The organism is Lachnoclostridium sp. Marseille-P6806 (genome assembly GCF_964238185.1).
Classification (GTDB): Bacteria; Bacillota; Clostridia; order Lachnospirales; family Lachnospiraceae; genus Brotaphodocola.
In genome coordinates this window covers 346,029-403,699 of record NZ_CAXSLG010000003.1, presented here as the reverse complement: position 1 = coordinate 403,699, position 57,671 = coordinate 346,029, and the positions used below count along the sequence as shown (strand labels likewise).

Annotated in this window: 51 protein-coding genes and 5 tRNA genes (2 of these 56 cut by a window edge); 54 read left to right on the top strand and 2 right to left on the bottom strand. The window is 47.3% G+C overall.

Going from position 1 to position 57,671, the window contains the following annotated elements:
* The 20 genes from mgrA to ACESON_RS05890 form a co-directional block, all read left to right on the top strand.
* On the top strand, nt 1–32 hold the 3' end of the coding sequence (mgrA, locus tag ACESON_RS05985; RefSeq protein WP_373108873.1) for an L-glyceraldehyde 3-phosphate reductase. 979 nt of this gene lie to the left of the window's left edge; 32 of the gene's 1,011 nt are visible here — the last part of the coding sequence; its start codon lies off the left edge, out of view; its stop codon occupies nt 30–32.
* Nucleotides 33–52: 20 nt separating this feature from the next.
* Entirely contained in the window at nt 53–262 is a 210-nt protein-coding gene (locus ACESON_RS05980) for a DUF951 family protein (protein ID WP_177959403.1), read from the top strand.
* A gap of 122 nt (nt 263–384) precedes the next feature.
* Nucleotides 385–678, top strand: a complete 294-nt coding sequence (gene rpsF / locus ACESON_RS05975) for a 30S ribosomal protein S6 (protein WP_177959404.1) — start codon at nt 385–387, stop codon at nt 676–678.
* A gap of 42 nt (nt 679–720) precedes the next feature.
* Nucleotides 721–1,185, top strand: a complete 465-nt coding sequence (locus ACESON_RS05970) for a single-stranded DNA-binding protein (RefSeq protein WP_177959405.1) — start codon at nt 721–723, stop codon at nt 1,183–1,185.
* Between the two features lie 57 nt (nt 1,186–1,242).
* On the top strand, nt 1,243–1,509 hold the full coding sequence (rpsR, locus tag ACESON_RS05965) for a 30S ribosomal protein S18 (protein ID WP_177959406.1): 267 nt from the start codon (nt 1,243–1,245) through the stop codon (nt 1,507–1,509).
* Nucleotides 1,510–1,674: 165 nt separating this feature from the next.
* Complete coding sequence (locus ACESON_RS05960; protein WP_177959407.1) at nt 1,675–2,766, top strand: cell envelope integrity protein TolA; 1,092 nt, start codon at nt 1,675–1,677, stop codon at nt 2,764–2,766.
* 427 nt (nt 2,767–3,193) lie between these two features.
* Complete coding sequence (locus ACESON_RS05955) at nt 3,194–5,251, top strand: pectate lyase (RefSeq protein WP_373108848.1); 2,058 nt, start codon at nt 3,194–3,196, stop codon at nt 5,249–5,251.
* 22 nt (nt 5,252–5,273) lie between these two features.
* Nucleotides 5,274–7,517, top strand: a complete 2,244-nt coding sequence (locus ACESON_RS05950; RefSeq protein WP_373108847.1) for a pectate lyase — start codon at nt 5,274–5,276, stop codon at nt 7,515–7,517.
* Between the two features lie 151 nt (nt 7,518–7,668).
* Entirely contained in the window at nt 7,669–8,268 is a 600-nt protein-coding gene (yyaC, locus tag ACESON_RS05945) for a spore protease YyaC (protein ID WP_373108846.1), read from the top strand.
* 67 nt (nt 8,269–8,335) lie between these two features.
* Nucleotides 8,336–9,721, top strand: coding sequence for a LysM peptidoglycan-binding domain-containing protein (locus tag ACESON_RS05940; RefSeq protein WP_373108845.1), 1,386 nt, complete (start codon nt 8,336–8,338; stop codon nt 9,719–9,721).
* A gap of 116 nt (nt 9,722–9,837) precedes the next feature.
* Nucleotides 9,838–11,175, top strand: a complete 1,338-nt coding sequence (locus tag ACESON_RS05935; RefSeq protein WP_373108844.1) for a DUF5711 family protein — start codon at nt 9,838–9,840, stop codon at nt 11,173–11,175.
* A 71-nt stretch (nt 11,176–11,246) separates the two neighbouring features.
* Nucleotides 11,247–13,238, top strand: a complete 1,992-nt coding sequence (gene tkt / locus ACESON_RS05930; protein ID WP_373108843.1) for a transketolase — start codon at nt 11,247–11,249, stop codon at nt 13,236–13,238.
* A 130-nt stretch (nt 13,239–13,368) separates the two neighbouring features.
* Entirely contained in the window at nt 13,369–14,313 is a 945-nt protein-coding gene (locus ACESON_RS05925) for an ROK family glucokinase (RefSeq protein ID WP_373108842.1), read from the top strand.
* Between the two features lie 214 nt (nt 14,314–14,527).
* Nucleotides 14,528–16,201 carry a putative manganese-dependent inorganic diphosphatase gene (locus ACESON_RS05920; protein ID WP_177959415.1) on the top strand — a complete coding sequence of 558 codons (1,674 nt, stop codon included), beginning with the start codon at nt 14,528–14,530 and terminating at the stop codon, nt 16,199–16,201.
* 32 nt (nt 16,202–16,233) lie between these two features.
* Nucleotides 16,234–16,986, top strand: coding sequence for a flavin reductase family protein (locus ACESON_RS05915; protein WP_373108841.1), 753 nt, complete (start codon nt 16,234–16,236; stop codon nt 16,984–16,986).
* A 78-nt stretch (nt 16,987–17,064) separates the two neighbouring features.
* Entirely contained in the window at nt 17,065–17,592 is a 528-nt protein-coding gene (locus tag ACESON_RS05910; RefSeq protein ID WP_177959417.1) for a shikimate kinase, read from the top strand.
* Nucleotides 17,593–17,697: 105 nt separating this feature from the next.
* Complete coding sequence (locus ACESON_RS05905; RefSeq protein WP_373108840.1) at nt 17,698–18,903, top strand: cofactor-independent phosphoglycerate mutase; 1,206 nt, start codon at nt 17,698–17,700, stop codon at nt 18,901–18,903.
* 306 nt (nt 18,904–19,209) lie between these two features.
* Nucleotides 19,210–20,526: an SLC13 family permease gene (locus ACESON_RS05900; protein ID WP_177959419.1), complete on the top strand. Its 1,317-nt coding sequence runs from the start codon at nt 19,210–19,212 to the stop codon at nt 20,524–20,526.
* A 263-nt stretch (nt 20,527–20,789) separates the two neighbouring features.
* Nucleotides 20,790–21,698: a LysR substrate-binding domain-containing protein gene (locus ACESON_RS05895; RefSeq protein ID WP_177959420.1), complete on the top strand. Its 909-nt coding sequence runs from the start codon at nt 20,790–20,792 to the stop codon at nt 21,696–21,698.
* A gap of 29 nt (nt 21,699–21,727) precedes the next feature.
* The gene (locus ACESON_RS05890) at nt 21,728–23,326 is read left to right on the top strand and encodes a tannase/feruloyl esterase family alpha/beta hydrolase (protein WP_373108839.1); all 1,599 of its coding nucleotides are present in this window, start codon (nt 21,728–21,730) and stop codon (nt 23,324–23,326) included.
* A gap of 61 nt (nt 23,327–23,387) precedes the next feature.
* Here the strand turns inward: ACESON_RS05890 and ACESON_RS05885 are convergent, their stop codons facing one another.
* Both ACESON_RS05885 and ACESON_RS05880 read right to left on the bottom strand, forming a co-directional pair.
* A complete protein-coding gene (locus ACESON_RS05885) occupies nt 23,388–23,855 on the bottom strand; it encodes a hypothetical protein (protein ID WP_373108838.1) in 468 nt (155 codons plus the stop codon).
* Nucleotides 23,852–26,752, bottom strand: coding sequence for a transglycosylase domain-containing protein (locus ACESON_RS05880; protein WP_373108836.1), 2,901 nt, complete (start codon nt 26,750–26,752; stop codon nt 23,852–23,854). The genes ACESON_RS05885 and ACESON_RS05880 overlap by 4 nt, the downstream gene beginning before the upstream one ends.
* Before the next feature lie 174 nt (nt 26,753–26,926).
* Between ACESON_RS05880 and murC the strand changes: the two genes are divergently transcribed.
* The 34 genes from murC to ACESON_RS05710 all read left to right on the top strand — a co-directional run.
* Nucleotides 26,927–28,306, top strand: a complete 1,380-nt coding sequence (gene murC / locus ACESON_RS05875; protein ID WP_373108835.1) for a UDP-N-acetylmuramate--L-alanine ligase — start codon at nt 26,927–26,929, stop codon at nt 28,304–28,306.
* Nucleotides 28,307–28,569: 263 nt separating this feature from the next.
* Nucleotides 28,570–29,706: a DnaD domain protein gene (locus ACESON_RS05870; RefSeq protein ID WP_373108834.1), complete on the top strand. Its 1,137-nt coding sequence runs from the start codon at nt 28,570–28,572 to the stop codon at nt 29,704–29,706.
* A gap of 25 nt (nt 29,707–29,731) precedes the next feature.
* Nucleotides 29,732–30,727: an ATP-binding protein gene (locus ACESON_RS05865; protein WP_373108833.1), complete on the top strand. Its 996-nt coding sequence runs from the start codon at nt 29,732–29,734 to the stop codon at nt 30,725–30,727.
* Nucleotides 30,728–30,872: 145 nt separating this feature from the next.
* Complete coding sequence (locus ACESON_RS05860) at nt 30,873–32,045, top strand: ribose-phosphate diphosphokinase (protein ID WP_177959426.1); 1,173 nt, start codon at nt 30,873–30,875, stop codon at nt 32,043–32,045.
* 79 nt (nt 32,046–32,124) lie between these two features.
* Nucleotides 32,125–32,784, top strand: a complete 660-nt coding sequence (lepB, locus tag ACESON_RS05855) for a signal peptidase I (RefSeq protein ID WP_373108872.1) — start codon at nt 32,125–32,127, stop codon at nt 32,782–32,784.
* A 543-nt stretch (nt 32,785–33,327) separates the two neighbouring features.
* Nucleotides 33,328–34,050, top strand: coding sequence for an amino acid ABC transporter ATP-binding protein (locus ACESON_RS05850; protein ID WP_373108871.1), 723 nt, complete (start codon nt 33,328–33,330; stop codon nt 34,048–34,050).
* Nucleotides 34,051–34,182: 132 nt separating this feature from the next.
* On the top strand, nt 34,183–35,124 hold the full coding sequence (locus ACESON_RS05845; RefSeq protein ID WP_177958843.1) for a transporter substrate-binding domain-containing protein: 942 nt from the start codon (nt 34,183–34,185) through the stop codon (nt 35,122–35,124).
* Nucleotides 35,125–35,172: 48 nt separating this feature from the next.
* Entirely contained in the window at nt 35,173–35,886 is a 714-nt protein-coding gene (locus ACESON_RS05840) for an ABC transporter permease subunit (protein ID WP_177958844.1), read from the top strand.
* 21 nt (nt 35,887–35,907) lie between these two features.
* The gene (locus ACESON_RS05835; RefSeq protein ID WP_177958845.1) at nt 35,908–36,705 is read left to right on the top strand and encodes an ABC transporter permease subunit; all 798 of its coding nucleotides are present in this window, start codon (nt 35,908–35,910) and stop codon (nt 36,703–36,705) included.
* A gap of 39 nt (nt 36,706–36,744) precedes the next feature.
* Nucleotides 36,745–37,344: an AAA family ATPase gene (locus ACESON_RS05830; protein WP_373108831.1), complete on the top strand. Its 600-nt coding sequence runs from the start codon at nt 36,745–36,747 to the stop codon at nt 37,342–37,344.
* A 137-nt stretch (nt 37,345–37,481) separates the two neighbouring features.
* Nucleotides 37,482–38,405: a sugar phosphate nucleotidyltransferase gene (locus ACESON_RS05825; protein ID WP_177958847.1), complete on the top strand. Its 924-nt coding sequence runs from the start codon at nt 37,482–37,484 to the stop codon at nt 38,403–38,405.
* On the top strand, nt 38,398–39,153 hold the full coding sequence (locus ACESON_RS05820) for an exodeoxyribonuclease III (protein WP_177958848.1): 756 nt from the start codon (nt 38,398–38,400) through the stop codon (nt 39,151–39,153). The genes ACESON_RS05825 and ACESON_RS05820 overlap by 8 nt, the downstream gene beginning before the upstream one ends.
* A 224-nt stretch (nt 39,154–39,377) precedes the next feature.
* A complete protein-coding gene (locus ACESON_RS05815; RefSeq protein ID WP_373108830.1) occupies nt 39,378–41,375 on the top strand; it encodes an alpha-amylase in 1,998 nt (665 codons plus the stop codon).
* A complete protein-coding gene (locus tag ACESON_RS05810; protein ID WP_177958850.1) occupies nt 41,362–41,742 on the top strand; it encodes a MazG family protein in 381 nt (126 codons plus the stop codon). The genes ACESON_RS05815 and ACESON_RS05810 overlap by 14 nt, the downstream gene beginning before the upstream one ends.
* Before the next feature lie 95 nt (nt 41,743–41,837).
* Entirely contained in the window at nt 41,838–42,113 is a 276-nt protein-coding gene (locus tag ACESON_RS05805) for an HU family DNA-binding protein (RefSeq protein WP_177958851.1), read from the top strand.
* Between the two features lie 3 nt (nt 42,114–42,116).
* Nucleotides 42,117–42,356, top strand: coding sequence for a S4 domain-containing protein (locus ACESON_RS05800; RefSeq protein ID WP_177958852.1), 240 nt, complete (start codon nt 42,117–42,119; stop codon nt 42,354–42,356).
* Nucleotides 42,357–42,431: 75 nt separating this feature from the next.
* Complete coding sequence (gene yabP / locus ACESON_RS05795) at nt 42,432–42,716, top strand: sporulation protein YabP (RefSeq protein WP_177958853.1); 285 nt, start codon at nt 42,432–42,434, stop codon at nt 42,714–42,716.
* 19 nt (nt 42,717–42,735) lie between these two features.
* A complete protein-coding gene (gene yabQ, locus ACESON_RS05790; protein ID WP_177958854.1) occupies nt 42,736–43,068 on the top strand; it encodes a spore cortex biosynthesis protein YabQ in 333 nt (110 codons plus the stop codon).
* 33 nt (nt 43,069–43,101) lie between these two features.
* Nucleotides 43,102–43,425, top strand: coding sequence for a septum formation initiator family protein (locus tag ACESON_RS05785; RefSeq protein WP_177958858.1), 324 nt, complete (start codon nt 43,102–43,104; stop codon nt 43,423–43,425).
* A 50-nt stretch (nt 43,426–43,475) separates the two neighbouring features.
* The gene (locus ACESON_RS05780; RefSeq protein ID WP_373108870.1) at nt 43,476–44,888 is read left to right on the top strand and encodes a SpoIIE family protein phosphatase; all 1,413 of its coding nucleotides are present in this window, start codon (nt 43,476–43,478) and stop codon (nt 44,886–44,888) included.
* A 136-nt stretch (nt 44,889–45,024) separates the two neighbouring features.
* A complete protein-coding gene (tilS, locus tag ACESON_RS05775) occupies nt 45,025–46,563 on the top strand; it encodes a tRNA lysidine(34) synthetase TilS (RefSeq protein ID WP_373108827.1) in 1,539 nt (512 codons plus the stop codon).
* On the top strand, nt 46,553–47,077 hold the full coding sequence (hpt, locus tag ACESON_RS05770; RefSeq protein ID WP_177958855.1) for a hypoxanthine phosphoribosyltransferase: 525 nt from the start codon (nt 46,553–46,555) through the stop codon (nt 47,075–47,077). The genes tilS and hpt overlap by 11 nt, the downstream gene beginning before the upstream one ends.
* A 12-nt stretch (nt 47,078–47,089) precedes the next feature.
* On the top strand, nt 47,090–48,922 hold the full coding sequence (gene ftsH, locus ACESON_RS05765; RefSeq protein WP_177958856.1) for an ATP-dependent zinc metalloprotease FtsH: 1,833 nt from the start codon (nt 47,090–47,092) through the stop codon (nt 48,920–48,922).
* A 334-nt stretch (nt 48,923–49,256) separates the two neighbouring features.
* Nucleotides 49,257–51,356, top strand: coding sequence for a glycoside hydrolase family 13 protein (locus ACESON_RS05760; protein ID WP_373108868.1), 2,100 nt, complete (start codon nt 49,257–49,259; stop codon nt 51,354–51,356).
* Nucleotides 51,357–51,459: 103 nt separating this feature from the next.
* Nucleotides 51,460–51,541: transfer RNA gene (locus tag ACESON_RS05755), tRNA-Tyr, on the top strand.
* Nucleotides 51,542–51,545: 4 nt separating this feature from the next.
* Nucleotides 51,546–51,631, top strand: a tRNA-Leu gene (locus tag ACESON_RS05750).
* A 19-nt stretch (nt 51,632–51,650) separates the two neighbouring features.
* Nucleotides 51,651–51,723, top strand: a tRNA-Phe gene (locus tag ACESON_RS05745).
* A 57-nt stretch (nt 51,724–51,780) separates the two neighbouring features.
* Nucleotides 51,781–51,851, top strand: a tRNA-Gly gene (locus ACESON_RS05740).
* A 269-nt stretch (nt 51,852–52,120) separates the two neighbouring features.
* A complete protein-coding gene (locus tag ACESON_RS05735) occupies nt 52,121–53,230 on the top strand; it encodes a hypothetical protein (RefSeq protein WP_373108826.1) in 1,110 nt (369 codons plus the stop codon).
* A gap of 226 nt (nt 53,231–53,456) precedes the next feature.
* Nucleotides 53,457–53,529, top strand: a tRNA-Gly gene (locus ACESON_RS05730).
* A gap of 279 nt (nt 53,530–53,808) precedes the next feature.
* Nucleotides 53,809–54,549: a response regulator gene (locus ACESON_RS05725; RefSeq protein WP_177958445.1), complete on the top strand. Its 741-nt coding sequence runs from the start codon at nt 53,809–53,811 to the stop codon at nt 54,547–54,549.
* An 82-nt stretch (nt 54,550–54,631) separates the two neighbouring features.
* Nucleotides 54,632–55,912, top strand: a complete 1,281-nt coding sequence (locus tag ACESON_RS05720; RefSeq protein ID WP_177958446.1) for a GHKL domain-containing protein — start codon at nt 54,632–54,634, stop codon at nt 55,910–55,912.
* Between the two features lie 12 nt (nt 55,913–55,924).
* Nucleotides 55,925–57,202, top strand: coding sequence for a GHKL domain-containing protein (locus ACESON_RS05715; RefSeq protein ID WP_373108825.1), 1,278 nt, complete (start codon nt 55,925–55,927; stop codon nt 57,200–57,202).
* A gap of 50 nt (nt 57,203–57,252) precedes the next feature.
* Nucleotides 57,253–57,671 carry the 5' portion of a leucine-rich repeat protein gene (locus tag ACESON_RS05710; RefSeq protein ID WP_373108824.1) on the top strand. It continues 613 nt past the right edge of the window, so 419 of the gene's 1,032 nt are visible here — the first part of the coding sequence; it begins with the start codon at nt 57,253–57,255; the stop codon falls past the right edge of the window.

The window sequence follows — 57,671 nt, the reverse complement described above, 5'->3', positions numbered from 1 at the left end:
TTCTGGGAGAGGATCCGGGTCTGCTGTCATAGGCGACAAGGGGGAGAAAGCAATGGAAAAAAAGTGGGATTATAAGGTCGGAGATATTGTTAAATTGAAGAAGCCCCATCCTTGCGGGAGTCAGGAATGGGAAATTCTCCGGGTAGGCGCTGATTTCCGGCTGAAATGCGAAGGCTGCGGTCATCAGGTGATGGCGGAGAGGAAAATGGTGGAAAAAAACACGAGAGGACTGCGAAAGCCGGAAAAACCTGAAAAAACCTGAGAAAACAGGGAAAATAGTGCTTGCATTTATCTGCAGTTTCTGTTAGAATAGTAATCCGTGACACAATAATCCTTGCTCTTGAAACTGAAGTCAAGGGCCAGAGACCACAAGGAGGTAAAGCAATGAACAAATACGAATTAGCAGTTGTTCTGAGCGCAAAACTCGAAGACGAAGAGAGAGCTGCAGCACTGGAGAAGGTACAGGGTTATATCACCCGCTTCGGTGGCACTGTAACCAACGTGGATGACTGGGGTAAGAAGAGACTTGCTTACGAGATCCAGAAGATGAAAGAAGCTTTCTATTACTTCATCAAGTTCGAGGCTGAGAATTCCGATTGCTCTAACGAAGTGGAAGCACACGTTCGTATCATGGAGCCGGTTATCAGATATCTTTGCGTTAAGCAGGACGAGCAGTAATAGATCAATACTGACGACCAGTAAAAAAGGAAGAGTGATGGTATGAATAGAGTAATTCTTATGGGCAGACTGACCAGAGACCCGGAAGTGAGATATTCCCAGGGTGAGCGTTCCATGGCGATTGCAAGATATACGCTTGCAGTAGACAGAAGAGGCCGCAGAAATCAGGATGGAAATGAGCAGACCGCAGACTTTATCAACATTGTCGCATTTGACAGAGCTGGTGAGTTTGCAGAGAAGTATTTCCGTCAGGGTATGCGTGTTCTGGTGTCTGGACGTATTCAGACTGGCAGTTATACCAACAAAGAAGGTCAGCGAGTTTATACCACAGACATCATCGTGGATGATCAGGAGTTTGCAGACAGCAAGGGCGCAGCAGGCAATGCAGGCGACAACGGTGGATACGGCTATCAGCCCACATCCAGACCGGCTCCGTCCAGCGCAATCGGCGATGGATTTATGAACATTCCGGATGGTGTGGAAGATGAAGGTTTGCCTTTCAACTAAGGACTCAGACGTCCTGGTCTGGAAGACACGGATTATTTGGAGAAGGAGGCAGTACCAATGGCATTCAATAAGACTGATAAAGCAGATGGCGCCAAAGTAAGAAGAGGCGGCATTCGCAGAAGAAAAAAAGTTTGTGTATTCTGCGGTGATAAGAATGGTGTAATTGATTACAAGGACACTAACAAGCTGAAAAGATATGTTTCTGAGAGAGGTAAAATTCTTCCGAGAAGAATTACCGGAAACTGTGCAAAGCACCAGAGAGCTCTGACTGTTGCTATCAAGAGAGCACGTCACATCGCTCTGATGCCGTACACCTGCGAATAAGAATTATAAGGACTCTGTGCCAGAAATGGTACAGGGTCTTTTTTCTTTTATTCTTCTAGTTGTGTTCCGGCAGGAATCTTGCTACAATAGAAACAGAGAATTATCTGAAAAAACAAGAAGATTTTTAGAAAAGGGATGGCATAAAATACAAAGGAGGGACTGTCTATGCCACAGACGGGGGAGCAGTGTCTGGCGTTTCTGGAAAAGGCCAGAGAAGCAGTTTCAGAATTATCGGTAGCAGAGGACAGTGAACGGCAGATGGAGCAGGACTGTCAGCGGCTGGAACGGGAGATTGAGGCAGAACAAAAGCAGATGGCGGATGCTGTTCAGGCAACGGTGAAAAAGCGCAGACAGGAGATCAGTGCCAGCTACGATGCGGAGATTAATAAGGCTCAGGATTTACTGAAAAAGGCAAGGGTAAAACGGGAAAAAGCAAAAAGCCAGGGAGTGAAGGAACGGATAGCAGATGAAACTTCAGAGCTTCATGCGTATAATAAGGAACTGCGGGAACGAATGAAATCCAGTTTTCGCCGGGGACATGTACCAAGCTTTTGCCGCACCAGAATTTATTACAGTCTGTATTTTCCGCGATGGGCAAAAGAATTTTTGATTCTGCTGTTGTTTATGACAGTTTTATTTGTGGGACTGCCCTGGGGGATTTATCTGATGCTTCCTCAGCAGAAGGTTTTATATTTAGTGGGAATTTATGCTGGGATATTGCTGATACCAGGTGGGCTTTATATGACCATCGGCAATCATACAAAGCTGCAGTATATGGAGATTCTGCGGGAGGGCCGTCAGATCTTGGATCAGATTCATGCCAATGACAGGAAGATTCAGGTGATTACATCAACAATCCGCAAGGATCGCAATGAGGCAATTTACAATTTGGAAAAATTTGATGACGAGATTGCCCGCCTTCAGCAGGAGTTAAATGAGGTATCTGCCAGAAAGAAGGATGTTCTTCATACCTTTGAGACGGTTACAAAAAATATTCTTCAGGATGAAATCGAGCATACTTATCAGGAAAAGCTAAACGGGCTGAAAGATCAGTTTGAAGATGTACAGAGTCAGCTTCGGGATACGTCAGTTCGGGTAAAAGAGGGACGCCTGAAGATTGCAGAGGAGTATGGAAGCCATCTGGGCCGGGAGTTTTTGGATCCATTTAAAATCAGTGATTTGTCAGAGCTTGTCCGTCAGGGACGGGCATCCAGTGTGAGTGAGGCGATTGAGGTTTATAAAAACAGCGACAGCTGAAACGCTGTTAGAGTAAAAAAGATCTTTTTTGCAGCCTTGAAAAAGGCGAGGGCCGGAAATGACAGCGGCAGTGCAGAAAGGATCTTTTTGTTTTGCATAAAAAAAGCATTGTTTGAATAAATATAAAAAATTTATGGTTGATAGAACTGTGATTAAAAAAATTAAAGAAAAAATATATACAAAAATTTAAAAAGAAAATTGTAAAAATTGGAGAAAATAGGAATAGAAATAAGATTTTCATTGCATTATTTTGCAAAAAGAGTTATAAGTAAGCTGTCATTAAGGTTGCAAACGTTTGCAAGAAAATAACGAATTAATATACCAGATAAGGAGCTGCAGATCTGAAGCTGGTAAGCCGTAACTGTGGGGGGGAATTTGCCAAAAAGCATCCCTTATGGAAAATATGACAGTAAGAGAGGGACACCAAGTGAAAAAAGGAAAAAAAGCAATATTAGCATTATTACTTACGGGAAGTGTGCTGGCTGGAGGAGTTGGAACGATGACCATTTTGGCGGAAAATGGAAAGGATAAGCCGCCGGCTATGGGAGAGTCAGTTCCCCTTCGAAATTTGGTTATTAAATTTCTTGCAATTCCAGAACTGGAGCCAAATCGATATACTAAGAGTGGAAGCGGAAAATTTGCGCCTGAGGAAATGGAAAAGGGACTTCTGATTGGTGCAGAAATGAAATATGGTCCAGGAAATCCAGAGGGAATGATGGCGCCGCTGAAACATTCTCTGGCAGATATTGCGGCAGACCTGACCTTTGACACTGGCACAGGAGAGATTGTAATTAAATACAACGATCTGGTGCTTACCATGAGCGAAGGCGGCAGTGAGGCTGTATTGGAGAAAAATGGAGAAAAAGAAACTCTGACAATTCCAGAGGGATTGGAACCCTACTTTGTGGAGATAGAGGGTGAAACGACTCCAGAGGGAGATCCTTATATGGTTTGTTATCTGCCAGTTAAGTTTACAGCAGAGGCGTTGGGCGCAAATGTAAGCTGGGATGACGATATGCACCGTCTGATCATGGCTTTTGCGCTTTATTATACAGATTCAGCAGTTGAGCCTGTGATTAATGAAAAGTCAGAGTATACCACGAAAAAAATGGAGAAGGACAGTTATTCTTATGATAAGCTGAGCAAGATTGCCTCCAGTTCGAATGCAACACCTGCAAGCACTTCGAAGACGAAGGCAAAGGACGATCTGATTCAGGCAGCAGTGTCAGTGGTAAATGAAAAATATCAGAATGATGATGGCGGATGGGGAAAAACCAATAAGGATTATGATTTGCTGAGCGACAGTTTTGCAGAGCTGTACGGACATGCCTATTCCACCTTTGACAATGGAGCGACCGGAGGCCATATTAAATTCCTAGCCCGTCTCCTTCGCGTGGCAAGGGAAAATCCGGAATCCTTTGCTGCTTATGAGGATGAACTGGCAGTGATCGAAAAAGGTTTCTGGAAAGCAGTCAATTATATGATTGAAGCACAGACTGATGAGGGCGGATGGCCTCAGTATTATCCTTACGGTGTGGGCTATTTTAAAAAGATTACATACAATGATAATGCAATGACTACGATTATGAACCTGATTTATGCCATGACACATGAACAGGGCCTGATGGATTCTGAATTGTGTAAGGATTTTGCATGGGTTCGGGAAGAAATGGCAGATGGCGACAGCAATCCTTATGTAGAGGAATACGGAATTGAGCCAGAAGAAATTCAGAATATGTGGGACAAGGCTCTGGAATTTACGCTGAACAGCCAGATTGAGGTTGACGGACAGTTGACCGGCTGGGGACAGCAGTACGATCCAGAGACGAATGAACCGGCGCAGGGCAGAGGCTTTGAGCTTCCATCTATCAGTACATCTGAAAGTGATGGAATTATGAAGGTCTTAACGAACATTGTAGAGCCAGATGAGCGGGTAGTGAATGCAGTAGAAAGCTATGTGCATTGGACAAGTCAGATTGGAGTAGAGGGCTTTAAGTCAGTTAATGTCAGTGACAGGACTCGTGAACTGGGAAAAGACAGACGTTATGTATATACAGGAACCAGTGATAAGAGCTATGGACGTTTCTATGGACTCGATACAACTGGAGATTATTATGAAAGTCTTCAGGATAAGGGGCTGGATGGTTTTTATGCTATTTATGCAGGCCGCGACGGAGTTGCAAAACTGGATCACAACGTAGGAGGTCATGAGCGCCGTAGCGGATACAGCTTTATTCAGACGGGAATTCAGGATAAAGCAGAAAAGAGATACAAGCAGTGGCAGGATGCGCTGGAAAATTATACAGAAATTCCGGCAGAGGAACTGAAGAAAGAGGAGATCCTGGAGGAAGAGCTGGCATCTCCGTCTGATGCAGAATGGGTTGAGGACATTCTGGATGAAGATTCTATTCCGGAAAGCAGTACAGATGAGAACATAGAAAAACCGGAGCTTGCGACACCATCGTGCGCAGCCGAGAGACAGTAAAGGCAGACAACAGGAGGAAAGCATGATGAAAAGAAATGGTAAAAAGATAGCTGCCGGCGCAGTATTAGCGGGAGCAGCCTGTATGGCAGTCGGTTTTTCCGTGGCAGCGGCAAAGCAGGAAGCACATGTTGTGCGTGGAGAGTATGATTTTTCAAATATGACGGTTCGCCGCGTATGGTTTAATGCAGAGGATCCGGTGTTTATGATTGATGATTATGATCGGATTTGGACAGATGAAAATGTCAATGCAGTAGGAACTGGCAGCGGAAAGACATACGAGAAGCTTATGGCTCCTATGAAAGAAATGTTCCGTCAGATTGGCGGTGTTTACACAGAGGACGGGGATAAAATTGCCATTACGATGAATGGCGATACCCTGGAAATGACTGTGGGTTCCCGTGATGTAATTTTTAACGGGGTAAAGGAAAGCGGCGCTCTGGAATCTGGGCAGGAGCCGAAAAAGGTAAATGTCCAGGATACAGACTACAATACCTATCTGGACGAGGCATATGAGGTGGTTTATCTGCCGGTTTATTATGTTCTGGAAAAATTCCAGGCACAGCTTGCAAACGATTCCAGCGTAGCAAGTCTGTATGCTGCAATTCCGATTTTTAATGGAGAGCAGGTTCCGTCTCTGAAAACAGCAGCGGAGGGATGTGGAATTCGTTTTGATAGTCTCTTAAATAAAACAGCAGAATACAGTGATATGGTGGTGCAGAATCTGGCAGAAATCCAAAATGAAGACGGCGGCTTTGCATTGCTTCCTGATAATACAGATATGGAACAGGAGGAACTGGCTTCTCATAGAGGAACCCTGGTTGGAGATTCTACGTTGGAAAAAGGAGCGACAGTTTCTATTCTGTCGTATCTGGCTGACGCAGTAGCTGAAAATGGTTCTGACGATGCTCAGGAGGTTCTGAAAAAGGGAGTTTCCTATCTGCTTTCTTATCAGAATCCCTGCGGCGGCTGGCAGATGAATCCTTCTGATCCGAAGGGCTTCCGCGGTAATGTGGTATTTACCGATCATGCGACAACAGATGTACTGCGGCTCCTGCGCCGGGTTTTATCTGATGAATCCTTGAGTGAGGTGAAGGCGGCAGCCGGAGAGGATGCGCTGAAGAAAGCAGTTGAAAAGGGAGACAGTTTTATTCTGGCATCTCAGCTGACATTTGACGGAGTGTTATCTGGTTGGGCATCTCAGTATACTGAGGACGGAAAGATGACCATGGGACGTACCTATGAGAGAGAATCTGTCAGCGCTATTGAGACAGCAGATATTGTTGATTATCTGATGGACAACTATACAAAGGATCAGGAAAACATAAAACTGGCAGTAGATGCAGCGACAGACTGGCTGGCGAATGTAAAGATCGAAGATAAGGAAGCTGTTGTAATTCAGGATTATACAATGCAGAATGGTTATGATATTTTCCTGATGGGTGATGATGAGCCAGGAGTAGAGGACACCAGTTATGCTGATGATGGATTAGGAACATGGGCGGCCAATTATAAATATGAAAATGGGGTATTTAAACCGCTGTATTCGGATGTAGATCCAAAGCGTCCAGATCAGAAATATGTAAATGACTGGAATGCCTCAAAGTCAAATGATTTAATTTGGTATGCAACCAGAACAGAGGTAACTTATTATGATAATGATCTGGCGGATCAGCTGCTGGAGAATTATGAAAGCTGGGAAAATGGCGAGAAGCCGGAAGAACCGGATACTCCAGAGAAACCGGATACTCCAGAGGAGCCGAATACTCCAGAGGAGCCGGATCACGGCGGCAGCGGTTCTTCCTCAGGAAGCGGCGGAGGAAGACATTCCATCAGCACCAGTGTAGTTCGTACCGAACAGCTGGATGGCAGATGGGAAGACACAGACTATGGCAGAACATTTGTGAGAAACAATGGAACCAGAGTTCGTTCCGTCTGGGGACAGCTTCCAGATGCATGGTATTATTTTGATATAGATGGCTATGCATGCAAAGGCTGGCAGCTGATTGGCGGCTTCTGGTATTATCTGGATCCTGCGACCTATGTAATGCATACAGGCTGGCTGGATATGGGCGCTGGAAAATATTATCTGGATCCGGCAACTGGAGCTATGAGAACAGGCTGGGTATCTATTGATGGAAAGTGGTATTATTTTAATCCTGTTTCTTCGAATGGAGAGGCAGGAAAGAAGCCTTTGGGAGAACTGTATCAGAACACAGTAACACCGGACGGATTTACTGTAGATGAAAATGGTGTGTGGATACAGTAAGAATTATATATTAGGAAAAGAAGCAGGAGAAAATTTTCAGCTGAAAGAGCAGCGGAGTTTTCTCCTGCTTTTTGTATCTTTTTTCCCAAAGTATAATTTCTCTGTTTTCTGCTTATAATAGGAATAACAAAAACAGTACAGGCGGAATGGCATGAAGGTGAGATGGAAGAGAATCCGGAAAACGGACAGAGAGATCTATTATTTTGATTCCCGGCAGGCTGAGGATACAGAGCTTTGCGGAAGACTGCTTCACAGGATGATTGAAGAGGTGCGGGCAGAAGAATGCCGGGATGGGGTTGTGTTTTTATGCATCGGAACAGACCGATCCACAGGAGACAGTCTGGGCCCTCTGATTGGATATAAACTAAAGGAACAGAAGGTCAGAAGAGTGGAGATTGTGGGAACTCTGGAACGTCCTGTCCATGCCATGAATCTGGAACAGTCAGTTGCCATGATTGAGCGGTGCTACCCTAATCATGTAATTGTAGCTGTAGATGCTTCTGTGGGAAGTGCAGAGCATGTGGGCTGCGTGACTCTGGGCAGAGGCGCTCTGCGTCCGGGACTTGGAGTATGCAAGGATTTACAGGAGGTAGGCGATATTTTTATTACCGGCATTGTAGGCGGGTGTAAAAATGCAGACCCTCTGATGCTGCAGAGCGTGCGTCTTTCTGTGGTTATGCGAATGGCTGATTATATCAGTAACAGCATATTTTTTGTCGAACAGTTTTTAGAAATTCCTGCCGCGATTTGACAAAATCTACACCGGGACTGTGTTATGATTTTTCAGATAGAAGAAAAATAAGCAGTGGGGTGAGATTATGGGAGAATTGTACAACCCTTATCCCAGTTTGCCGAAAAATATCCGGCAGATAGGGGAACGGGATCAGGCGGTGAAGCTTTATGTAGAGGATTATGTCAATACTTATTTGAAACGGCTGTATCCCACCGGCGGACAGGATCTGCGGGTGGGGCTTTTGGTGGGAGAATGCCGGATTCAGGACGGCATTCCTTTTCTGTTTGCAGACGGAGCGCTGGAAATGGAGAATGTGGCCCGGGAAGGCCAAAAGGTAGAATTTACAGAGGAGGCCTGGAAAAGGGCCTATGAGGTGATGGAGCAGATGTTTCCCAAACGGAGCATTCTGGGATGGTTTTTATGCGGAACACAGGGGAGCACTCTGAGTCCTCTGAATTATTGGAAACAGCACGGTCAGTATTTTGCAGGAAAGCATCAGCTGATGTATTTAAACAGTGGACTGGAGGGAGAGGAGGCTGTCTATATGGCATCAGAGGACGGCTTTTATCGTCTTCAGGGATACTGCATTTATTATGAACGAAATCAGATGATGCAGGATTATATGGTTTCCCGCAAGGATGCCAGACGGGTAGAGACAGGAAACCGGGATACGGTGATCCGTGATTTTCGACAGAAGATGGAAGATAAAAAGACAGAAGCGGTTCGGACGCGTTCAGCGGTTGGAGCGCTGGGAACAGCCTGTGGTGTCTTGGCGGTACTGGCGCTGGCTGGTGGTGTAGTCAGCTTTAATAATTATCAGAAAATGAAGGCAATGGAGACGGTAATTGCATCTGCGGTTCCGGAGGGAACCTGGCAGAAATGGTCGAACGCTCTGACTACAGGGGAAAATGGAGGGGAAGTTGAGGTAGAGGAGGTGCCGGGACAGGTATATCCCACGCAGGCAGGAATTGTAATTGAGACAGAGGGCAGTGCAGAGGCTTCTGGTCAGAATTCTGTTTTGGCAAATGGAATGGGAGGAAATGCCACTGCAGCTGGTACAGGAAGCGGGGAGTCGTTTCCGGAAAATGCCGGAGCGGCTGCAGAAACGGGAGCAGCAGCCTTGGATGCACCGGATAGAGGTGCAGGAACGGGAACATCGGATACGCAGGATAGAGGTGCAGGAACGGGAGCATCGGATGCACAGGGAGCAAATGCAGGAACAGGAGCATCGGATGCACAGGGAGCAAATGCTGGAACCGGGACATCAGCTTTACAGGAGGCAGCTCCGGTTCAAATTCCGGCGGATGCAGTGCAGTATACGGTAAAAAAGGGGGAAACGCTCTACGGAATCTGTATGGAACGTTATCGCAGCATGGAACCAATAGGACAGATCTGCCAGTGGAACGGGCTGGCTGATGAAAACAGACTGTCTGCAGGGCAGGAGCTTTATCTTCCGGCAGTCGGGAATTAAAGGGCTGCTTTGTTATTTTTGGGTATCTTGTGTGCAGACAGCAAAACTTCTTTACCCACACTTTAAAATGAGGTATACTTAAATTAAGTATGTTCATTTTTCAGGAGAAAAAAATAATGAGTGATTTTAACTCTATGAGCCGGGAAAATAAAAAGCAGCGGCTGCGCCAGAGGGTAGTGACTAATCCCGTCTGGTCAGAAGAGAAAAGCAGCTCCGGCGGACAGGGCAGCTATTCGGAGCCGCAGGGACGCCAGCGGCAGCAGAACCGTCCGATGCCTTATGAAGAGGATGGGGAAGAAGCGGCCCGCAGGGCGCTGAAGAAGGCCAGAGGCCGAAGGCTGCTGACAGCGGCAGCAGTTGTGCTGCTTTTAGGAGGTGCGGCCGGCGGCTGGTTTTATTATCAGAGAAATTACAGCTATACCAGCTATGAGACCGTATGGCAGGCAGATTTAAACCAGGGAAGCCTGGTTGGATATGAAAGCTTTGGTTCCAATGTCCTGAAGTACACCAAGGACGGGGCTTCTTATATAGATGCCAAAGGAAAAAGCGTCTGGACAGAAAGCTTTGAGATGAAAAATCCCATAGTAGCAGTCAATGGCGCCTATGCGGTTATTGCAGACAGGCAGGGAAACAGCATTTATATCTGCGGAGAGAACGGGCGGGTAGGACAGGCTTCTACCGTTCTTCCGATTACCAGAGTCGCCATTTCGGCCACTGGAATCACTGCGGCAGTACTGGAGGACAGCACATCCAGCTATATTGTATTTTTCCGAAGAGACGGAACTCAGCTGGAGGTAACAGTGAAAACTGTTATGGGAGGAGATGGGTATCCTATGGATATTTCCCTTTCTCAGGACGGAACTCAGCTGATGTGTTCCTACGCCTATATTGAAAGCGGAGAACTGCGTTCCAGAGTGGTATTTTATGATTTCTCCGAAGTGGGAAAAAGTGTTCCGAACCGTCTGGTAGGCGGCTTTGATGATATTTTTGCAGGAACTATGGTTCCTGAGGTAACATATATGGAAGCGCCGTATTCCTGTGCATTTTCCGGAAACGGATTGAGCTTTTTTACTTCCAGAAACCTGGCGTCACCGGAGCTGATAACACAGGTAACTGTAGAGGAAGAAATCCAGAGTGTGTTCTCCTCTGATGAGTATGCAGCCGTTATTGCGCAGAATACAACAGGAGAGTATTCGCGGCGTCTTATGGTATATGAAAAAGACGGAACACCAGTATTTACACGGGAATTTAACTATGAATATACCCATGCGGATATTGACGGAGATCTGATTATTTTGTATAATGAGGATTCGTGCAGGATCTTTAATACCGCAGGCGTAGAGAAGCTGTATGCTACCTTTGATTTTGCAGTTTCCAAAATCCGAAAGGGGCGTATGCCGGATACGCTGATTGTGACAGGTCCTCAGCAGATGCGGGAAATCAAGCTGAGATAACAGCAGGCAACAGAACAAAAAACGACAACATATAAATTACATGACTAACCATATTACAGGAGGTTCTACCAATGACTACGATTGACAATCTGTCCGTTAATGCCATCCGTATTCTTTCAGCGGATGCAATTCAGAAAGCAAATTCCGGACATCCGGGGCTACCGCTCGGCTGTGCGCCGATGGCTTATGAGCTTTGGATGAATCATATGAGCCACAATCCGGCAGATCCCAAATGGGAAAACCGTGACCGTTTTGTACTGTCCGGCGGCCATGGTTCCATGCTTTTATACTCTCTGCTTCACCTGTTTGGTTATGGCAACCTGTCGAAGGAGGAGCTGACCCGTTTCCGTCAGATGGATTCTTTGACCCCGGGACATCCGGAGTATGGCCATACAGTAGGGGTTGAAGCGACAACCGGGCCTTTAGGCGCAGGCATGGGTATGGCCGTAGGTATGGCGATTGCTCAGGCACACCTGGCTTCTGTATTTAATAAGGAGAACTATCCGGTCGTAGATCACTACATCTATGCCCTGGGCGGCGACGGATGTATGATGGAAGGCATTTCCTCTGAGGCATTTTCTCTGGCAGGAACCCTGGGTCTGGATAAGCTGATTATTTTATACGATTCCAACCGGATTTCTATTGAGGGAGATACGGATCTGGCTTTCCGTGAGGATGTGACAAAACGTATGGAGGCATTTGGGTTCCAGACTCTTCTGGTAGAAGATGGCAATGATCTGGAGGCCATTGGCCGTGCAATTGAAGAGGCAAAGGCAGATACAGAGCGTCCGTCCTTTATTACCATTCGTACTGAGATTGGATATGGCTGTCCGGCAAAGCAGGGTAAAGCCAGCGCTCATGGAGAGCCTTTGGGCGTGGACAATGTGGCTGCTTTAAGAGAAAATCTTCAGTGGCCGTCCCAGGAGCCCTTCTTTGTACCTCAGGAGGTATATGAGCATTTCAGCCAGGCTGCAGAGCGGCTGGCTGAGAATGAAGCAGCATGGAAGGTAATGTTTGCTGCTTACTGTGAGGAGTATCCGGAGATGGAGGCTCTGTGGAACCAGTATTTCGGCGGTACAGATGATGTGCTGAAGCAGCTGTGGGAGGATGAGAGCTTCTGGGCAGCAGGCGAAAAGGCAGAGGCTACCAGAAGTCTGTCTGGAAAGATTATTAACAGACTGAAGGATATGATGCCCAATTTGATGGGCGGTTCTGCGGATCTGGCTCCATCCAATAAGACAACCATGACGGGAGCGGGAGATTTCTCCAAAGAAGACAGAGCTGGACGCAACCTGCATTTCGGTGTCCGTGAGCTGGCTATGACGGCTATTGGAAATGGTATGATGCTTCATGGCGGTCTGCGCAGCTATGTAGCTACCTTCTTTGTATTCAGTGATTATGTAAAGCCTATGGCGCGTCTTTCTGCACTGATGAAGCTGCCGCTGACCTTTGTGTTTACCCATGACAGCATTGGTGTAGGTGAGGATGGTCCTACCCATGAGCCGATTGAACAGCTGGCTATGTTCCGCTCCATGCCCAATTTCCATGTGATTCGTCCCTGTGACGCAGTGGAGATGGCTGCAGCCTGGTACAGCGCTTTAGCATCTAAGGAAACCCCGACGGCTCTGGTTCTGTCCAGACAGAATTTGAATCCGGTAGGAGGAACCAGCAGAGAAGCGTTAAAGGGCGGTTATGTCATTGATGACTGTGAGGGAACTCCAGAGGTGATTCTGATTGCTTCTGGTTCAGAGGTAGATCTGGCAGTGAAGGCCAAGGAGATGCTGGCTGCAGAGGGACGGAAGGTACGCGTGGTTTCCATGCCGTCTATGGATATTTTTGAGGAGCAGAGTGCAGAGTACCGCGAATCTGTTCTGCCGAAGACAGTACGCCGCCGTGTGGCAGTGGAGGCTCTGGGAACCTTTGGCTGGGAACGGTATACCGGCCTGGATGGAGTGACAGTGGGGATGAACAGCTTCGGAGCAAGCGCACCGGCAGGAGAGCTGTTCCGCCATTTTGGATTTACAGCAGAGCGTGTAGCTGAGGCTGCAAGAGGTTTATTTTAAATAGAACGTGAATGAGAGTCCGGCCCTGTAGAGGGCCGGGTTTCTTTTTACTTGCAATCAACAGTGCTTTCTTTTATACTACATGTAAACTGTTACTATAAAACTGGCAGTTCCAAAAAGGAGATATTGTATGGACAAATATTGCGTTGGTGTAGATGTAGGCGGAACGACTGTAAAGCTGGGCCTGTTCCAGACAAACGGAAGGCTGATATTTAAGTGGGAGATCCCTACAAGAAAGGAAGACAGTGGAAAATACATACTGGAAGATGTTTCCGTTGCTGTCCGAGAGGTACTGAGAGAGCGCCAGATCCACCTGGAACAGGTAGTTGGTGTAGGTCTTGGAGTACCTGGGCCAGTACTGCCTGACGGACGGGTTGAACGCTGCGTGAATCTGGGATGGCATAATGTGAATCCTCAGAGCCAGCTGAGCGGTTTGTTAGACAATATTCTGGTTAAAAGCGGAAACGATGCCAATGTAGCAGCGCTGGGCGAAATGTGGCAGGGCGGCGGCATGGGCTTTACAGATATTATTATGGTTACTCTGGGAACAGGTGTCGGCGGCGGCGTTATTATCGATGAAAAGATCGTGACAGGCAAGCATGGTCTGGGCGGAGAGATTGGACATATCCATATCCGGGATGAAGAAACGGAGAAATGCAACTGCGGCGGAATTGGCTGTGTGGAGCAGATCGGAAGTGCTACAGGCATTGCCAGAGAGGCAAGAAGAAAGATGGCAGCCAGCGATGAGCCCTCTTCTATGAGAGTCTTTGGAGATGGAATTACAGCAAAGGATGTTCTGGACGAGGCAAAGAAGGGGGATGAGATGGCGTTGGAGGTTGTGGAAACCGTGGGACGTTATCTGGGAATGGCCCTGGCTCAGCTGGCAATGACGGTGGATCCTCAGATGTTTGTAATCGGCGGAGGCGTTTCTAAGGCAGGGCAGTTCCTGATTGATGTAATCACAAAGTATTATAATTATTACACTCCGATTTCTGAAAATAAGGCAGTGATTGGCCTTGCAAAGCTTGGTAATGACGCAGGCATTTATGGAGCAGCAAGACTGGTTCTGGGATAAAAAACGAACGGAAGAATAAAATGAGGAGACCCCGGTGGACTTTCGTCCAGCCGGGGCAATTATGAAAAATCTATGTGCAATTTGACCATGAAATCAAGCCACAACCTTGATTTTCTATGAATTTAGTATAAAAAAACTATATGAATAAATTATGAACACATTGTAAACAGATTATGAAATACCGTGTTCCCATTTTAAATGCGGAGGTGAAAAAATGCCGGTAGAAAAAAGGAAAACGATTGTAATCGGACACAAAAATCCGGATACAGATTCCATCTGTTCTGCTATCTGCTATGCAAATCTGAAGACTTCTATCACTGGAAAGGAGTATGTGCCATGCAGGGCAGGACGTATCAATGAAGAGACTCAGTTTGTCCTGAATTATTTTGGGGTGGAGGCTCCGGAACTGGTCAGCAATGTCAAAACTCAGGTGAGAGATATTGAAATTCGGGAAACGGCAGGCGTGGATCGGAATATTTCTCTGAAAAAGGCATGGAATCTGATGCAGGATGCCAATGTAGTAACTCTTCCAGCAGTAAACGCCAATAATGTTCTGGAAGGCCTGATTACTGTCGGGGATATTACAAAATCTTACATGAATGTGCTGGACAGCAGCATTCTGTCCAAAGCAAGGACCCAGTACAGCAATATTATTGAGACGCTGGAGGGCCAGCTGGTTATTGGAGAAGAAAGCGCCTATTTTGATCAGGGAAAGGTTCTGATTGCAGCGGCTAATCCTGATTTGATGGAATATTATATTGCGCCTCATGATCTGGTGATTCTGGGCAATCGATATGAATCCCAGCTGTGCGCCATTGAGATGGAGGCAGACTGCATTATCGTCTGCGAAGGCGCAGCGGTATCTATGACGATTCGGAAGCTGGCTCAGGAGCGGGGCTGTACGGTGATTACCACGCCCTATGACACCTATACAGCAGCCCGTCTAATTAACCAGAGTATGCCTATCAGCTATTTTATGAAAACAGAAAATCTGATTACCTTTGAAGACGGGGATTTCATCGATGATATTAAGGATGTTATGGCAAGCAAACGTCATCGAGATTTCCCGATTCTCGATAAGGATGGAAAGTACAGAGGCATGATCTCCCGCCGGAATCTGCTGGGAGCAAGAGGAAAGCAGATTGTTCTGGTAGATCACAATGAGAAAAATCAGGCTGTTGACGGAATTGAAAATGCAGAGATTCTGGAGATCATTGACCATCATAAGCTGGGAACCGTGGAAACCATTGCGCCGGTATTTTTCCGGAATCAGCCTCTGGGATGTACGGCAACCATTGTGTATCAGATGTATAATGAAAACAGTGTTCCCATGGATAAAAAAATTGCGGGACTTCTGTGCAGCGCGATCATTTCTGATACCCTGTTGTTCCGTTCTCCTACCTGTACGGAAATTGATAAAATGGCAGCTTTGGCTTTGGCTGGAGAAGCGGGAATTGATATCAATCAGTATGCCAGAGAAATGTTCTCTGCAGGCAGTAATTTAAAGTCCAAAACAGATGATGAGATTTTCTATCAGGATTTCAAGCGCTTTAATTCTGGAAAAGTGTCCTTTGGAGTTGGTCAGATCAGTTCTCTGAATGCAGACGAACTGGACAGCTTGAAGGAACGTCTGCTGCCGTATCTGAAAAAGGCTCATAAGGAGCACGGAGTAGATATGATGTTCTTTATGCTGACTAATATTCTGAATGAATCTACGATTCTGCTTTATGAAGGGACAGGAGCCCTGCCTATGCTGACCAATGCTTTCCATCTGGAGGAAAATACAGAGGAGGCCAGGGATTCGGCCAGCGGCACGGTAGAGCTGCCGGGAGTTGTCTCCAGAAAGAAGCAGCTGATTCCGGCTATTATGATCGCATGTGAGGAATAGATAATTAAGGCAGCAGGAAAGGAGAGTTTTTGTTGGAAAAAGAGCATTGGAGAGGGGGCAATATGCTGTATCCGGTTCCGGCAGTTATGGTAAGCTGCCAGAGACCGGGAGAGCGTCCCAATATTATTACCGTGGCCTGGGCAGGAACGGTATGCTCGGATCCGGCCATGATTTCCATATCGATTCGAAAAGAACGGTATTCTTATGATATCATTAAGGAGACAGGTTCTTTTGTGATTAATCTTGTGAGCCGTGATCTGACGGCGGCAATGGATACCTGCGGTGTTCGTTCCGGACGGGATATGGATAAATTCCAGGAGCTGCATTTGACGCCTCAACAGTCCCAGCATGTGGAGGCGCCGGGAATTGCAGAGTGTCCGGTGAATCTGGAGTGCCGGGTAAGCCAGGTGATTCCTCTGGGAACTCACGATATGTTTCTGGCAGAGGTTGTGGGAGTTTCTGTTGACAGACAGTATATGGATGAAAAGGGAACGTTTCATTTAAATGATGCAGGGCTGGTGGCCTACTCCCATGGAACGTATTTTGAACTGGGAGAAAAAATTGGCACTTTTGGATACTCAGTAAGAAAGAAACCGGAAAAGGAGTCCAAGGGAAGTCCGGAGAAAAGAGCCGGAAAGAAGCCGGAAAAGCAGCCTAAGGGAAAGCCGGAGAAAAGAGCCGGAAAGAATCTGGAAAAGCAGCCCAAGGGAAAGCCGGAGAAAAGAGCCGGAAAGAAACCGGAAAAGCAGTCTCAGGGAAAGCTGGAGAAAAGAACCGGAAAATAACCGGGAAGACAGAAGGGTTCGGGAAAAAGACCCAGGCGAGAATAAAAAAATCAAAACAGACACGGGAGAAGCGACAGGATGAAATCAAATATAACACTGATAGGAATGCCTGCATCGGGCAAGAGCACCATCGGCGTACTGCTGGCAAAGCGGCTGGGTTATTCTTTTGTAGATGTGGATATTGTAATTCAGGAAGAAACGGGAAAACTGCTGAAGGAAATTATTGAAGAGCAGGGAACGGAAGGCTTTCTGAAGGTAGAAGAGGAGATTAACAGTCAGCTGGATGTGGCCCGGTCTGTGATTGCGCCGGGAGGAAGCGTAATTTACGGTCCGGCTGCGATGGAGCATTTAAAGAAAATCAGTACAGTAGTTTATTTAAAGCTGGATTATTCAGAGCTGGAACAGCGGCTGGGTGATTTAAAGGACAGAGGTGTTGCATTAAAAAATGGAATGACCCTGATGGATCTATACCAGGAGAGGGTTCCCCTGTATGAAAAATATGCTGATATTACGGTGGACGAGGGACACAGAGGACCGGGGCCTGTGGTGGACGAGCTGAGGGCTTTGATGGAACAGAGGATTGCGGAAGGTCTGCAGGCCCGATAAGGAAAACGGTCATAAATGGCTGAGTGGAACAAACAGGCTTTGAGCCTGGGATACAGCTGGAAGAAATTCTGACTGAAAATAATAACGGGGAGAGAGGACAAGGATATGAAGTATATTGTAATGCTTGGAGATGGAATGGCAGATTATCCGGTGGAGGCTTTAGGCGGAAAGACTCCATTGGAGGTGGCAAAGAAACCGAACATAGACCGTCTGGCCAGAGGAGGCCGTCTGGGCATGGTAAAGACTGTGCCAGATGGATTGAAGCCTGGAAGCGATGTGGCAAATCTGTCTGCAATGGGCTATGATCCGCTGAAATGCTACACAGGACGTTCCCCTTTGGAGGCCGTAAGCATTGGCATTCAGATGGACGATACCGATGTGGCTTTCCGGTGCAATCTGGTTACTTTGTCCGATGATGCAGAATATGCAGAAAAAACTATGGTGGATTACAGCTCCGGCGAGATTACCACAGCAGAAGCAGCAGAGCTGATCCGTGCAGTAGACGAAGCTTTCCGGACAGACGAAATCCTGTTTTATCCAGGTATCAGCTACCGGCACTGTATGATTTGGCATCAGGGGCCGGTTGGGCTGAATCTGACTCCTCCTCACGATATTTCGGATCGTAAGATAACAGAATATCTTCCTCAGAATCCGGTTATTTTGGATCTGATGAAGCGCAGCTATGAAATTCTGAAGGCTCACCCGATCAACCAGGACAGAATGGCCAGAGGGCTGAATCCGGCCAATTCCATCTGGCTGTGGGGCGAGGGAACCAGACCAGGAGTTACCGGTTTTGAGGCAGCCTATGGCGTGAAGGCGTCGGTTATTTCTGCCGTGGATCTGATTAAGGGAATCGGCCTGTGTGCAGGAATGAAGGTAATCGAGGTAGAGGGCGCAACCGGAAATATTGATACGAATTTTAAGGGAAAAGGAGAGGCAGCCTTAAAGACACTTCTGGACGGTCAGGATTTGGTTTATATCCATGTGGAGGCGCCGGATGAGTGCGGCCATCATGGAGATTTGGAAGGAAAGATTCAGGCCATTGAGCGGATTGATCAGGATATTGTAGGGCCGCTGCTAAAGGGTTTAGAAGAGGCGGGAGAGGATTATTCCATTCTGGTGATGCCAGATCACCCTACTCCAATTTCCATTAAGACCCATATCTCTGATCCGATTCCTTACCTGTTGTATTGCAGCACAGATGTGACAGACTCGGGAATTGATACCTACACAGAGAAAACAGGAAAGAGCACCGGAGTTTATGTAGAGCCGGGATATTTGCTGATGCAGCAGCTTTTGAAAAATAAATAACAGACTTCTGGGCAGCGCTGGAAATACAGACAGCTCCCTCCTGCAAAGAGCCGGGAAAATCCTGACTTTTTAGCAGGAGGGAGCTGTTTGAGTTATGATTACGATAACTTTACATCATAAAAAACGCGGGGAAATTAGGGAAGTACAAAAAAATAAGAAAAAAATTATGCAATATTTACAAAAAATAATAACATAATATTATTATAAATTGATTTTAAATAACATTTTACATATATTACAAAATTCTATATAATCAGATTATCAAGTTTATGAATTCATAACAAAAAAACAATATGGAGGCATAATATGAGTGTGACGGTATATGCAGTACTTGGATTTACCATGATGCTGGTTTTGACGGCAGTTTTGGTATCGGGAAAGTTTACTCCCTCAATTCCTATGATTGTAATTCCCATTGTATTTGCGATGATTATGAGACCGACCCTTGCCGACCTTTCTGATTGGGTAACAGCAGGACTAAAGGGGCAGGTCAGTAATGCGGCAATGTTTACCTTTGCAATTATTTTCTTTGGCGTTATGATGGACGCAGGTGTGTTTGACAGACTGGTAGGAAAGATGATGCTGGGTGCTAAAAGCGTTACAGCAGTTTGCATTTTGACAGTGCTGGCAACAATAGTAGGTCATTCAGACGGATCTGGCGCAACAACATTTTTGATTGTAATTCCTCCGTTCTTAATGATTTACCAGAAATTAAAAATGAGACCAATTGTTTTGATGTGTCTGGTTTCCCTGACAGCTGGCGTTATGAACTGTCTTCCCTGGGGCGGCCCCTGCGGACGTCTGGCAGCGGGATTTGGTGTTTCTGCTACAGAGATTATGATAGCCGAACTTCCTGGCATGATTATCGGATTAATCTGTTGTTTTCTGATTGCTCTGTATTATGCAGCGCAGGAGAAAAAAAGAGGGGCAGGCCTTCCTGCTGGAGTAAAGCCCGGGGATCTGTTCCGGGCAGCAGATAAGACAGAAGAAGAAAAAGCATTGTTAAGACCGCGTCTGTTCATGTTTAATGTAGCTATGATTATTCTGGTGGTTATTGCCATGTTTGCATCTGGCCTTCCTACTTTCTTTTGCTTTATGGCTGCTGCTTCAATTAGCTTAATTGTGAATTATCCGGGAGCAAAGCAGCAGGCTGAACGGCTGAAATCTTATGCACCGACAGTTCTTACCATGGTAAGCGTGCTGTTTGCTTCCGGTGTGTTTACAGGCGTTTTAAATAACAGCCCTATGAAAGATTCCATGGTACAGGTAGTATCTGAGATTCTGTCTGGTGGCACAGCAGCTCATATTAATACGATTATGGGCTTCCTCTGGGGGCCGCTGAGTGCTATAGGTCTGAACCACGAGGCGTGTGCATATACAATCGTTCCGATGCTCCAATCTATTGCATCGGATTATATTACTCCGGTTCAGGCTGCCGCTGCATATCTGATGACTTTTGTTCCTCAGGTTTTTGTAAATCCGGCTACAGCGGCTATGTACATTGGCCTTGGGCTTTCTGGGATTGAGTTTAAGGATCACTGGAAATTCTCATTTAAATGGGTAATGCTGATTTGCACCGCATGCTTCGCAGGCTCGTTGTTGATTGGAGCAATCCCATTTTAAAAAAGATGCTTTCCATGTGCAGCCATTCTTTTTATAATAGAAAGTAACTATTCAAGACGGCGGGAGATCTGGCAGGAAAATTCGTGTCAAGCTTGCTTGTAAGCGGATTTTCCTGCCAGATCTCACATCGGAGGAATCTCCGATGCTTCTTGTTCGGCTTTGCCGGACAAGAAGATGTCTCGTCTTGAAGATTTACTGGACAAGAAGAAAAAGCCTGTCTGTTTCAAGGGCAGGCTTTTCTGCAGAGGAAAGGATGGTGGCTTATGGCAGATTTGAAAGAACAGAAATATATTGTTGAAATTGCGAAAATGCAGGGAATTGCAAAAGCGGCAGAAAATCTTTTTATTTCTCAGCCGGCACTGAGCAAATTTCTTGCACGGACAGAACAAGAATACGGCATTTTACTTTTCGAGCGGATCGGAAAAAAGATGATTCCGACCTATGCAGGTGAGCAATATTTAAAATATGCAAAGCAAATACTGGAGCAGGATCGAAGCTTTCGTGAGCAGATTGCAGATATTAAGGAGCTGAAGAGCGGTTCTCTTGCGATTGGTTCCACTTATGGGAGAGGAAAAAATATATTTCCTGAAATTATTCCTGAATTTTATAAAAAATATCCCAAATTTGATCTGCACATTTATCAGGAAACGGCAGTTAAACTGGAGGAAATGCTTAGAACCGGTGAAATACAGATTGCAATGATGACTGGAAACAGCAGAGAAGAGCAGAGGGGAGAGTTTCATATAGAGATTGTCTCTTCAGAGGAAATTTGTCTGGTGGTTCCTAAAAATAGAAACCTGCAGGGGGTTCATAAATATGGATTTCGATATCCCTGGATAGACATCCGGCAGCTGGAGGGGGAACTGTTTCTTTTGCTGAATAATGGATCCAGACTTCGGGCTGTAACAGATAAGGTTATAAGGACCTATGGAATGTCTCCCAAAACTATAGAATTTTCTTCTATAGATACCATTTGGAAAATGGTGTGCCAGGGCTTTGGAGTTGCATTGGCATCGGATTTTCAAGTTCCTCAGGATGAGGAGGTAGAACTGTTTTCTGTGGGGTCTAAGCCAATTACATGGGAATTTATCATTATGACGAGGGTTGGAGGATATCGTTCTGTTCCGGTTCAGGATATGATTGATATAACGAAAAGGATTTATCAGAATTAAAATGCCTGAAAGGAATAGGCGAAAAGGCCATGAAAGATTATCAGGTATCAGAGAAAAAAATGACGCAGACATGGGGTGTCCTTGACAGACAGGCAGCGATGAAACTGGCAGGGACAGAGATACCCCGAGAGGCAATGAAAGCGGAGACAGGAGGAGGAAGGATTCTTGCTGTCAGAGAAGAAGAAACCCGGATAAGTAGGGAGAAATATCTGGAAGTGACAGGGGTGATTTATCCTGTTGATAGGAATGCTCCGAATATTGAGTGGAAAATTCTTCTGCCGTTTTGTTGGAATAAAAGAAGCGTACAGGTTGGCGGTGGGGCAAATAACGGACAGATTCCTGCTTTGGAAAAAGAACTCCTGATGTCAGAATACAACCCGGCAGAGCATGGATTTGTAGTCTTTGGAGATGATTCAGGCCATCAGTCTCGCGATCCCATGTCGGCAGACTTTGCATCGAATGAAGAGGCCCTTCAAAATTATATTCGTCTGCATTTAATAAAAACCAATGGAGTTATGCACTTTGTTGTAAAGAAATGCTATGGGGAGGATGCCGAACGGACATATTTTGTAGGCGGTTCTGCAGGAGGACGAGAGGCTTTGGAGTGTGCAGTTTCTTATGGAAAGGATTATGATGGTATTTTCTGTGCGGATCCGGCATCTAGCTTTGTGCTTTTGAGGATATGGGGAGCATTGCTTTCCAAAGCTGTATACGATAGCTACGAGGAAAATATTCACCCGTATTCTGATGGTTTTATCGATGAGAAAACACTTGCAGGGATTCAGAAGGATGCCATTGAATGGTATGATGAACTGGATGGAATTCGGGACGGGATTGTATCAAATATTTATGCTGCCCGGGCGAATCGCCATGTTTTTATAGAGATGATTCGGGAAAAATATCATTTGACAGAGGCTCAACTGCATACAATAGAAATTTATGAGAAAGGATTTGAGCTGGAGTATGCAATGCCAAATGGCGTAAATACCTATCATGGATGTTCAGCTCTTGAGGGCGGGATTATGGATTTGGGGCCAGATCCAGTTCCACGGGAGCCATTAGATACCAGGTACAATGTTCATCATGGAGACCGTTCAGATGGTGTATTTAAATATTTTATTACAAAGGACAAAAACTGGAAGCTGATTGCTCATGATTACCGCAGACCGGATCCTGAATTGTACAGGATGCTGATGGAGGCATCCTTATCTTATGATGTGAACCAGCCGGAGCTGGATGATTTTATTGCTCATGGAGGAAAAATGATTTTATTTACCAGCTGGAATGATATGTCTATCAGTCCCTGGCAGATCATATCTCAGTATCAGGGATATGTGAAAAAATACGGTCAGGAGCAGGTGGATCGCTTTTTAAAATTTTACTGTATGCCGTCGGCAACACACTGCAGTGGAATTTTTATGGATTATCTGGAATGGTTGGATACTTGGTGTACCACAGGAATCTACCCGTCAGAAACTCTGTATGGAAAAATTGCGGAGACAGGGGGAGAAATGCCGATGGCGGAATTCCCGGGGTGGGTTCGCTATACGGGCGGAGATCCAAAGGCAGGAACCAGTTATGAGATTTCCTATGAGATTCCAGAGGGATTTTTTGAGGAGTTTGCTTAAAAGAGAGCGGTATATCCAAAACTTTAAAAAGCAGGGGGCGATCAATGAACCCCCTGCTTTTTTAAAGCATCTCCATATATGCCAGAACCTGATCCAGCAGATCCAGCCCAACATAAATGAGTATGCCCAGAATAACGGCGGATATGGCCAGGAAAATCAGTTTGTAAAACAGATAAGCCCGGGCAAAATTCTGCCTCTGGGTATTTTTTTTATTAAATGCAAGGCGGAACAGATAGAACCAGCCTGCAATGGGAATGTTCATGCACATAAAGGTAAGAAACCAGGAGCTTACAGGTTCCTGCTCTGAAACAGAACCGGTACTGGAGGCCCCCTCTGGAAGGGATGGCTGTGGTTCTTCTTCGGATATTCCGGTCAAATCCAGCTTTGGAATATCGGCTGTTACATTCTGGATTTCCTGAGCCAGCGCCTCCTGAATTGCGGAGGTGTCATCGGCAGGGGAGGCTTCACAGGTCTGTGCTTCCTCCAGAAGCCGGAGGTTTGTTTTGGTATCATCTATGTGATCGCTCATTCTGCGCTTCCTCCTTCTGCCTGAGCGGCGGGATTTTGTTTTTCATTGCCGGGACCTGCCGGTAATGGGCCGGACGGAGTTCCGGCCTCTCCGGAAGGAACTCCCGGCCCTGCAATAACAGGAGAAGAAATACTCCATTTCATTCGCTCCTGAGTAAGAAAGCTTTGAAGCTGCGCCTGTCTGCTCTGAAGCTGCTGCTGCTCCTGCGCCTGTTTTTTGGCTTCTTCCTCGGCTTTTTTGTCTTCCATCATTTTCCATTCGGCAGCAGTAGGAAGCGTGGAAATACGGGCAATAGCGGCTTCCAGACGCTGGCTGTAGGAGACAGCTTCCTGATAATCTGCAACCAGAGGCAGCCGGTCAATCGCTGTCTGAACCAGCTGCTGGGCGTTGGGAGCCTGATATTCCAGATTTTCCACATCCATAAGAGCAGTCAGGAACGTATTTTTGCGGGTCTGGGCTTCCAGATCCTCTCTTGCCTTTATCGCATCCTCTTCAGCCTTTTTCTGGGCTTCGGCTGCTTCTCTTGCCTTTTGCTGTTCATAGAGGGTGATGGTCTCCTGCATCTGATCCATGATGGGGGCAAATTCCTCGTATTTAGAGGTTGTTCGCTCCAGAAGGGTTCCCCGGATGTCTCCCTCATCCATCTGGTTCAGCTGAGTAATAATAGTCTGATACTGTTCTTTTACCCAGTAGGTATCCTCCACAGTTTCGATGATTTTATTTTCGAACAGGGAAACAGCGGTTTCCAGCTGTTCGGCCAGCTTGCGCTGCTCCTTGTCGTGGATGCTCTGCTGAGCCCGGAGTTGGGCAGTTGTGCTGACATAATCAGTAATGCCGCTGCGGGAATCTGCCTGCATTTCTACGGAAGCGGGCTGTTCCCAGTCGAGAGGCTCCAGTCCTTCATGGATTTTATCCATAACCTGCTTCCAGATCTTTCCGGCGTAGGTGCTGCCGTAGATTCCAGGCATGGCCCGGGGAATATCATAGCCAACCCAGACTGCAGTGGTGTAGTAACGGGTATAGCCGCAGAACCAGGTATCCTTGCTGCTGTTGGTGGTTCCTGTTTTTCCGGCGGCAGGTATTCCGTTTTCCAGAGCCAGTCCTCGTCCGGTGCCATAGCTTTCAGTAAGTGTTCCCTTTAAAATATCTGTAAGCATAAATGCAGAATCTTCCTGATAGACCTGTTTTGCAAAGGGCTTGTAATGCTTCGTCACTTCTCCCTGCTGCTGATGCTCAATTCGAACAATGCAGGTCCGTTCATCGTATACGCCCCGGTTGGCCAGAGTGCTGTAACCCTTTGCCATATCAACAACACGAACGCCGTTGGTAAAACCGCCGATGCTCAGAGAAGGAACATTATTATCTACCCAGGTCAGTTTCTGGAATTCCATCTGTCCCAGATAATCCAGGCCGAAGTTGACGCCGATATCGGTAAGAATCTGCCATGCAACTGTATTTAAGCTGCGGTTTAGGGCTTCCCGGACAGTAACGTTTCCGTAGTAATGGCCGCCGCTGTTGGAAGGGCCGCCCTCCCATTTGTGATCGTCTACCATGCGGGCCGGATAATATTCTCCGGTGTCAAAGGCGGGACCATAGCTGATCAGAGGCTTAATGGTGCTGCCGGGCTGTCTGGCGCTTAAATAGGCCCGGTTAAAGGGATCGTCAGTTCCCCTTCCGCCCACAATGGCAGCGACATAATTGGTCTTGTTGTCTACAATGACTGCAGCGCCCTGAAGGGCATATTTTCCATTTTCCTGAAGTTCTGTATAGGATTCGAGAACAGTATCTACCTGAGTCTGGAGAACTTCCTGAAGCTGACTGTCCAGAGACGTATAAATACGATAGCCGCCTGCGCGGATTTCCTCATTTTTTGCCTTGTAGACGGTCTGGTAATTTTCCATATAAGAGTCATAATCCTCTTTGTCCTGGAAGGTGTACTGGAAGGGGAAGTCTTCCATTTTCATAAGAGCCAGAGCGGCACAGTGGATGGCGTAGCTGCTCTGGTAGTTCTCATCTGTGCCCTCAGCTTCCTCCTGAACAATACTCAGAGGCTGGGAAATGGCGTTCTGGTATTCTTCATCCGTCAGGTACTGGATTTCATGCATACTCTGGAGTACGTCGTTTCGTTTTTCCAGAGAATCATCGGGATTGCGGATGGGATCATAGGCAGAAGGGCTGTTGCTCAGACCAACCAGCACAGCGGCTTCCCAGGTTTCCAGATCCGCGGCGTCCTTTCCAAAATAGTAGCGGCTGGCAGCCTGGACTCCATAGCAGTGGTTGCCGTAAAAGTTGGTGTTGCAGTAGAATTCCATAATGTCTGCCTTGGAATATTTTTTTTCTACCTCCGGGGCAAGAAGAATTTCTACGATTTTTCTGGTAAAGCTCCGTTCCTGAGTCAGGTATGTATTTTTAATGACCTGCTGGGTAATGGTGGAGCCGCCCTGGGTGATCTCCCCACGGTTTTTTACCAGAGCCAGTCCCGCACGGAAGGTAGCGATCCAGTCTACTCCTGTGTGGCTTTTAAAACGCCGATCCTCCTGGGCAATGTAGGCGTTCTGCAGGTTCATGCTGATATCCTTAATGGGGACATATTCATAGTGACCGGCATTGATCAGGCCAATGAGCTGATTGTTTTTGTCATAGACCTCTGTGTCGGAAAGCAGCTGAAAGTCCTGCCTTTGCATTTGAGCCAGCTTGTCGTAGGCGACCTCCCGGCAGTAATCCAGATCCGGCTTTACCTTTGCATAGATTAACAGAGCAATCAGCGCGCCGAGAATCAGGCAGCCGGTCAGAAGATGGAGAAAGCTCTGAAGCAGCCAGCCGATGATTCCGAACAGGCTGATAAAAAAGCCTGCCAATCCTCTTGGCAGGGAACGGAGCAGTTGATTTCGTTTCATGTTGCACCTCGTTGTCTGGTTGTATTGGGTTACCATTGATTATAATACAAATCCGGCGGAAAACAACAAAAATAAGCGGAAAACATTGACTTTCCCGTTAAAAAGAAGTAAAAAGGTAGAGAAAACATAAGAAAAGAAAGAGCTATTATAAAATCGATAAAGGAAGGAATTTATATGTATCAGATAGATTTTAATCAGCCACTGGTGGTTCATTTTATTGGAATCGGAGGAATCAGCATGAGCGGTCTGGCGGAGATTCTTCTGCGGGAGGGCTTTACGGTTACTGGATCAGATGCCCATGAAACAGAACTGACGAATCATCTGGAAGCTGCAGGAGCGCAGATTTTCTACGGACAGAGAGCGGAAAATATTTCAGACAGTGTAAGGCTGGTGGTTTATACGGCAGCAGTTCATTCGGACAATCCGGAGTATGCGGCAGCTGTGCAGAGAGGACTTCCCATGCTGAGCCGCGCAGAGCTTCTGGGCCAGATGATGAAAAATTACAGACAGGCTGTGGCTGTGGCAGGAACTCATGGAAAGACAACAACTACCTCGATGCTGACAGAGATTCTTCTGGCAGCAGAGACAGATCCAACGATTTCCGTAGGTGGAATTCTTCATTCTATCGGAGGAAATATCCGGGTGGGGGGCTCAGAGCTGTTTGTGACAGAGGCCTGTGAGTATACGAATAGTTTTCTGTCATTTTATCCTACTATAGAAGTGATTCTGAATATTGAGGCAGATCACCTGGATTTTTTCAAGGATCTTGCAGATATTCGCCATTCCTTCCGGCTGTTTGCTGAGAATCTTCCGGCAGAAGGTCTTTTGATTATAAACAGTGATATTGAAAATTACCAGGAGATCTGTGGAGAACTTCCCTGTCGGACAGTGACCTTTGGACATGGAGCGGACAGTGATTTTTGCGCAGCAGATCTTTCTTATGACAGCTTTGGAAGACCTTCCTTTACATTGGTGGAGAATGGACAGCCGGGAGATCGAATTGAGTTAAGTGTTCCTGGAGAGCATAATGTATACAATGCTCTGGGGGCGATTGCTGCGGCCAGAGCTCTTGGGATTTCTGTCCACGGAATAGCACAGGGACTTCGAAATTTTACGGGAACAGAGCGGAGATTTGAGAAAAAGGGTGTGATGCACGGAGTTACTATTATTGATGATTATGCTCATCATCCCCAGGAAATAGCGGCAACTCTGGCGGCTGCAGCCAATTATCCCCATAAGAAGCTGTGGTGCGTATTCCAGCCCCATACCTACAGCCGGACAAAGGCCTTTCTGGATGAGTTTGCCCAGGCTCTTTCTGCAGCAGATGAGGTTGTGCTGGCTGATATTTTTGCAGCCCGTGAGACAGATACTCTGGGCGTCAGCTCCAGAGATATTGCCTCAAGAATCCAGGCTGCAGGCGGAAACGTCCATTATTTCCCTACTTTTGATGAAATAGAGACATTTCTTTTAGAAAATTGTTCAACAGGCGATTTGTTGATAACTATGGGGGCCGGAGACATTGTAAAAGTTGGGGAAAGACTGTTGGGATTATAAGTTATCCACATTATCCACATAGTTTTCCACTTTTTATGTAAAGGGACTATGTGGATTTTTTGATTTACATAAGAAAATGTCAAAAAATTTAAAAAACCTAGTATTTTCGTGGTTTTCGACCAGATTCGACAGATGCAGTTCGAATTATGTTGACTGGATATCCACATTATCCACATTATCCACAAAGAATTCTGTGGATAATCCCGCCTATTTCTTTTTAGAGCCGGATGTGTTAAGATACAGACAGGAGAGGATGAGGAGTTATGGACGCGATTTGCAGATTTGGAGTGGAGGCCACCCTGGTGGCAAATGAGTTTATTGACCGTTATATGGCAGATGCTAATGGAGAATATGTGAAGGTGTATCTGTACCTGCTGAGGCACCATCAGGAGAAGCCGGATGTGGGACAGATTGCCGATGACCTGAATCATACAGAGGCAGATGTGCGGAGAGCCCTGTCTTACTGGGAGAAGCTGGGGGCGCTGACTTTAAGCAGCCCGGAGCGCTCCGCCATGGAGAACCAGGGGGCTATCTGGAGAGACAGCGATTCCCGGAAAAGTTCGGTACAGCCCGCAGTCTCCGGTCAGGCAGGCGGCAGGTCAGAGTCAGACCAGAGCGGGGCAGCCAGTGAGAAGACGAGAGGCATTCTGCCAGCCGGAAGCGGGGGCTCCGGTCAGGCAGGTGCAGAGGCAGCGGCAGCCTCCGGGCGTCCGGTGTACAGTCAGGATCAGGTGAACCGCCTGCAGGGAGACGGAGAATTTTCTCAGCTTCTGTATATTGCCCAGAGGTACCTGAATAAGATATTTACACAGAGGGAGCTGGAGGTATTTGCCTATCTGTATGACGGTCTTCATATGTCAGCAGAGCTTCTGGAGTATCTGGTGGAATACTGCGTTCAGGGCGGGCATACCAGTATCCGCTATATTGAAACAGTGGCTTTGAACTGGCATGAAAAGGAGCTTCGCACAGTAGAGCAGGCCAAGGCCTATGCCAGCGGATTTACAAAGGACTCTTTTTCTGTTATGCGGGCCTTTGGTCTGACTGACCGGAAGCCGGGGGATGCGGAAAAGGAGATGATTGAACGGTGGTTTGGAACCTACGGATTTACCAGAGAGCTGGTGCTGGAGGCATGCAACAGGACGATGGAAGCCACTCACAATCCCAGCTTCCGCTATGCAGATCGGATTCTTTCTGAGTGGAAGAAGGCCGGAGTGAAAAACCTGCGGGATGTATCGGAGCTGGATGAGAAACGAAGGAGCCAGAAGCGAAAAGGCGGATCCGGGGGACGAAACGAGACTGCCCGGCCTCAGACCAACCAGTTTCATAATTTTGAACAGAGAGATACGGACTATGATTCTATGGTTTTAGAGCAGGTCCGCGGCTGGATCGGAGAATCATAACAGAGGAAAGGGGGAAACATAAGGGATGGCCCTGAGCAATTCGCAGTACAATGCAGTAATGAGAGAATATGAGAAGCGCCAGCTGAAGAACCGGCATGAGAGGGACGCGCGGATTGCCCGTGTGTATCAGCAGGTTCCCCAGTTAAAACAGCTGGAACAGGAAATCAGCGCTCAGGCGGCGGCCTGCGCAAGGCAGAGCCTTTCCGGAAGTCTGGAAAGGACAAAAGAGATGAAGGCGCAGCTGGAGGAAATGCGGCTCCGAAGAAAGGAGCTGCTGAAAAACAGCGGTTTCCCTGAGGACTATATGGAGATGCGCTATACCTGTCCGGACTGCAAAGATACAGGCTTTGCAGACGGAAAGCGGTGCCATTGCTTTGAACGGGCCAGAATGAGGATTCTGTACGCCCAGTCCGGCATTGAACAGGCGCTGGAGCGGGAGAATTTTTCCACCTTTTCCTTTGAGTGGTACGACAGCCGGGAAAAGGTTCCCCAGCTGGGAATGACGGAACTGGATTATATGAAGCTGGTTGCCAGACGGTGCCGGGAATTTGCGGCGGAGTTTCCGGGCAAGGGAGAAAATCTTCTCTTTACGGGAAGCACAGGCGTAGGAAAGACCTTTCTGACCAACTGTATTGCAAAGGCGCTGATTGACCGGGGGATTTCTGTTATTTATCTGTCCTCCCAGGATCTGTTTGAGCTGTTTTCCAAATGCAGATTCGGCCGGGATGGTCAGGACGAGGCGGAGGAGACCTGCCGCCATATTCTGGACTGTCAGATGCTGATTATTGATGATTTGGGGACAGAATTAAACAACTCCTTTGTTTCCTCTCAGCTGTTTTACTGTATCAATGAGCGAATCAATAGAAAGCTGGGAACTATTATCTCAACCAATCTTTCTATGGATATGCTGAGAGACACCTATTCTGACCGGGTTGCGTCACGGCTTATGAGCCATTATGCCACCATTCCCCTGTACGGAGGGGATATTCGGGTGAAAAAACGGCAAAGATACCGGGATTAACTTGACTTAAATGATTCCTGATGTTATAAAGAATACGTTAACAATAAAAGTAACGGTTCTGCTATGCAGCAATGCAGAGAGAAAAAGCATGGCTGAATTGTCGCCAGAACAATAAGAAAATTACCATACACATTTGGAGGACACCATGATATACGAAGAAAAAACCATTGAAACCATTCCAGTAGGGCCGTTGGGACTGATTCCGTTAAAGAGCTGCTCTGAGCTGGGCGCAAAGGTAAATGACTGGCTGGTAGAGTGGAGAAAAGAGCGGGAGAGCGATCACAAATCCACCATCGCTTTTGCAGGATATCAGAGAGATTCCTATATTATCGAAGCTGCTACACCAAGATTTGGATCCGGCGAAGGAAAGGGAACAATCAACGCTTCCGTTCGCGGTGATGATCTGTACATTATGGTGGATGTCTGCAATTACAGCCTGACTTATTCCCTGTGCGGAATGACAAACCATATGTCTCCGGATGATCATTTCCAGGATCTGAAGAGAGTGATTGCGGCAGCAGCAGGAAAAGCGCGCCGTATCAATGTCATTATGCCATTCCTGTACGAGAGCCGTCAGCATAAGCGTTCCAACAGAGAGTCTCTGGACTGCGCTCTGGCTCTGCAGGAGCTGACCAATATGGGCGTGGAGAATATCATTACCTTTGACGCTCATGATCCCCGTGTGCAGAATGCGATTCCTTTAAAGGGCTTTGAGACTGTACAGCCGATTTACCAGTTTATTAAATATCTTCTGAAGACAGAGACAGAGCTGGATATTGACAGCGATCACATGATGGTTATCAGCCCGGACGAAGGCGGTATGGGCCGTGCTGTGTACTTTGCCAACGTTCTGGGTCTGGATATGGGTATGTTCTATAAGCGCCGCGATTATACCCGCATTGTAGACGGACGCAACCCGATTGTAGCTCACGAATTCCTGGGCTCCAGCGTAGAGGGCAAGGACGTTCTGATTATTGACGATATGATTTCTTCCGGTGAAAGTATGCTGGATGTAGCCAAGGAGCTGAAGCGCAGAAAAGCAAGAAAGGTATTTATCTGTGCAACCTTTGGTCTGTTCACCAATGGACTGAACAAATTTGATGAGTATTATGACAACGGCATTATTGACCGGATTCTGACCACCAACCTGGTTTACCAGACTCCGGAGCTGCTGTCCAGACCGTACTACATTAATGTAGACATGAGCAAATATATTGCATTGATTATTGACAATCTGAATCATGATGATTCTCTCAGCGAGCTGCTGAATCCGACCAAGCGGATCAACAAGCTGCTGGAGAAATATCGCAGCAGATAGTCGGACAGAGGCGAATTCATTTATGGAAAAAAATAAAACCTGGACAGGGCCGGAGAGGAAGCTTACGGAAGATATCCCTATGGAAGAGCCGGTTAATTCCAGGGAGATTGGCGGTATATCGGATTCTGGCAGGGACACTGTCCGGGAAGAGGATATGCCCGGAACCGAGGCAGGGAAAAAGGCCGGCAGACAGCAGCCAGAGAAGGAAGAAAAGCAGGGCGGCTGGAAGCAGGAGGTCTGGGAGTGGTTTAAGATTATCATTTCCGCAGCTGCGATTGCGTTTTTCCTGAATACCTGTATCATCGCCAACAGCGAGGTTCCCAGCGGTTCCATGGAAAATACGATTATGACAGGAGATCGGGTAATTGGCTCCCGCCTGTCTTACAAATTCGGAGATCCGGAGCGTGGAGATATTGTGATTTTCCGTTTCCCGGACAATGAAGAGATTTATTATGTCAAGCGGGTTATCGGACTTCCGGGAGATACCATTGATATTGTAGACGGCCATGTTTATCTAAATGGGTCAGAAACACCCCTGGATGAGCCTTATATCAGGGAGCCGATGATTCCAGAGGAGCCTATGCATTTTGAGGTTCCAGAGGACAGTTATTTTATGATGGGCGACAACAGGAATTATTCCTCAGATGCCCGCAGATGGAAGAATACCTATGTGAAGCGGGAAAAGCTGGTAGCAAAGGTATTGTTCCGCTACTTCCCCAAGCCCAGCAGAATAAAGTAGGGCAGGAAGACATATTCGCGATAAAATGATAGAAATGCAGACAGATGCAAAGAGAGGTTGTTAGGCTTCGAAGGCGTTGTCTGCATTTTTTTATTTCATAGGAAATTGCATCCTATGAAATAAAAACGCTCCGCGAGGATCGCCATGCGGCGGCAGAGAATTTTGTCGCAGAAGCGACCCGCCGCAGGCGGAGAAGCTCGCGAGCGAGCTTCTTTCTTGATAGGAAATACGTCCTGTGAAAAAAGATGAATATTTTGTTTTGTAAAAACAATTAAAACAATTTGAAAAATTTCAGAAAATATATAATATTTTAGATGAAAAGAACAAAACTTTATTTTGTTAAGTTCATTTAGAAGAAAAATAGGTTTTTACGGAAGAAAATAAATTGACATTTAATAAAATTTAGTTTAAAATGGCACTTACACAAAACGAAGGCGTTTTGAAGGTAAAACTTCAAGGCGCCTTTGTGCTTTTCCGGATTTGCAGATAGGCGGACGAGGGAAATAGAAAGTTTGGGAACCGGGAGGGAGAAAAATCATGGCGATGATCAAAATGGAGCATGTGAATAAATATTTCGGTGATCTTCATGTGCTGAAGGATGTGAATCTGGAGGTCAAAGAGGGAGAAAAGCTGGTTATTATCGGTCCGTCAGGTTCCGGGAAATCTACTACGGTTCGCTGTATGAATTTTCTGGAGGAGCCTACCAGCGGCAGGGTTTTGGTAGATGGAAAGGAGCTGAACCACAAAAACAGGGTTCATGTGATTCGGGAAACCTCATCTATGGTGTTTCAGCAGTTTAATCTGTATCCGCATATGACGGTTTTGAAGAATCTGACGCTGGCGCCGATGAAGCTGCACCACAAGAGCAAGGCAGATGCAGAAGAGCTGGCTTACCATTATCTGGATGTGGTTGGACTGAGAGATAAGGCCCATGTGTATCCCACGACTCTTTCCGGCGGACAGCAGCAGCGAATTGCAATAGCAAGAGCGCTCTGTATGCAGTCAAAGATTATTCTTTTTGATGAACCCACATCGGCCCTGGATCCAGAAACGATTCAGGAGGTTCTGGATACAATGATTAAACTGGCAGATGAAAATATCACCATGGTGGTGGTTACTCATGAAATGGGATTTGCCAGACAGGTGGCAGATCGGGTTGTATTTATGGATCACGGGGAGATTATTGAGGAAGGAACACCAGAGCATTTCTTCACCAATCCCCAGCAAGAGAGAGTGAAGCAGTTCCTTGGAAAAATTATAAGATAAAGAATTTCCGGAAAGAAAAGGAATATGATTTAGGGCATAGCTTTTATGCTTTAGATAATCTCCAGACGGCATATCTGAAAACAGGGAAGGATCAGACAGAGAAAAGAAAAAGGAAAATGAGGAGGAGACATTATGAAAAAGAAAATCGCATTATTACTGGCAGGACTGATGACAGTAGCTATGGTGACCGGATGCTCAGGCTCAGGAAGCGCAGATACCACAGCGGCAGACACAAAGGCAGCTGAAACTGCAGCAGCAGATACGAAAGCGACAGACACCGCAGCAGCAGACACTACAGCAGCAGATACCACAGCGGCAGATGCTTCCGCAGATGTGCAGGCCATTAAGGACAGAGGCGTTCTCCGTGTAGGCGTTAAAAATGCAGTTCCCGGCTTTGGTCTTCAGGATGCCCTGACCGGCGAGTATACAGGAATGGAAATTGATCTGGGCGCAAAGATTGCCGAGGAGCTGGGCGTGGACGTGGAGTATACAACCGTTACCGCAGCAACCAGAGGAGAGCTTCTGGATTCCGGGGATATTGACTGTGTTCTGGCTACCTTTACGATTACAGAGGAGAGAAAACAGACCTGGGATTTCACAACCCCATATTATACTGATGCGGTTACTGTTCTGGTTGAGGATGCTTCCGGAATCAAAACGCTGGCAGATTTGAAAGACAAAAAGGTAGGCGTTTCCTCCGGTTCTACTTCTGCAAGAGAGCTGACAGCAGCCATGATTGAGGCTGGCGTGTTAGACGGCGAGGGCTTTGACCGTGATACCTTTGACGCAGCAACCTGGACTAAGGGCATCAGCTATCGTCAGTATGAGGATTATCCGGCAATCTCTACCGCTCTCAGCGCAGGTGAGATAGATGCTTTCTGTGTTGATAAATCTATTCTGGCAATCTATAAGACAGATGGACGTTCTTACATTGAAGACAAATTTGCTCCTCAGGAGTATGGCGTTGTAACGAAAAAGGGCTCCGGCTTCTCCAAGGTTTGCGAGGATCTGGTAACCAAATGGCTGGATGACGGAACCATCCAGGGTCTGATTGACAATTACGGACTCAACTAAAACAGTGATTATGAAAAATACCGGCAGGTGAGGCAGGGGAGGTAAAAAATGGCAGGTTTATTTTCAGCTGATGCATGGGAGAAGGTGTGGACCTTTCGCGGAACGTTTTTTCTGGGAGTGGAGCATACGCTGATGACCGCAGTGTTTGCGCTTTTCATATCTCTGCTTCTGGGAATCGCATTTGGACTGATGTCTACAGGAAGAAACAAGGCGCTGAGGGCTATTGCCCGGGTTTACGTGGAATTTATACAGAACACGCCGCTGCTTCTGCAGATTTGTTTTCTGTATTACGCTCTGGCATTTTCCGGAAACAGTATTGGCATTATTGCAACGGGAATTATTGCTCTGGGAGTGTATCACGGCGCTTATGTAGCCGAGGTTATCAGGGCAGGAATCGAAGCGATTCCCAAAGGCCAGTTTGAGGCAGCCGAGTCTCAGGGCTTTGATTATTTTCAGAAAATGTATTATATTATTCTGCCTCAGAGCGTGAAGATTATTTTGCCTCCCATGGTGAATCAGGTTGTGAATCTGGTGAAAAACACCTCCTGCCTCTACATTATTGGAGGAACGGATTTGATTTCTGTTACCTACAGCTTTGTAACAGGAGCCAGTACCGGCGGCGCTTATGCGCCGGCGTATCTGCTCAGCGGCCTGCTTTTCTTTGTTATCTGCTTCCCTCTGTCCACACTGGCAAGCGTGTGGGAGAACTCGTTAAAGAAGCGGGATGCAAGAGTGACTGTGACAGAAGAAGCTGCAGCATAAAAGAAAGGGGAGAATGAGTCTATGAGTACAATAGAAGGAAGTCTGCGGATTATTACGAATCCGGCAGTCCTGAAGTTTATTATGAAAGGCGTGGCATTTACCCTGATTATTTCTGTAGTGGCAGTGCTTATGGGAATTTTTGTGGGATCGATTCTGGCGCTGGTACGCAATTACTGCAATAGAGGCGTTGCCAGAATTTTGAAATGGATGGCAATTGTGTATATTGAGATATTCCGAAATACGCCTTTGCTTTTGTGGATTTTTGTCTGCCTGATTTTCTGTCCCTGTCCGTCCTTTCTCCAGAGGAAAATGTTTGGACTGACCTCTGTAGAGGTAAAGCTTCTGTTTAAGGCAGCCGCAGCGCTGGTTTTGTTTACTTCTTCTGTTATTGCAGAGATTGTAAGAGGCGGACTGAACTCGGTTGCGCTGGGGCAGTTTGAAGCAGGCCATTCTCAGGGCTTTCATGTATTTCAGGTTATGTACTATATTGTGCTGCCGCAGGCATACCGCAATATTGTGCCGACTCTGTTAAGCCAAGTAGTGACAACCATTAAGGACTCCTCTTATCTGGCCAATGTGGCAGTGATTGAGCTGATGGCCAGAGTGCGTCAGGTTATGAACGCATCTTATCAGTATAATGGGCTGGGAACGACCAATGTATCTGATGTTTTTGTTCTGTTTGGCCTGGCAGCCATGATTTATTTTATTATTAATTTTACCCTGTCCTGTATTGTAAGAAGCATGCAGCAGAGGAGAATCAAGGCTGTTCCGGCGGCTGACAGGGCAGCCCAGGCTGCGATTCGCACATCAGAGGCCTGATGGATACAAAGATTTCAAAAGGAGGGCCTGAAGGCAGAAATGAAGGATTCATACGTAATTACCATATCGCGGCAGTTTGGAAGTATGGGAAGACCGATTGCCTGTGAATTATCACAGCGGCTGGGAATTCCTTTTTATGACCGGGATATTGTAGAGGAAACGGCAAAGCGCATGGGACTTCCGATTTCCGTTGTCAGTGACAAAGAAGAGGTTTCCAATTTTCCCTACCTGCGGTATCTGTATCCTTTGGGAATGGTGGTTCCCAGTATGCAGGATGAAATTTTTCAGATTGAGAAAAATATTATTATGGATCTGGCGGATAAGGGGCCGTGTATTCTGGTAGGCAGATGTGCGGACAGTATTCTGGCAGAGAGAAAGAATCATTTCAGTATTTATATTTACGCATCTTATGAAAACAGGCTGAAAAACTGCTGTGAATATTTTGAGATGGAAAAGGCTGCGGCAGAGAAGATGATTGTAGACGCAGATCATTCCAGAACCCTGTATCACAAGAGATACAGCAAGGGATATCACAGTGAGCTGGATTATAAGGATGTTGCCTTAAACAGCGGTTCCTTCGGGGTGAAAGGAAGCGCGGAAATCCTGGAGGCCATGATTCGAAACTGGCTGAATTGTTGAAGTTCATAAAAATCGTTAAAGAGAATCCTGCAGGCCGGGATTCTCTTTTCCTATGAATTGCCTTTTTGAGGTTCCTATGATATAGTTTAGTTATAAAAAAACGGTGTGGAAACCGAAGAATCTGAGGGAGAGAAAAGATGAAAGATACGACGTTGGTAATTATGGCAGCTGGTATTGGCAGTCGTTTTGGCGGAGGAATCAAGCAGCTGGCTCCGGTGGGGCCCAATGGCGAGATTATTATGGATTATTCCATTCATGATGCGCTGGAAGCAGGCTTTAATAAGATTATTTTTATTATTCGCAAGGATCTGGAAAAGGATTTTCGGGAGATTATCGGCAATAGAATTGAAAAGATTGCCCGTGTAGAATATGCTTTCCAGGAGCTGGAGGAGCTTCCGGCAGGATATCAGGTTCCGGCAGGCCGGACAAAGCCCTGGGGTACCGGACAGGCAGTGCTGGCTGTAAAGGGCATGGTTCATGAGCCGTTCCTGGTAATCAATGCAGATGACTATTACGGCAAAGAGGGCTTTTCCAAAATTCATGATTATATGGTTCATGAGATGGATACAGAGTCTGACGTTTATGATATGTGTATGGGCGGATTTATTCTGGAAAATACTTTAAGTGAGAACGGAACCGTGACCCGCGGTGTGTGCCAGGTGAATGAGGACGGTACCCTTCGGGATGTGACAGAGACCTTTGACATTGAGTGGAAGGACGGCAGCTTAAAGGCCAATGATGAGCAGGGAAATCCCGTTTCTGTAAATCCGGATCAGCATGTATCCATGAATATGTGGGGACTTCCGCCCCGTTTCCTGGAGGAGCTGGAGACAGGCTTCCCGGAGTTTCTGGACAATATTCCAGAGGGAAATTTAAAGGCAGAATATCTGCTTCCCAGAATTATTGATAAGCTGATCAAGAGCGGCAAGGGCAAGGTAAAGGTGCTGGAAACCAGAGATAAATGGTTCGGCGTTACCTACCAGGAGGATAAGGCTGCTGTCGTGGATTCTATCCGCCGTCTGATTGAGGAAGGTGTTTATAAGGAGAAATTATATGACTAAATTGATTTCCTGGAATGTGAATGGAATCCGCGCCTGCGCAGGCAAGGGCTTTCTGGACTTTTTCCGTCAGGCAGATGCAGATGTGTTCTGCCTGCAGGAGACAAAGCTTCAGGCAGGGCAGCTGGAGCTGGATTTGCCTGGATATTATCAGTACTGGAATTATGCAGAGAAAAAAGGCTATTCCGGCACTGCGCTTTTTACCAGACAGGAGCCCTTGTCCGTGACTTATGGGATCGGGATTCCAGATCACGACAGGGAGGGACGGGTGATTACAGCAGAGTTTCCGGATTACTATGTGGTAACCTGCTATACGCCCAATTCCCAGAACGAGCTGGCGCGTCTGGATTACCGTATGGAGTGGGAGGACGCCTGGCTTGGTTATTTAAAAGGGCTGGAGGAGAGAAAACCGGTGATTTTCTGCGGAGATCTTAACGTGGCCCATCAAGAGATTGATTTAAAAAATCCAAAGACAAACAGAAAAAATGCAGGCTTTACTGATCAGGAGAGGGAGAAGTTTACCCGGCTTCTGGAAGCGGGCTTTGTGGATACCTACCGATATTTTTATCCGCAGCAGGAAGGGGTGTATTCCTGGTGGTCCTATCGGTTTAAGGCCCGGGAGAAAAATGCAGGATGGAGAATCGATTATTTCTGTGTGTCAGAGACATTGAAGAGCCGGTTGGAGAGCGCGGCGATTCACACGGAGATACTGGGCTCGGATCACTGTCCGGTAGAGCTGGTGATTTCTTAGGTCATAGGAAATTGTGTCCTGTGACCTAAAAACGCTCCGCAGGGATCGCCATGCGGCGGCAGAGAATTTTGTCGCAGAAGCGACTGGCCACAGGCGAAGAAGCTTGCTTGCAAGCTTCTTTCTTTGGTCCTAGGATATTCCTGCGGCAGATTGGGGGCAGCTGCGGGAATAGGATTTCTTCTTTGTAACTTAATAACGGGGACGTGAAATGGAAAGGTGGAAGGATGAGACAGTATCAGATTTGCATTGACAGCGCAGGGGTATATCCGATGGGGCTTACACCAACGGAGAAAGGAATTCACGTATCGGTTGCAGCGGCTGCAAAGGAGTGCAGCCTGCTTTTGTTTTCGCCGGAAAAGGGCAGGGGCGAAAAACAGGAAGCGGCAAGAATCAGATTTCCGGAAGCAGGACGTCATGGTCAGGTATGGGAGATGACAGTAGAGGGAGAGGGATTACAGCAGTATGAGTATGCTTTTGAGGCGGATGGAAAACGGTTTTCGGATCCCTGCGGCAGAAGCTTTTTGGGAAATGAAGCATGGGGATGTCTGGAAAATGGAGAGAGACTTCTTACAACGCCGGTCAGTCAGCCGGAGTTTGACTGGGGGGGGGATGTTTCTCTGCGGATTCCTTATGAGGAGTGTATTGTATACAGGGCTCATGTGCGGGGGCTGACAAAGGACGGCTCATCTGGTGTCCGGAATAAAGGGACTTTTGCAGGCGTTGTGGAAAAGATTCCCTATCTGAAGGAACTGGGAATTACGACGCTGGAGCTTATGCCTGTCGCGGAGTTTCAGGAGATTGAGATGCCGGATGTAGCGGACGGCAATCCCTATGGAGACGGCCCGAAGCCTACGGGAAGATTAAATTACTGGGGTTGTGGAGCTGCTTTCTATTATGCGCCGAAGGCCTCCTATGCAGGTACGGGAAGAAATCCGGCGATGGAGTTTAAGCAGATGGTAAAGGCCCTTCACCAGGCAGGAATGGAAGTGGTTATCGAACTGTTTTTCACAGGCAGGGAGACGCCAGCGGCAGTTCTGGATGTGGTGCGGTTCTGGGTTCGGGAATTCCATGTAGACGGAGTTCATCTGACGGGACAGGCACCTGCCTGGATTCTGGCAAAGGATCCCTATCTGACGGACACGAAGCTGTGGGCTACCTATTGGGATGACGGAGATAAGGAACCGGGATATCAGAAAAATCTTGGCGAATTCAATGATGGTTTTCTGGTGGATATGAGGCGGGCCTTAAAGGGAGATGAGGATCAGATGAAAAATCTGATTTTCCGCAGCCGCCGCAATCCGGCTGGTCACGGCGTGATCAACTATATGGCTACCAACAATGGGTTTACGCTGATGGATATGGTTTCCTATGACAGGAAGCATAATGAGGCCAATGGAGAAGAAAACCAGGATGGGACGGATTATAATTACACCTGGAACTGCGGGGAGGAAGGCCCCAGTCGGAAGAAAAAGCTGGTTCAAATGCGCAGACAGCAGCTTCGCAATGCCCTTTTGATGGTATTTTTAAGCCAGGGTACGCCGCTGCTTCAGGCAGGAGATGAATTTGGCCACAGTCAGGGCGGCAATAATAACGCATACTGTCAGGATAATGAGATTTCCTGGCTGAACTGGAAGCTCCAGAAAACCAACCGGGAACTGCTGGCCTTTGTAAAGTATCTGATTGCTTTCAGAAAAGCCCATCCTGTATTTCACATGAAGGAAGAGCCCAAGGTAATGGATTATCGGGCAGTAGGAAAGCCGGATATTTCCTACCACGGAGTCAATGCCTGGAAGCCGGAGTTTGAGAATTTCCGCCGGCAGATCGGCATTATGTATTGGGGACCTTATGGGAAAAAAGCAGACGGAACCGCGGATGAAACCTTTTTTGTCGCATATAATATGCATTGGGAGCCTCATGAATTTGCCCTTCCTCATTTGCCCAGATCCCAGCAGTGGAAGATTGCTTTTGATACCAGCGACAGCAGCGGAAGCGGGTATTATGAAGCGGGGCAGGAACGGGAACTGGAAAATCAGAAGCGGTATATGGTACCCTACCGTTCGATTATTGTATTTGTAGGAAAACCGGTGCCGGATCAGGGGAAAGAGGAGAGGTGCAGGAAGAACGCAAAGCCGGGAAAAATGGGAAAGCCCGCAAAAGCAGAAGAACCTGTGAATGAGGCAGAACCGGGAAAGCAGGAGGGGGAGGAAGATGCGCACATTTGAGGATTTGAAAGAGATCGTTGCGGTATTGCGTTCGGATCACGGATGTCCCTGGGACAGAAAGCAAACCCTGGAGAGTCTGAAGCCTTACCTGCTGGAGGAAAGCGGGGAGGTGCTTGCGGCCATTGATCATCACGATATGGAAAATCTCTGTGAGGAGCTGGGGGATGTGCTTTATCAGGTTATGATTCAGAGCCAGATTGCCAGCGAGCAGGGACTCTTTACTGTAGAGGATGTGATCGATGGCTTATGCGAGAAAATGATTCGCCGCCACCCCCATGTATTTGGAGATGCAGTAGCCGCGACACCGGAGGAAAGTCTGGATTTATGGAATGAGATTAAAAAGCAGGAAAAAGCCAAAAAAACTTGACAAAGAGCAGTAAACCATATATAAATGGAAGAGTACATTTTTTATTTGATTAGTGTCCGGCAGGGCTTGTCGGACCATTGCAGGAGGAATTAATAATGAACAAGACAGAATTAGTTGCAGCAGTAGCTGAGCAGGCTGGTCTTTCTCGTAAGGATGCAGAGGCAGCAGTAAAGGCTTTCACAGATGTGGTTGCTGATGCTTTAAAGAATGGTGATAAGATTCAGCTGGTAGGCTTTGGTACATTCGAGGTATCTGAGAGAGCAGCAAGAGAAGGAAGAAATCCGAAGACTGGTGAGAGCATGAAGATCGAAGCCTGCAAGACTCCGAAGTTCAAAGCAGGTAAGGCTCTGAAGGATCTGGTAAACGCATAATTTATGAGGCTGGACAAATATCTGAAGGTTTCCCGACTGATTAAGCGCAGGACGGTGGCCAATGAAGCCTGCGATGCAGGACGGGTGCTGCTCAACGACCGGCCGGCCAGGGCATCGGCCAGTGTAAAAGCCGGGGATATTATTGAAATACAGTTTGGAACAAGCTCCGTAAAAGTGGAGGTTCTTGATGTGCAGGAAACCGTGCGCAAGGACGATGCCAAAGAACTGTACCGTTATCTTTAAAAGTCATTATCATAAATTTTTTCATCTCCCCATATACTGAACCAGAGGTTCGGATATGGGGAGGTTTTGATTTATATGGAAGAAAAAGAGGGAATCCGTCCTCACTCCTGTCAGGTACAGAACCGTTCGTCAGTCAGGCTGACCGGAATTCGTGAGGTGGTATCTTTTGACGAGCAGCAGGCTGTTATGGATACAGATATGGGGCTTCTGACGATAAAGGGAAAGGATCTCCATGTAAGCCGTCTGACGGTAGAGCAGGGAGAGGTGGATCTGGAGGGAACTGTGGACAGTCTGGTTTACTCTTCTAATGAAGCATACCGAAAGGCCGGAGAGTCGCTGCTTTCTCGCCTGTTTAAATAAATTGTCAGGAGCGTGAAGCATGAGTCCCAGTATTCAGACAGAGGCAAGGCTGATTTTAGTCAGCGCAGCAGCCGGAGCAGGGCTGATGGCAGTTTATGACTGTCTGAGGATTTTTCGTCTTCTGGTACGCCACAGCTGGCTGTGGGTAGGGCTGGAGGATTTTTTATACTGGATTTTTGCAGGCTTTGCCACCTTTTATCTTCTTTACAGGGAGAATGACGGAGGCCTGCGTTTTTGCGTAATTGGAGGAGTGTTGGCTGCAATGATTGCATATGACCGGGTTTTCAGCGCAAATTTTATGAAGCTATTGAAAAAGGCTGGGAGATGGATTAAAATAAAACGTAAGAGGTAACAGGGCAACGAGGATTTAAGGCTGGTGATTAGTATGAGAGGACGCGGAAACACCCGGAGAAAGAAAAGGGATCGATGGGGCAACCGGATGGCCATTGTGGGAATCACCGTGGTGGTGGCCAGCCTGGCGGTTGTAGTGAATTTGAAAAGCACCTCTATGAGGAAGAAGGAGCTGGAGTATCAAATCCGCGAGGAGGCTCTGGAGAAGCAGAAGACCGAGGAGGAAAATCGGGCCAGAGAGCTGGAGGAGTACCGGGTGTATGTACAGACAAAGCAGTACATAGAGGAAATCGCCAAACAGAAGCTGGGACTGGTGAATCCTGATGAGATTCTGTTAAAGCCGGCGCCAAAAGAATAAGGACAGGCATAGAATCCCCTTCCGCCGCATATAATGTGGCTTAGGAGGGGATTTTTGTGTGGAAACGGACAAGACGCCGCGATATGGCGGATGTGAATGTATATACAGCAGGACGTCTCAGTGAGATGGCCCGTTCACTGGGGCTTTTAGCCAGATCCTGCACGGACAGTCTGGAAGAGGAAAACGGGCTTACCAGGGAGGATGCGCTGGCAGCCATGCAGATGGCGGGGGCTCTGGTGTGCGGGGGCTGCAGCCGGTGCAATCTGTACCGAGACAGTGAAAAAGAGGACAGCTATTATATCTATTATCTGCTTCGGGCTTTTGAACAGAAGGGGCGGGTTGAGGACGAGGACATGCCCAGGCTGTTTTTGGAAACCTGCCGTCAGAAGGATGATTATATGATGCATCTAAACAGAAATCTGGGCAGAGCGACTATGAATCTGGAATGGAAGAACCGATTTCTGGAAAGCCGTGATACAGTGATGGTACAGTTTCGGGAACTGGCTCTCATACTGGATGAGTTTGCTCATCAGATGGAGCAGGCCACAGATATTACTGAGAGAAGAGCTGCTGCGGTCACACGGACATTTCGGCTTCACCGGGCCGTGGTGGAAAATATGCTGGTGCTGGAATATGAAAACAGGCGCAGGGAGGCTTACCTTACGGTTCGGATGCTGGGCGGCAAATGTATGACTGCCAGAGATGCGGCGGAGCTGTTTGGACAGGCTATGGGAAGCGGAACCTGGTATGCGCCTGCGGATACGAGGAATCTGATTACCCGGCAGCTTGGAACGATTCGATTTGTTGAAACAGGACAGTATCGGATGGTCTGCGGAGCTGCCCGTCTGCCAAGAGAAGGAGAGCGCGTGTCTGGAGATAATTATACCTTTATAAATTTGCCAGGACAGGCAGTATTGAGCCTTTCAGATGGTCTGGGAAGCGGAGAAACGGCATGCCGGGAAAGCGGTCGTGTGGTGGAGCTGACCCAACAGCTTCTGGAAGCCGGCTTTTCTGCCAGATCAGCGCTGAAAATGGTGAATACCATTCTGCTTCTGACAGGAGCCCAGCAGCATCCGGCTACGATGGATCTGTGTTGTGTGGATCTGCATACAGGGGTTCTGGAAGCAATGAAAATGGGGGCTGTCGCAGCTTTTCTGCTTCATGAAGGGAGTGCGGACATTCTGGAGGCCGGTCAGGTGCCGGTTGGTGTGATTGGTCAGGCAGAGCCGCTGCTTTTGTCAAAAAAGCTGTGGGACGGGGATCGGATTGTTATGATGACAGATGGTGTGCTGGATTCCTGGCCTGGAGAAGACAAGGAAAAAGCGGTGAAGGAGTATCTGGAGGGGATGATACTGAAAGGCCCGCAGGAGATGGCAGAGGAAATGCTTCAGTTTGCCTGCCAGTGGGGAGATGGCCCAAAGGATGACATGACGATTCTGACAGCGGGAATCTGGAAGAGGTAAAAGGGTCTTTACTTTGCGGTCAGTGTGGGCTATAGTGGAAATAGAAAAGACAGAGGACAAGCGCCCGGCGCCTCTTGTCCGCTGTAAGCGGGCAGGAAGGTGCATGGCTGAACGGTTATGAATAATGGAGAGATACATGCAGAAATCAATGATAATGGAAATCAGGTCTTATATGGAGGCTTATAAAATGCTGAGGCCGGGAGACAGGGTAATTGCAGCAGTGTCAGGAGGGGCAGATTCAGTTTGCCTGCTGTGGGCACTGCAGAAAATTGCTTCGGAGTTCCCGGCATTTCTGCGTGTGGTTCACGTACACCATGGACTGCGGGGGGCAGAGGCTGACCGGGACGAACGGTTTGTGGAGGAATTGTGCCGGAAACTTGGAATTCCTTTTCAGACTGTGCGCTGCAATGCGGCAGAATATGCCAGAGACCATGGAATGTCTACAGAGGAGGCCGGGCGTGTGCTGCGTTATGAGGCGCTGGAGCAGGCTGCGGAATGTTGGGAGAAAGAGACTGGCGCTGTTTCTGACTGTCCGGTGAAAATCGCAGTGGCTCATCACAGGGAGGACAGTGCAGAGACGGTTCTTCATAATCTTCTGCGGGGCAGCGGATTGCGGGGGCTGTCGGGGATCCGCCCGGTACAGGGACGGTTGATTCGCCCCCTGCTTTCTGTGAGCAGGGAGGAGATCTGCGCATGGCTGGAAGCAGAGGGAGTTTCCTGGTGCGAGGATTCAACCAACCAGTCAGAGGAGTATACCCGCAATGTTATCCGGCGCAGGATTCTTCCGTTGATGAGAGAAACAGTGAATCAAAGGGCAGAGGAAAACATTCTTCGGGCGGCGGATATTATGGCTCAGGCGGATCGGTATCTGGAGCAGCAGGCAGAACGGGTCTGGGAAGAGGGCGGACGACAGGAGCCAGAAAACAGACATGCAGAGCTGGAAAACAGATGTGCAGATCCGGAGAGCAGGCAGAATCCGGAAGGCAGTTGTTCCCAGATTTTTGCGGAAATAGACGGCAAGCTGTTTCTTCAGCAGGAGGAGATTATCCAGACCTACCTTCTCAGAAGAATGCTGGATGTGACAGCGCCGGGCTGGAAGGATATTACCAGCCGCCATTTTGCAGCCCTGGCAGCTCTGGCCCGCAATCAGGCAGGAAGCAGGCTGGATCTGCCCTGTGGTCTGGCAGCAGAAAAAACTTATGAGACTCTTCGCATTTTCAGAAAGAATACGAATGAAAAAAACGCAGAGAAAGGGAAGCGGATTTCCTTAGAAAGAAGATATATCACAGCAGACGGGACGTTGTGCCTGGAACTGGAAATTCCTGAAGAACGTATTCAGATTTGTACGCTTTCCAGGGAAAAAGCAGGAGAAATTCCCAAAAACCAGTATACGAAATGGTTTGATTATGATAAGATTAAAAATATGCTTTCTTACAGGCACCGGCGTCCAGGGGATTTTCTTACCTTGGGAGGCGGCGGAAAAAAGACCGTGGCCCGCTGTATGATTGATGACAAGATTCCCCGCGGTGAGAGAGAGCAGATTCCTGTGCTGGCTGAAGGAAATCACGTACTTTGGGTGGTGGGAGGCCGTATCAGTGAATATTATAAAATAACAGACCAGACAAAAACCATTTTACAGGTCACATATAATGGAGGAGAAGAACATGGCAGATAAAATCAGAGTATTGTTGTCAGAAGATGAAGTAAACAAACGAATCAGCGAGGTTGCCGCACAGATCAGCCGGGATTATCAGGGAAAAGAGATTCACCTGATCTGTATTTTAAAGGGCGGTGTATTTTTTACCTGTGAATTGGCGAAAAGACTGGAGCTTCCGGTTACTCTGGACTTCATGTCTGTATCCAGCTATGGCAATGACACCAAATCTAGTGGAGTGGTTCGTATCGTAAAGGATCTGGATGAGCCGCTGGCAGGAAAGGACGTGCTGATTGTAGAGGATATTATTGACTCTGGACGGACCCTGTCCTATCTGATTGAGGTATTGAAGCAGAGAGGGCCTGAAAGCATTCGTCTGTGTACGCTTCTGGATAAGCCGGAGCGCCGCGTGAAAAAACAGGTGACTGTAGACTACACCTGCTTTACGATTCCGGATGAATTTGTAGTAGGATACGGCCTGGATTATGCCCAGAAATACCGCAACCTGCCGTATATTGGAGTTGTGGAGCAGTAAGGAGGAAAGTAAGTGAAACAGCAGACCTATTTTCGCAGCAGCTGGTTATTTATTCTGCTGCTGTTTGGAATGTTTGCCTGGATGCTTTATACATCCGGCGGAAGACAAAATGAGCTGAGCAGCCAGCAGTTCCAGGAGGTTCTGGAGCAGAACGAGATTATGGCGGCAGAGATTAAGCAGAATGAGCAGGCGCCTACCGGAGTGATTCGGATGATGTTAAATGACGGTAATTACTACGAAGTTAATGTGCCGGATGTAAGATCTGCCCAGGAACTTTTGGATGAAAAGGGCGTTGATTATGTTACCAGAGATGTACCGCGGGTCAATTACTGGATCAGCCTGGCGCTGCCGGTGATTATGATGGTAGGAACCGTGCTGGTTCTGGTGTTTATGATGAATATGAGGGCGGCCGGAGGCGGCGGAGCCAATGCCAAGATGATGAATTTTGGAAAGAGCCGCGCCCGGATGACTCATACCAGCAATATCAATTTTAAGAATGTAGCTGGCCTGATGGAGGAGAAGGAGGATCTGGAGGAGATGGTAGATTTCCTGCGGAATCCTCAGAAATATACCAGCGTAGGCGCCCGGATTCCCAAGGGTGTCATTTTAGTGGGCCCTCCCGGAACAGGTAAAACCCTTCTTGCCAAGGCGGTTGCAGGAGAGGCAGGCGTACCTTTCTTCTCTATTTCTGGTTCTGATTTTGTGGAAATGTTTGTGGGTGTGGGTGCGTCCCGTGTCCGCGATCTGTTTGAGGATGCTAAGAAAAATGCTCCCTGTATTGTATTTATCGATGAGATTGACGCCGTAGCGCGCCGCAGAGGAAGCGGAATGGGCGGCGGCCATGATGAGAGAGAACAGACCTTAAACCAGCTTCTGGTAGAGATGGACGGCTTTGGTGTAAATGAGGGAATCATTGTTATGGCGGCTACAAACCGGGTGGATATTCTGGATCCGGCGATTCTTAGGCCAGGCCGTTTTGACCGGAAGGTAATGGTAGGACGGCCGGATGTGAAGGGCCGTCAGGAAATTTTGCAGGTTCATTCCAAGTCCAAGCCCTTAGGCGAGGATGTGGATCTTCTGCGGGTGGCAAAGACTACGTCAGGCTTTACCGGCGCAGATCTGGAAAATCTGCTGAATGAGGCAGCGATTCTGGCTGCCAAGGAAAACAGAAGCTTTATCCGCCAGTCTGATATTGATCGTTCCTTTGTTAAGGTGGGAATCGGCGCGGAGAAGAAGAGCCGTGTGATTTCTGAGAAGGAAAAGAAAATTACGGCATACCATGAGGCCGGCCATGCAATTTTATTCCATGTTCTGCCGGATGTGGGACCGGTGCATACGGTTTCTATTATCCCTACAGGAGTTGGCGCAGCCGGATATACCATGCCGCTGCCTGGGGAAGATGAGATGTTTAATACCAAGGGAAAAATGCTCCAGGATATTATGGTATCTCTGGGCGGCCGAATTGCCGAGGAGATTATTTTCGATGATGTGACAACCGGTGCGTCTCAGGATATTAAGCAGGCAACCAAGATTGCCCGGGCGATGGTAACCCGTTACGGAATGTCTGAACAGATGGGTATGATTGATTACGGCGATGATGATGAGGTATTTATTGGCCGTGACTTTGGACACACCAAGGGATATGGCGAGGAGGTAGCATCCATGATAGACCGCGAGGTGAAGCGGATTATTGACGACTGCTACAAAGAGGCCAGAGCAATCATCGAACAGCACAGAGATGTGCTGGAACGCTGCTGCAGCCTACTGATGGAAAAAGAAAAAATTGGGCAGGAGGAGTTTGAAGGTCTGTTTGCAGAGGCAGAAGGGGAAGCGAAAGAGTGTTGAGTTTATGCGGAGTGCAGGAAAATTTCACAGAAATTTTATATATGAAATACCGTTCCGTCATTCTGCATAAAAAATAAAATGAAATTTATGGAAGTTTGTGCACACTTATTTTCATCTTTATGGTACTATAATTAACGTAAACCCCCCAATACATTATATAGTTTTTGCTACACCCCATAAGAAACGAAATACCTTCTCCTGAAAGAGCCGACTGCCCCGTCGGCTCTTTCTCTTTTTCATGTCATAGGAAAGTGCGTTCTGTGAAAAAACAGTTGTATCTTGTCAGGGGATGGGATAAAATAACAGTAATGACGCAGAGGGAGTATTGTAGATGATGCCAGAACAACAGATGGAAAGACTGAATAAGCGGGCGCTGTTCGCAGACGAGACTCTGGACTACCGGATACCGGAAGAGCCGGATGAAGGAGACAGTGTAGTCCTCCGGTTCCGTACAGGAAAAGATAATACGGATCATGTGTATTGTATTTCGGATGAGGGAAAAATGCAGATGAAAAAAACCTCATCCGATTCTTTGTTTGATTATTATGAAATTCAGATAACAGCAGGGGAGAACCCCCTTTATTATTATTTTCAGGCAGAAAAGGATGGTCAGGTCTGCTTTTATGACAGACTGGGAACGGATGCGGATCCCAAAGGAAGTCATGCCTTCTGCATTACTCCGGGCTTTCATACGCCGGAGTGGGCCAAGGGTGCGGTTATGTATCAGATTTACATTGACCGCTTCTGCAATGGAGATCCGGACAATGATGTGACGGATGACGAATATATTTATATTGGATGTCCGGTGCAGCAGGTGAAAGACTGGAATGCCGGCCCGGAGGCAATGGATGTGGGAAAATTTTACGGAGGAGATCTGCAGGGTGTCTGGGATAAGCTGGATTATCTGCAGTATCTGGGGATTGAGGTGATTTATTTCAATCCACTTTTTGTGTCCCCATCGAATCACAAGTATGACAGCCAGGATTATGAGCATATTGATCCGCACTTTGGTGTGATTGTCCGTGATGGAGGACAGGCTGTTCCCCAGGGAGCTGTATCTAATGAGGATGCGTCCCGTTACAGACTCCGCAGCGCAGCGCCGGAAAATCTTACAGCCAGCGACGCGTTTTTTGCAGAATTTGTGGAAGAGCTTCACCGGCGGGGAATGCGGGTGATCATAGACGGTGTGTTTAATCACTGTGGTTCTTTTAATAAATGGCTGGATCGGGAAAAGATTTATGAGAAAATGGGCGGCTATGAAACAGGGGCATACGTCAGCGAGGACAGCCCTTACCGCAGCTTTTTCCGGTTTAATGATGAGACAGCATGGCCGGACAATGATTCTTATGACGGCTGGTGGGGCCATGATACTCTTCCTAAGCTGAATTATGAGGAATCTGACCAGTTATATGACTATGTAATGTCCATTGCCCGCAAATGGGTGTCTCCGCCCTTTAACGTGGACGGATGGCGGCTGGATGTGGCGGCAGATTTGGGCCATAGCAGCGAGTATAACCACAAATTCTGGAGAGATTTCCGGAAGAATGTGAAAGAGGCCAATCCAGAGGCAATCATTTTGGCAGAGCATTACGGAGATCCGGGAAGCTGGCTTGCCGGGGATCAGTGGGATACGGTGATGAATTATGATGCTTTTATGGAGCCGCTTACCTGGTTTCTTACGGGAATGGAAAAGCATAGCGATGAGTATAATGGAATTCTGTTCGGGGATGGAGTAAGCTTTTTCCGTTCGATGAATTATCATATGGCGAGAATGAAAACGCCGTCTCTTCTTACGGCAATGAATCAGCTTTCCAATCATGATCACAGCCGTTTTCTGACCAGAACCAACCAGACGGTGGGACGTCTGGCTACCGCCGGAGCGAAGAAAGCAGAAGAGGGCATTCATTACGGTGTGTTTCGGGAAGCAGTGATGGTACAGATGACCTGGCCGGGTGCTCCTACTCTTTATTATGGCGATGAGGCAGGCGTGTGCGGCTGGACGGATCCGGATAATCGGAGAACCTATCCCTGGGGCCATGAGAATTTTGAACTGATAGAATTTTATAGCTACATGATCCGGATCCATAAGGGAATGCCGGCTCTTCGGCGGGGCTCGATAAAACAGCTTCTGGCTGATCGCCAGCTGATTGCCTACGGACGGATTCGCGGAAAGAACAAATGTGTCGTAGCAGTCAATAACCGCAACAACAGACGCGAGATTCAGCTTCCGGTATGGGAACTGGGAATTACGGATGAGGAAAAAATCATGCGCGTCATGCTGACGGAAGAAAAGGGATACAATGCGGGATTTCTGGAATATTATGCCAGAGATGGCATTCTGGCTTTGGAAATGCCTGCTCACAGCAGCATTTTGCTGGTGGCTGGAGTGGACGAGGCAGGAACAGGATCGGATGAAAAAAACAGAGCAGAATAATAAAATAACAGGAATGTTTGAAAAATAAAAAAAGTATTTGAAAAAACGTCTTGATTTTTTATCCATGCTGTGATAAGATAACTCTGCTTGTTAAAGCCGGTATGGGCGGGTTCCCGAGTGGCCAAAGGGGGCAGACTGTAAATCTGTTAGCAGTGCTTTCGATGGTTCGAATCCATCTCCGCCCATTTCGCCGCAGTGGCGGAACTGGCAGACGCACAGGACTTAAAATCCTGCGGGACTAATCTCCCGTGCCGGTTCGATTCCGGCCTGCGGCATTGTGGTTTTGACAAACGGGCCTTGGTAGCTCAGTTGGTAGAGCAGAGGACTGAAAATCCTCGTGTCACTGGTTCGATTCCGGTCCAAGGCATTGAGAAAGGCGGAATGTCTGTAAAGATATTTGAGATACAGCGTTTCTCATAAGTATGCGGGTGTAGTTCAATGGTAGAACACCAGCCTTCCAAGCTGGATACGTGGGTTCGATTCCCATCACCCGCTCTTTTTATTTGTATATGAAAGACGGAAGTCCTGTTTAAGCAGGACTTTTTTTATGTCATAGGAAAGTTCATCCTATGACATAAAAACGCTCCGCGGGGATCGCCATGGGTTGGAAGAGAATTGGGCTGATGAGACGACCCGCCGCAGGCGGAGAAGCTCGTGAGCAAGCAAAGAAAATCAATAAAGCTTGAAAATAATTATGATTGATCCGATAGGAAATATAGTGTATACTAAAAACTGCATAAATTTTTCGTTAAAGGAGACAGTATATGAAAAAAAGAAATCTGGCAGTGGCTGCGGCAGTTCTGGCAGGCACAGTGGTTTTAACAGCATGCGGCGGCGGACAGAAGGCAGAAACAACTGCAGCAGCAACAACAGCTGCGGCAGCAGAGACAACTGCTGAGGAGACAACTGCAGCAGAGACAGCTGCTGAAGAAACCACAGAGGCAGAGGAAAAGACAGAAGGCACAGCAGAGCTGAGAATTGGCCAGGTTGAGGCAGCTGCTCATGGTGACAAGTGCTTTGCTATTGTGACAGCAGTTATTGACAGCAACGACACCATTGTAGCGTCCTATATTGATGAATATCAGTTCCTGTCTACCAATGAGACCGGTGTTCCCAACAGCGAGAGCTTTGCAGAGAGCGGAGCTGTGGCAGCAGACAAGGTTCTGGCATCTAAGAGAGTAAATGATGCCTACTATTCTGAGATGATGAAAAAAGCAGGTTCCACCAAGAATATTGCAGCGAACTTTGATGAGATTCAGAATTATGCAGACGGCAAGACCATTGCAGAGCTGGAGGAGCTTTCTGGAAAGACTCCGGAGGAAGTAGTAGATGCTGTGTCCAGCGCGACTCTGGTAGATACTCAGGGCTATGTGGCGGCAATTGTTGATGCAGCAAAGGCAGCCCAGGAAAATGACGCAGTGGTTTATGAGGGTGATGTGGACAGCCTGAGCCTGAAGCGCATTGAGGCAGCTGCTCATGGAGACAAGTGCTTTACAGTTGCAGCAGCACTGACAGATGGAACAAATGTAGTACTTTCTTACCTGGATGAGTATCAGTTCCTGACAACAAATGAAGTAGGCGTTCCCAATAGCGAAAGCTTTGCAGAGAGCGGCGCAGTAGCAGAGGGCAAGGTTCTGGCATCTAAAAGAGTAAACGATGCCTATTATTCTGAGATGATGAAGAAGGCAGGCTCCACTAAGAATATTGCAGAGAATTTTGACGGGATTCAGAGCTTTGTAAACGGTAAGGCTATTGAAGAACTGGAGGCTTTCTCTGGAAAGACCCCGGAAGAAGTGGTAGATGCCGTGTCCAGTGCAACTCTGGTAGATACTCAGGGCTACATTGCAGCAATTGTTGAGGCTGCAAAGCAGTAAGAGAATAGTCTGACAGGACTTAAGCGATTTTTGGTCAGGCGGTTTGATGCGGAAGGAAAGACGCATTCAGGCAGCCTGGCCAGAAATTGAAAAATGGAAGGGAGAAGGTAGATAAGCCATAAGCTAATTAAACTAAATATTAAATAAAAAGCGCTTGCAAATAATCAGAATCTGTGTTATTATAAATAGCGTCCGGAGATTCAATAAACAACGGATAAAACATAATGCGCGAGTGGCTCAGTTGGTGGAGTACGACCTTGCCAAGGTCGGGGTCGCGGGTTCGAGTCCCGTCTCGCGCTCTTTTTATTATCAAAATACAGATTTCTGTTTCAGGAGTCTGTATTTTTTTATTTCATAGGAACAAATTACGTCCTATGAAATAAAAACACTCTGCGGGGATCGCCATGCGGCGGTAGAGAATTTCGTCGCAGAAGCGATCCGCCGCAGGCGGAGAAGCTTGCGGGCGGGGAAACAGACAGAATCTGCTCCGATTGCAAATATAGAGATGCAATGGTACAATAGAGTGAAATGGGGAGAATACGAGCATATTAACACAGTTTTGGAGAAGGGACAGACTTATGCTAAAGATTATCGTGTGTGATGATGACGAACGCGACTTAAATCAGATTACAGAATTGGTTGATGAGTATCGCAGTACCCATCAGGAACAGCCGTTTTCTGTAGAGCGGGTTGATACAGCATCTGAGCTGGTAGCACAGTTGGAACGGGGAAAACGGTATGATATTTATATTCTGGATATTATCATGGATGAGCAGGATGGAATCAGTCTGGGGCAGACAATCCGCAAATACAGCCTGCGCAGTGCGATTGTCTATGTGACCGGATCGCCGGAATACGCTATGGGAGCGTTCGATGTATTTGCAAGCGGATATTTGTTAAAGCCGGTAGAGCCGCAGAAATTTACAGAATGCATGGATCGGATTGTATCTCAGCTGCGTCCTAAAAAAGAGGATATTTATACCTTTAAGGGACGCAATGGAATTGTGAGCATTGAACTGGAGCAGTTGATTGCGGTGGAGAATGTAGCTCGGGTTATGCATTTTTATATGGAACAGGGAAAGGTGTATGAAAGTGTATATATTCGTAAACCGTTTGAGCAGGAGCTGGATCGGCTTCTTCGGGACAGCCGCTTCATTCAGCCGCACAAATCCTTTGTAGTGAATATGGATCATGTAGAAAAAATGATGGCTCATGATTTTCTGATGTCAGATGGAAGTATTATTCCAATCAGCAGAAACAGTCTGTCTCAAACAAAGCGGGGATATCTGGAGTTCCTTTCCAGAATGGATCGCAGATAGGAAAGAGCATGGGACATTTACAGGACAGCCGGAAGCGGATTTTCCGTTCCGGCCTTTCTGGTTTATGGGGGAAGAATGAAACATGGAAATCAGGCATTTTATTATAAGCTGCATTGCCCATATTTTCCTCGGCTTTTTTTTGATGATTTTTTCTGCGAGGAGATATTCTCTGAAGAAGACTGGGAGTATTCTTCTGGGAACCGTAATCCTTCTGATAGCAGTGGAGATCGCGGCGCTTCCGTGGGACAGTAATAAGGGTTTTTTTTTCCTGATGGCGGGACTGCGGATTCTTGCAGCTCAGGGGGTGGCTCTGTATCTTTCAGAATACAGAGATTCCAGAGGCATATTTACAGGAGTCCTGTCCAGCATGTGTCTGCTGGCGGGGATGATGATTCCGGAGTATCTGGGAGCAGCTGTGGGATATCCGGTCTGGATTCCGTTTCTGGGAATTCCCATTCATCTGAGTATCCTGTTTTTACTGTGGCATTTTTTTGTGCCGGTTTACCGGGAAAACCAGAGAGCTTCGAAGAGCGGCTGGGGAAAAAGCTGTGTGGCTACAGCAGGCTTTTACTTCGCAGCATGGGGAATCGGGGTGGTTATGTATGGAACATCCCGGGCAGCGGAGGCTTTCTGGGCAGTGGTGTTTGTTATTTTAACAGTATACAGCCTTTATGTCATAATGTTCTGGATGGTGTGGCGTCTTCATAAGGAACGTCAGGCTATGAAATCAGGAGAACTGCTGGAACGGGGAATCCGGGCTTTGAAATACGAGCTTCAGGAGCTGCACGAAACGGAAAACAGAATCGCAGTTCACGTTCATGACAGAAGACATCTTATCCGCCTGATGCAGCAGCTGATGGCAGATGGAGACTATGAGCAGGTGAAGCAGGTCTTAAATCAGATGAAGCAGATGACAGAGCTGACGGCAGGAAACAGACGATGTGCCAATCCGGCTATCAACGGAATTATGGCGTCCTATGAGGCTGAGGCAAAGGACCTGGGAATTCGGACGGATCTGCGCATTGAGTTTTCAGATGAACTGAAGCTGGATGACTGGGATGCGGCTGCTATCACAGGGGGATTGATGGCCAATGCCATCCGAATGTGCAGAGAACTGGAGAATCCGGAGAAGCGCTGGATGAATGTGAGGCTGTGGGGAAGAAAGAATATGCTGGGAATAGAGGTTTCCTGCAGCTGCAGAAATGATATCCGGCTTCATCCGGAAACAGGGCTTCCTGTCACGAAGAGAGGAGTGGATTATGGAAGCGGTCTTCAAAGCGCGGCTTATTATGCAGAAAGAAATAGAGCAGATTTTCAGTGCAGGCGGGAAAATGAAACCTTTCTGGCCCGGATTGTGTTGTAGAGGAGGACGGCGATGGCAGAGTATCGTTTGATCACATTCTGTCTGGCGAATGTATTTCTGGGGATCTATATGGCTCTTTTTTTAAAGAGAAGATTCAGCTGGAAAATAACCATAGCTGCGTTGAGTTTTATGGAGCTGGGGCTCTGGTTTTTTGAGTATATGCGATATATAAACGGAACAGGGGAGCATTGTTATGAAAATGTTCTGATAGGAAGGCTGCCGGTGATAGTTGTGGGAATTTTTCTGTCAGAATATTGGGATGCAAGAGGTGTTTTTACGGCGCTGGCCGGAGTGTTTTATGGAAATCTGGGGGGACTTGTAGTTCGAACCGTTTACTGTCTCAATCATTCCCTGAGTCTGGGAATTACAGCTGTGGTAATTTTTCATGTACTGCTTCTGGTGATTTTGTGCTGCCATTTTCGTCCGGCCTACTGGAAAGCTCAGGAGGTGTATCGGAAGGAATGGGGACTTTTCAGTTTAATTCTTATCATGTTTATTACAGGGAATTATCTGATGCTTGGTGCTATGCGGGGACTGCCCATAGCCTGTATCCGCAATGTAGTTCCGCTTTTATATTTGCTGAATGTATTTGGAATGATTGTAATGGCCTTCCGGGTGCTGGATCGCCTGGAACGGGAGCAGAGCCGGGAGCAGGCTGTGCGGGTGTTAGAGGCAAGCGGTCAGATTCTGAAGCAGGAAACAGAGGAAATTCAGCGGGTGGAGCGGCGGATTACGCAGTTTAACCTGGATAACCGCCAGTTTATTGCCAAAGCGGAAGCGTTGATGGAGACAGGCTGTTATGAACAGATGGATCAGCTTCTGGCGCAGATGCAGGAGCTGCCTGCCAGACTTTCTGTAAAGCGCTATTGCCAGAATCTTCCAATCAGCGGTGTGATTTCCTACTATGTCAGAATGGCCAGAAAAAACTGGATTCATGTAACTGTAAAGGCAGAGATTCCGGAAAATATCGGGGAATATGAGTGGGAAATCGCAGTGATGCTGGGCAATCTTCTGGACAATGCAGTGCGGGCCTGTACTGAGGTGGAAAAATGGGGAAGCAGAAAGCTGACCATTAAGGTACAGCAGATCCGCAGACAGATTATCTTTGAGATCCGAAATACTTATGCAGGAAGAATTCAATTTGATTCAGAGACAGGGCTTCCTTTGTCCCAGCGGGGAGAAGGACACGGACTGGGCATGGGAAGCGTTGCTTCCTGTGTAGAGAAATGGGGCGGAATTCTGGACTGCGGGGAAGAAAATGGTTGGTTTTTTGTTCGGATTCTGATATAAAATAGATGTAAGCTGCATAAAAAGGCTGCAGAGGACAGAAAGGCAGGAAGATGGAAATTTCTTACCGGATTGTAAAAGAAACGGTTTGTATTGATAAAATAGAAAATCCCGGGACTGTTGTGGTAGTCCCGGAGGAAGTGGAGGGGCGTCCGGTAACTGAACTGGGCGCTTATGTGCTTTCAGGGAGCAGCGTGGAGGAGGTTTATCTCCCGTCTCATCTGGTGAAAATCGGTGCTTACGGGTTTTACGGCTGTGAGGAGCTGAGGCGGCTTCATGCTTACGGTCGCCTTACGGATCTGGGAACCGGACTGTTTGCCGGGGTTCAGGGCGTAGAACATCTGGAATTTACAGAATTTGCAGGAGAACGATCCGGCTTTAAGGAGCTTTTGTCAGAACTTCGTCAGACTCTCCGGGTAACGCTTTGGAGGAGGGAGGCAGATGGAAAAATCACCCAGGCGCGGCTTATTTT

Excerpts from the sequence above, each read along its gene's own strand:
- ACESON_RS05980 (WP_177959403.1), top strand. The coding sequence starts at position 53 with ATGGAAAAAAAGTGGGATTATAAGGTCGGAGATATTGTTAAATTGAAG.
- rpsF (WP_177959404.1), top strand. The coding sequence starts at position 385 with ATGAACAAATACGAATTAGCAGTTGTTCTGAGCGCAAAACTCGAAGAC.
- ACESON_RS05970 (WP_177959405.1), top strand. The coding sequence starts at position 721 with ATGAATAGAGTAATTCTTATGGGCAGACTGACCAGAGACCCGGAAGTG.
- rpsR (WP_177959406.1), top strand. The coding sequence starts at position 1,243 with ATGGCATTCAATAAGACTGATAAAGCAGATGGCGCCAAAGTAAGAAGA.
- ACESON_RS05960 (WP_177959407.1), top strand. The coding sequence starts at position 1,675 with ATGCCACAGACGGGGGAGCAGTGTCTGGCGTTTCTGGAAAAGGCCAGA.
- ACESON_RS05950 (WP_373108847.1), top strand. The coding sequence starts at position 5,274 with ATGATGAAAAGAAATGGTAAAAAGATAGCTGCCGGCGCAGTATTAGCG.
- yyaC (WP_373108846.1), top strand. The coding sequence starts at position 7,669 with ATGAAGGTGAGATGGAAGAGAATCCGGAAAACGGACAGAGAGATCTAT.
- ACESON_RS05940 (WP_373108845.1), top strand. The coding sequence starts at position 8,336 with ATGGGAGAATTGTACAACCCTTATCCCAGTTTGCCGAAAAATATCCGG.
- ACESON_RS05935 (WP_373108844.1), top strand. The coding sequence starts at position 9,838 with ATGAGTGATTTTAACTCTATGAGCCGGGAAAATAAAAAGCAGCGGCTG.
- tkt (WP_373108843.1), top strand. The coding sequence starts at position 11,247 with ATGACTACGATTGACAATCTGTCCGTTAATGCCATCCGTATTCTTTCA.
- ACESON_RS05925 (WP_373108842.1), top strand. The coding sequence starts at position 13,369 with ATGGACAAATATTGCGTTGGTGTAGATGTAGGCGGAACGACTGTAAAG.
- ACESON_RS05920 (WP_177959415.1), top strand. The coding sequence starts at position 14,528 with ATGCCGGTAGAAAAAAGGAAAACGATTGTAATCGGACACAAAAATCCG.
- ACESON_RS05910 (WP_177959417.1), top strand. The coding sequence starts at position 17,065 with ATGAAATCAAATATAACACTGATAGGAATGCCTGCATCGGGCAAGAGC.
- ACESON_RS05905 (WP_373108840.1), top strand. The coding sequence starts at position 17,698 with ATGAAGTATATTGTAATGCTTGGAGATGGAATGGCAGATTATCCGGTG.
- ACESON_RS05900 (WP_177959419.1), top strand. The coding sequence starts at position 19,210 with ATGAGTGTGACGGTATATGCAGTACTTGGATTTACCATGATGCTGGTT.
- ACESON_RS05895 (WP_177959420.1), top strand. The coding sequence starts at position 20,790 with ATGGCAGATTTGAAAGAACAGAAATATATTGTTGAAATTGCGAAAATG.
- ACESON_RS05890 (WP_373108839.1), top strand. The coding sequence starts at position 21,728 with ATGAAAGATTATCAGGTATCAGAGAAAAAAATGACGCAGACATGGGGT.
- ACESON_RS05885 (WP_373108838.1), bottom strand. The coding sequence starts at position 23,855 with ATGAGCGATCACATAGATGATACCAAAACAAACCTCCGGCTTCTGGAG.
- ACESON_RS05880 (WP_373108836.1), bottom strand. The coding sequence starts at position 26,752 with ATGAAACGAAATCAACTGCTCCGTTCCCTGCCAAGAGGATTGGCAGGC.
- murC (WP_373108835.1), top strand. The coding sequence starts at position 26,927 with ATGTATCAGATAGATTTTAATCAGCCACTGGTGGTTCATTTTATTGGA.
- ACESON_RS05870 (WP_373108834.1), top strand. The coding sequence starts at position 28,570 with ATGGACGCGATTTGCAGATTTGGAGTGGAGGCCACCCTGGTGGCAAAT.
- ACESON_RS05865 (WP_373108833.1), top strand. The coding sequence starts at position 29,732 with ATGGCCCTGAGCAATTCGCAGTACAATGCAGTAATGAGAGAATATGAG.
- ACESON_RS05860 (WP_177959426.1), top strand. The coding sequence starts at position 30,873 with ATGATATACGAAGAAAAAACCATTGAAACCATTCCAGTAGGGCCGTTG.
- lepB (WP_373108872.1), top strand. The coding sequence starts at position 32,125 with ATGGAAGAGCCGGTTAATTCCAGGGAGATTGGCGGTATATCGGATTCT.
- ACESON_RS05850 (WP_373108871.1), top strand. The coding sequence starts at position 33,328 with ATGATCAAAATGGAGCATGTGAATAAATATTTCGGTGATCTTCATGTG.
- ACESON_RS05845 (WP_177958843.1), top strand. The coding sequence starts at position 34,183 with ATGAAAAAGAAAATCGCATTATTACTGGCAGGACTGATGACAGTAGCT.
- ACESON_RS05840 (WP_177958844.1), top strand. The coding sequence starts at position 35,173 with ATGGCAGGTTTATTTTCAGCTGATGCATGGGAGAAGGTGTGGACCTTT.
- ACESON_RS05835 (WP_177958845.1), top strand. The coding sequence starts at position 35,908 with ATGAGTACAATAGAAGGAAGTCTGCGGATTATTACGAATCCGGCAGTC.
- ACESON_RS05830 (WP_373108831.1), top strand. The coding sequence starts at position 36,745 with ATGAAGGATTCATACGTAATTACCATATCGCGGCAGTTTGGAAGTATG.
- ACESON_RS05825 (WP_177958847.1), top strand. The coding sequence starts at position 37,482 with ATGAAAGATACGACGTTGGTAATTATGGCAGCTGGTATTGGCAGTCGT.
- ACESON_RS05820 (WP_177958848.1), top strand. The coding sequence starts at position 38,398 with ATGACTAAATTGATTTCCTGGAATGTGAATGGAATCCGCGCCTGCGCA.
- ACESON_RS05815 (WP_373108830.1), top strand. The coding sequence starts at position 39,378 with ATGAGACAGTATCAGATTTGCATTGACAGCGCAGGGGTATATCCGATG.
- ACESON_RS05810 (WP_177958850.1), top strand. The coding sequence starts at position 41,362 with ATGCGCACATTTGAGGATTTGAAAGAGATCGTTGCGGTATTGCGTTCG.
- ACESON_RS05805 (WP_177958851.1), top strand. The coding sequence starts at position 41,838 with ATGAACAAGACAGAATTAGTTGCAGCAGTAGCTGAGCAGGCTGGTCTT.
- ACESON_RS05800 (WP_177958852.1), top strand. The coding sequence starts at position 42,117 with ATGAGGCTGGACAAATATCTGAAGGTTTCCCGACTGATTAAGCGCAGG.
- yabP (WP_177958853.1), top strand. The coding sequence starts at position 42,432 with ATGGAAGAAAAAGAGGGAATCCGTCCTCACTCCTGTCAGGTACAGAAC.
- yabQ (WP_177958854.1), top strand. The coding sequence starts at position 42,736 with ATGAGTCCCAGTATTCAGACAGAGGCAAGGCTGATTTTAGTCAGCGCA.
- ACESON_RS05785 (WP_177958858.1), top strand. The coding sequence starts at position 43,102 with ATGAGAGGACGCGGAAACACCCGGAGAAAGAAAAGGGATCGATGGGGC.
- tilS (WP_373108827.1), top strand. The coding sequence starts at position 45,025 with ATGCAGAAATCAATGATAATGGAAATCAGGTCTTATATGGAGGCTTAT.
- hpt (WP_177958855.1), top strand. The coding sequence starts at position 46,553 with ATGGCAGATAAAATCAGAGTATTGTTGTCAGAAGATGAAGTAAACAAA.
- ACESON_RS05760 (WP_373108868.1), top strand. The coding sequence starts at position 49,257 with ATGCCAGAACAACAGATGGAAAGACTGAATAAGCGGGCGCTGTTCGCA.
- ACESON_RS05735 (WP_373108826.1), top strand. The coding sequence starts at position 52,121 with ATGAAAAAAAGAAATCTGGCAGTGGCTGCGGCAGTTCTGGCAGGCACA.
- ACESON_RS05725 (WP_177958445.1), top strand. The coding sequence starts at position 53,809 with ATGCTAAAGATTATCGTGTGTGATGATGACGAACGCGACTTAAATCAG.
- ACESON_RS05720 (WP_177958446.1), top strand. The coding sequence starts at position 54,632 with ATGGAAATCAGGCATTTTATTATAAGCTGCATTGCCCATATTTTCCTC.
- ACESON_RS05715 (WP_373108825.1), top strand. The coding sequence starts at position 55,925 with ATGGCAGAGTATCGTTTGATCACATTCTGTCTGGCGAATGTATTTCTG.